This is a genomic window from Nitrospinota bacterium (genome assembly GCA_027619975.1).
Lineage (GTDB): Bacteria > Nitrospinota > Nitrospinia > Nitrospinales > VA-1 > JADFGI01.
In genome coordinates this window covers 1-48421 of sequence record JAQCGX010000027.1, presented here as the reverse complement: position 1 = coordinate 48421, position 48421 = coordinate 1, and the positions used below count along the sequence as shown (strand labels likewise).

The window sequence follows — 48421 nt, the reverse complement described above, 5'->3', positions numbered from 1 at the left end:
TTAATTTAAGAAAACCAGTAGCACAGGCGACCTATCCTTAAAGTCAATGCGGAAGTGCGGAATTTAATTCCGCCTTTCCAGGCTGTGCCACTTAAAAGCAAAAACCTGCAAAACTTAACTTGCTGACGGATTTTTCTCTTTTTCAGCAACCTGTTAGTCCCTAATTGTTCTCCCCGCTTAGCGGGTTTTTTTTATGATCCTACTTTCCAACGACGATGGGTTTAACGCGCCAGGCCTTCAGGCCCTGAGGGCGGAAATCGCTAAAATTTCCGATGTGGTGGTGGTTGCGCCCGAGACGGAGCAAAGCGCTGTCGGGCATGCCATTACTTTGTCCAGCCCTCTGAAAACCCGGAAAGTGACGGAAAACGGAAAACTCGTCGGCTATGCAGTCAATGGGACACCTGCAGACTGTATTAAAATAGCGGTCACCGTTCTACTCGATGAACCGCCGGAGCTGGTGATATCGGGAATCAATCTGGGAGGCAATCTGGGAACGTGCGCCATCTATTCCGGTACGGTCTCGGCGGCCACGGAAGCGGCGCTCATGGGTATTCCGGCAATAGCGGTTTCGCTCAACACATTTGTAGAACCCGATTTCATCCCTGCTGCAGAATTTGTCCGGAAACTTGTTCCTCTATTGCTGAAAAAGGGGTTGCCGACAGGCATTTCCTTGAATATCAACGTTCCCGCAGTGCCCAGAAATGAGATTGCAGGGGTGGCCATCACCCGCCAGGGAAAGTCGAGAGTCATAGAAACTTTCGACAAACGGGTGGACCCGCGCAACAACACCTACTACTGGTTGGCGGGAGAAATGCGGCTCAATGAAGTGGATGAAGGGACTGATTGCGTCATGGTCTCAAGAAACCATATTTCCATCACCCCGATACATTCTGACCTCACCCATTATCAGAGCCTTGAAGGACTCAAGGACTGGAAGATTTCTTTTTAAAAAAATCACAAAAAAATCCAACCGCCTTATAAAAAGGCGATTGGATTTTTGTTAAAATTTCGTGTCTGAAAGAGTGCGGTAAAGCCTGTGAGCTTTAAGCGACTCCAGATGCTTCCTCTTTGAGAGCTTCCTTACGGCTGAGCTTAACCTTTCCCTGAGAGTCGACGTCGATCACTTTGACCTTGATCTCATCGCCTTCCTGAATCTCATCCGTCACGCTCTTAATTCGCCGGTCGCAAATCTGAGATATGTGCACCAGGCCATCGGTGCCAGGGAGAATCTCCACAAAAGCCCCAAAATCAACGATCTTCTTGACCTTGCCGAGGTATATTTTTCCTACCTCAACTTCCTGGATCAGGCTATTGACGATATCAATGGCCGCCTGCGACGCCTTCTTGTCGGTGGAGGCGATGGATACGATGCCGTCATCGTTGATATCGATAGTGACGCCGGTTTTCTCGATGATTCCTCGAATCACCTTGCCCCCTGCGCCAATGATATCGCGGATTTTATCCTTGGGAACCTTGATGGTCACAATGCGCGGTGCATACACCGACATCTCTTCTCTGGAAGCCGAGAGGGCTTTATCCATTTCCCCTAATATGTGCAAGCGACCTTCCTTGGCCTGTGCCAAGGCCCGGCCCATGAGTTCCTTGTCCAGCCCGCCGATTTTAATATCCATTTGCAAAGCGGTGATTCCATCTTTTGTCCCGGCAACCTTGAAATCCATATCACCCAGGTGATCTTCTGATCCGAGGATATCGGAAAGAATCGCGGAGCGGTCGCCTTCCTTAATCAGACCCATAGCGATTCCCGCTACAGGTGCCTTGATGGGAACACCTGCATCCATCAGGGAGAGGGAACCTCCGCAGACCGATGCCATTGAGGAAGATCCGTTGGACTCCAGAATCTCGGAAACGATGCGAATGGTGTAAGGGAAATCCTCTTTGGAAGGCAAAATGGGGATCAGCGAACGTTCCGCTAACATGCCATGCCCGATTTCCCGTCTGCCGGGACCTGCCATGAATTTGACTTCGCCTGTACAGAAAGCGGGGAAGTTGTAATGTAGCAGAAATCGTTTCGTCCCCTTAAACTCGAGACTGTCCATTCGCTGTTCATCCACGGATGTACCGAGTGTGGTGCTGACGAGCGCCTGGGTTTCACCACGGGTGAATACGGACGACCCGTGAGCTCGTGGAATATAACCGGTTTGAATGGTGATGGGACGAATATCTGAAAGTCCACGGCCATCCACACGATAGCTTTTGTCGAGAATCAGAGTCCGTACGACCTCTTTTTCGATATCGTGAAAAAGATTGCCAAGAATGCCTTTTAAGTCCCCGCAGCCTTCAGGGTTGAGCTCGGTTTCCAGAGTCGCACGCAAGTCCTTGACCGCATCAGTGCGTTCTTTTTTTCCGGAAATATCCATTGCAGATACCAGTTTGTCGCGAACCAGGTCGATGGCTTTCTTTTGGAGTTCTTCACAGATCTCTGCTTTTTCAACTTTGGCTTTTTCTTTACTGATCAGGCCATGCAATTGTCTCTGAATATCGATGATTTTTTTAATCCGCTCGTGCCCGAATTCAAGAGCATCCATCATGATATCTTCGCTCAATTCGTTGGCGCCTGCTTCCACCATGACGATTCCATCCGACGTGCCCGCCATTACCAGGTTGAGATCGCTTTTCGCGGTTTCCTCGTAGGTTGGGTTGAACACGAAATTCCCATCGATACGACCAACACGCGCACCGGCTATGGGGTTATTAAAGGGAATGTCTGAAATGAGAAGCGCTGCGGATGCGCCGGTTAAGGCGACGACATCGGCGGGGTTTTCCTGGTCGTGAGAAATGACCATGCAGATGACTTGTGTTTCATTCATAAACCCATCATCGAACAAGGGCCGGATAGGGCGGTCAATCAATCGACAAGTGAGGGTTTCCAGTTCGCCCGGACGGGCTTCTCTCTTGAAAAAACTTCCAGGGATTTTTCCTGCGGCGTAAGTTTTTTCTCTGAAATCAACCGTCAGAGGAAAAAAGTCGATGCCTTCTCTCGGTTTGCTGGCCATGGTGGCCGCTACCAGAACCATTGTGTCTCCCAGCCGGGCAATCACTGTACCGCCGGCCTGCCTTGCCAGATCACCGGCCTCCAGGCTTATTTTTTTTCCATCAATTTCTATTTCTACTTTTTCCATTAATTTTTCTCCAATACTCTGGTTATCGTCTGATGCCTAATTGCGCAATGATAGTTTGATATCGTTTACTGTCTTCTTCATTGAGATGATCGAGCAATTTACGCCGTTGGCTGACGAGCTTTAATAAACCCCTTCGAGAATGATGATCTTTCCCGTGGGTTTTAAAATGTTCCGTGAGATCCGTGATACGCTTGGTCAGAAGAGCGATTTGCACTTCCGAAGATCCGGTATCGGTCTCATGTAGTTTGTAATCGGTAATAATTGTTGTTTTCTGTTCCTTGTTTAAAGGCATGTTGCTGTTCTCCTGAAAGGGGCTGTCATGCCGAAAGATGATTGATAAATGTTTTAGCAGGAAAGCTCTGGGCTTTGCTGTGACTCTTGATGTTTTTTTCCGAGCTTCCCTGCGAAAACATTTCAACCTTCTTCCAGCGTTTTATATTGTTAAATTAAAACTCGTTTCAATCTAAAAGCCACTTCCCCTGGGGAAAGTTGGGCATAAGCGTCCTGATCGACAATAGGCTCGGCAATAGCAAGCAAATGATTGCTAACGTGGGAAACCCTTAAGTTCATTCCCGGCTGGAACCGATTGGGAATGGTCTCCAGGGAGGACTTTAGGGGCGCTATACCATTGGCGATGGAACTGACAAAATTCTCTTTAATGCGGATCTCCGGAAGAAAACTGAGGGCTTGCTCCACGGGAATCAGTTTACTGGAAAGACTTCCATCTTTAACCGCTGTTTCCAGTTCCTCCAGGGTGCAGGAGGTTTTAATGTCAAAATTTCCGACCTGATTTCTGACCAGTCGTCCCATATGAGCCTCACATCCCAGCTTTTGGCCGAAATCGTAGCAAATGGTTCGAATGTAAGTTCCAGCGGAACATTTTACTTCAAAAGTAACTCGATTTCCCTCCCTTTTCAAAAATTCAATAGAATGAATAGTGATGGAAGCCGGCTTTCTGTCGATAGTAATACCATTTCTAGCCAATTTGTAAAGTGGAATTCCTTTTTTCTTTTTAGCCGAAAACATGGGCGGAATTTGATTTTGCGCTCCCCAAAAGGTCTCGAGCGTGGCCCGGATATCTGCATCGGAAATATTTTCGGGATCTCCGGTCGCAGTCACCTTGCCAGTGGCATCCTGGGTGTCTGTGGACGTGCCCAGGACCATTTCGGCGGTGTAAACTTTTGGCAGTGACGATAAAAATTGAATGATCCGAGTCGATTTATTGATGCAAATGGGCAGTATACCTTCGGCCATAGGGTCTAATGTCCCAATGTGGCCGGCTTTTTTCACTCCTAGAATTTTTTTTACCGATTGCACCATACTGAAAGAAGACGGTCCCTGGTGCTTATATAAATTAACTATCTCATTCAAGATGGAGATCCCTGAGTAACTTTGAAATTTTATCCACATTGGCCTGGGTTTCATCGCGTATGAAGTCCAGTTGCGGGATGTATCTCAAATAAAGGTTCTTGCCCAGAGTCCTGCGAATATACCCCTTGGCACTTGTGAATGCATCCAGAGTGTCTTGCTTTTCCTGATCCGTACCCATTACGCTGACATAAACATTCGCATGCTTGAGATTGTCAGTGACATCCACCTGGGTGATGGTGGCAAACCCGATTCTGGGGTCTTTTAACCCATGTTGAATCATCTTGGAAATCTCTTCCAGTAGGAGTTCCTGGATTCTTTGGGAGCGTTTGAACCGCATATTACTGCATTTTCCAATTTCATTTGGGGTCCAGAGGACCGAGTTGAACCGTCTTGATCTGACAATCGGTCATCTCCGCCAAATGCATGTTATCTATTGACTCCACTACCTTGTTCATCAAACCATCCAGGTATTTGAAATCCGACCCCACCGCCACAATTCCAAGATGCAGGTTCTGCCAGACATCCTGATCTCCAATTTCGGCGATGGAAATATTAAACTTGTTTTTGACCCGGTCCTTGATCGACTTCGTGATCCGCCGCTTCTCTTTTAAGGAATTGTTTCCATGTAGAAAAAATTTTAGCGAACAACAGCCGACTAACATGAGACCACTCGTTAAAAATCAACTAAACAGTTATCTCTTCCAAGGTGAAAGGTTCAACGATATCCCCTTGTTTCATATCCTGAAATTTATCGAAGCACAATCCACATTCGTATCCGGAGGGGACTTCCTTGACATCTTCCTTAAACCTTCTAAGGGAGGAGATTTTCCCCGTGTAAACAACCACGCTGTCGCGGATGAGCCGGGCATCCAGGTTACGCTCCATTTTCCCGGAAACCACCTGACAACCAGCGATCGAGCCAATTTTGGGAACGGTGAATACCTGGCGGACTTCCGCCCGGCCAGTGATAATTTCCTTGAACTTGGGCTCAAGAAGGCCGTCCATGGCTTTTTTCATATCATCGATCGCGTCATAAATAATGCTGTACAACCGGATATCGACATTGTTTTTGGCCGCAAGCTGCGCCGCTTTATCGGTGGGGCGCACATTGAACCCGATGATGATGGCATTGGAAGCGCTGGAGAGCAACACATCCGACTCGGTGATTCCTCCCACAGCATCATGAATGATTTTGATTCTGACTTCATCGCCTTCGAGTTTTGAGAAGGCCTCTTTAACCGCTGGGATAGACCCCTGCACATCGGCCTTGATGATCAGATTGAGCTCTTTAATTTTTCCTTCGATGATCTGTTGATGCAGGTCGTCCATGGTAATGCGGGAGGATTGGGCCAGTATCGATTCTCTTTGATGTTGCTGTTTTAAACTACTGAGTTGCCGGGCTTTCTTTTCATCCTGCACCACCATGAACTGGTCACCGGGTTGAGGAACCTCGGGAAGCCCGACCACCTCGACAGGTGTGGAGGGCGGAGCTTTACTAATTTTCTGACCTTTGTCATTTATTAAGGCTCGAACTTTACCAAAATAACATCCAACGATAAACGGGTCGCCGATTTTCAGTGTTCCCTTTTGCACGATCAGCGTCGCCACAGGGCCTCGCCCTTTATCCAGCTTTGACTCAATAACCACGGCCCGGGCTTTTATTTTCGGGTTGGCCTTCAGATCCATGATTTCGGCCTGCAAAAGAATCATTTCCAGAAGGTGGTCTATTCCGGTTTTTGCCAAGGCGGAGACTTCGGTAAAAATTGTTTGTCCACCCCAGTCCTCGGGCAAAAGTCCCAGGTCCGCGAGTTGTTTTTTCACTTCTTCCGGCTTGGCGTCGGGTTTGTCGATCTTGTTGATCGCCACCAAAATAGGAACTCCCGCCGCGTTGGCATGGTCGATGGCTTCTTTGGTTTGTGGTTTGATGCCGTCGTCTGCGGCTACCACCAGAACGACGATATCCGTCACCTGCGCCCCACGGGCGCGCATGGCCGTGAAGGCTTCATGGCCGGGAGTGTCGAGAAATGTGATGGGTGAGTTTTTGATTCTTGCCTGATAGGCGCCTATGTGCTGGGTGATGCCGCCTGCTTCCTGTTGAGTAAGATTTGTTTTCCGAATGGCATCCAAAAGAGACGTTTTGCCGTGATCCACATGACCCATGATGGTCACGATGGGTCCCCTGTGAATGCGATCTGCTGCCAGGTCTTCCTCTTCCTCTTCAAAACCGGCTTCCGACTTGGGAGCGATTGCCTCGACTTCATACCCCCTTTTATCCGCAACTTTACTGGCAACATCAAAATCGAGACTTTGATTGATGGTGGTCATGATTCCGAGGCCCATCAATTCCATGATGATATCATTTGGGGCGCATTTCAGTTTGTCAGCCAGGTCCCTGATGTGGATATTGGGTGTGATTTGGACGGTCTCAAAGGTTTCCGCTTCGCCTTCAATTTTTTTAGGCGGAAGGGGTGCGGTGACTTCGTCAGGAGTGGCTCTCCCTTTTTTTGGAGGGGCTTTTCGTTCTTTGGATTTTGTTTTTTCCTTAACGGGTTTGGGTGCCGGTTGTGCCTTTTTTTCAGGTTCCCTGGCTTTTTCTTCCATCTTAACGATTTTTAAGCCAGTTTTTTTCGGCGCTTTTGCTAACTCAACTTTTTTGGCATCAAGCCTGGCTTTGAGTATTTCCGGGGTGAGAATTTCAGTAAGCTTTACTTTGTCCTTCTTTTCTTTTACAGCAGGTTCTTTTTCCGCTAAAGTGTCTTGTGCCTCGACAGCCGCTTTGACAGCAGTCTTTTTAGCTATTACAGGTTCGGGTTTTTTAGCGACAGCCACTGCTTTCGTTATGGTTTTTATTTTAGCCTTCGGGGCGGCTGCTTTTTTCGCGGCGGTTTTTATAGTGATCTTAGTTTTTGCCTTGACCTTTGCAGTGTTGGCTGTGGCAGCTTGGGGGTTGTACAACTCGCGGACATAATTCGCCGTCTCCTCATCAATGGAGCTCATATAATTTTTGACCGGAATATCTTTTTTATGCAAGGCATCAATAATCTGGTCGTTTTGAATATTGAGTTCCAATGCTAATTTATTTATGCGAATTTTTGCCAAGTAAAATCTCCTTCAAATCAAATACATTATAGTACTCGTAGAAAGCCTATATATTATTTAAGAATTGTTTATCCGCTGCTGAGCCTGGGCAAGGATTGATTGGGCGACGCTTTCATCAATCCCTTCAATGTCCACAAGTTCCTCCAGAGGAGTGATCGATAGTTCCGCGAACGTTTGGAATTCATTTTGTTTCAGAATTTCTATGATATTGCTGTCGATGCCAACCAGTTCGTCGACGAGGATATCCTGCTCATCCTCATCTTCATCAGCCTCCGCATCAATTTCTACTTCCTCGGCGGCTTCTTCAACCATTTCCTCTTCAGGAGCAGTCGCAACTTCTTCCATTTCCTCTGTGTCTTCTGCAGAAGTGGTCTCTTGAACCTCTTCCTGAGGGTGCTCTGCATACTCTTCGTGTACCAGCTCCAGAATGGCCTCTGCCTTTTTGGGACCGATGCCGGGTAACAGGGTCAACCCTTTCACTCCCCGGCTCAAGGCTTCCTTAAAGGATACAACGTCTCCGGCAAACAGAGCGGACATGATTTTTTCGCCCAACCCCTTGGTCTCTTTGATAAGATCCAAAAAGTCCTGCCGGGTGGACACTTTTTTGGGAGAAAAAAGTCCTCCCGAATCATGAACTGTGGTGGCTTCCCCTTCTCCATGGATATCTATTTTCCATTTCACCAGCTTGGCGGCCAGACGCACGTTTTGCCCTTTTTTGCCGATGGCAAGAGACATCTGATCGTCGGCTACAATAATGGTCATGCTCCTCGCCGGCTCGTTCATGATGATCCTGGAAATTTTAGCGGGACTGAGGGCGTTTCTTATAAAAGCTTCCGGATCTTCCGAGTACTCGACGACATCAATTTTTTCCCCGCGCAGTTCCTGAACGATGGCTTGAACCCGCATTCCGCGCATTCCCACACAGGCGCCGACGGCATCAATATCACGATCATTGGTTCTGACGGCGATTTTAGTGCGCCCATTGGGCTCCCGAACGATGCCCATGATTTCGACCATGCCTTCGCTGATTTCAGGGACTTCCATTTCAAAAAGGCGTTTGATCAATCCCGTATGGGTTCGGGATAAAATGACCATGGCATTTTTGGCGGTCTTTCGTATATCCAGGACATAGGCGCGAATCCGCTCTCCGCGATTAAATGTTTCCCGAAACACCTGCTCCCTTCGCGGCAATATCCCTTCGGCCTTTCCAAGTTCGACAATGACATCACCGTGCTCGTAGTGTTGCATGATGCCGTTGATCAATTCACCCTTTTTATTGACAAATTCTTTGTATATCTGGTCAATTTCAGCTTCGCGTACTTTCTGAATAATAACCTGTTTTGCCAGTTGGGCCGCGATTCTTCCGTAGTTTTCCAGCACCTGCTGGACCAGTACCTGCTCCCCAAGTTCTACTTCAGGGACGATGGCTTGCGCTTCTTCAAGGCTGATTTGTTCGTCGGGAAGGGTGACCTCCTCGACCACGGTTTTGTCGGCGAAAATCTCCACCTCGCCTGTTTCTTCATTGAACTCACTGTGGAGTTCTTTGGAGTGCGGCATTCGCTTTCGGGCGGCAGCTTCCACGGCGCTTTTGAGAGCATTGATCAAAACGCTTACATCCAGGCCTTTTTCCCTGGCGATTTGTTCTATAAGACTGAGGGTTTCGGTGCTCATGATTTCAATTGTTAAAATTCAATGATTAGTTTTGCTTTAGCGATTGTATCCAGCGGGATTTTTATTGAGGCGCCGTCCTCATTCAAATAAAGAACTTTTTCCTTGCAGTCCTGGATGATTCCTTTAAAACTTTTGCGGTTTTCTATAAGAGAAAAGGTTTTGATTTCCGCCGGTTTATCCCGATACCTTAAAAAATCTTTTTCCTTTTTCAAAGGCCGATCCAGACCGGGGGAGGAAACTTCTAATACAAATGGATTTGCAATGAGTTCATCAATTTCTATCGTGTCTTCAATGTGACGGCTGATTTTTGTACAGTCGTCGACAGTGATCCCCTGGTCTTTATCTATAAAGACCCGCAACGTCCAGATTTTTCCTGTTTTTTTGTATTCAACATCCACCAGCTCCAGGGACTCTTCCCGAATGACAGGTTCAATGATCTCTATAATCGATTCGGTGATCGAGGCTTTGGGCATGTTCAAAAATTAAATCCCGCCAGTGGGTTTTATTCCCTGTAGCTTGTACGGCTTTTAAACGAAAATCCTTGTCGGATTTTCCGTCCACTTGCGGCTGGGTCGTTGATTGGATGAATGCTATTTTTATCTAAATCGGGTGGTGATCCGGTGATTTAACCAATTATCCGCCTGCCGATGGCAAAAAAAAATGCGGGGATATAAACCCGCATTCCGCGCACGAGCTCTAAATTTCAAGTAGATTCTACTAAAAGAGGTACCGGGTTGCAAGAGAAAGTTTCGAGCGGGGGAAGTTGTCAGGAAGAAAGGCTCTTAAGGATTTCAGGAATTTTTTCCAATACCTCTGGAAACTCATACAGCTCAGATTCACTGGTTTTTCTTATTTTAATCTCAACTTTTCCGGCTTCCAGGTTTTTAGGGCCGATAATCATTTGCAGGGGAATGCCCAGAAGATCGGCATCTTTCAGCTTGACCCCCAACCGGTCGGGTCGGTCATCCAGTAAAACCTCCAAATTTTGATCTAATAGGGCTTTGTAGGCGGAATCACAGGCATTTTTGATAGCGTCAACGGAATAATTGGTCGGGATGATATGGACGGCGAAGGGAGAGATGGCGACAGGCCAGATAATTCCGTTGTCATCATGATTTTGTTCGATGGCGGCGGCGGCCGTGCGCCCGACACCCACCCCGTAGCATCCCATAACTATTTGATTTTCTTTTCCATTATGGTCCAGAAAGACGGCGTTCATGGCTTTGCTGTATTTGGTCCCCAAAATGAATATGTGGCCCACTTCAATCCCGCGTTTTACCTTGTAGGTTCCGGAGGCGCATCGGGGACACGGTTCGCCCTCAATCACTTGACGGATATCAGCGATTTTTTCGGTTTTAAAGTCTCGACCCATCTGAACCCCGGTAAAATGGGTGTCCATTTTATTGGCGCCGGTCACAAAATTGTGGAGAACCTCCACTTCCCGATCGGCAACTATTTTCATCTTTAAGCCCACAGGCCCAACAAACCCGCACGGGACAGCAGCCTGCTCTGCGATGATCTTTTCGGCGGCGGGATGCATCCATTCAGCGCCGACGAGGTTTTTTAGCTTGATCGGGTTGATCTCGTGATCCCCACGGACCAGAGCGGCGATCAGGCCCTGATCGGATTCAAACAGGATGGTTTTGACAATTTGTCGGGGCTGGATTGATAAAAATTCGGAAACGTCCTTCACCGACTTTTTCCCTGGAGTTACAACTTCTATGAGTTCGTCCAATTGGGAGGGCGTGGCGGCGGGGGGAGAGGGGGCCTTGGCTTCGGCGAGTTCGAGGTTGGAAGCGTAGTCGCAGGAATCGCAAAAACCGATATGGTCTTCTCCTGAGTCGGCCAATACGGCAAATTCATGCGAGAAGTTGCCACCGATGTTCCCGGAATCGGCTTCGACCATTTTAAACTCCAACCCACAGCGCTGAAAAATGTTCGTGTAGGCACCGGCCACATTCTTATAGGTTTTCTGGGCATCGGCGTCGTCGGCATGAAAGCTGTAAGCGTCTTTCATCATGAACTCGCGCCCGCGCATGATGCCGTAACGGGGACGGACCTCGTCCCGGAATTTGGTTTGAATTTGGTACATTAGGAGGGGAAGCTGGCGGTAGGACTTGACCTCTTTTCTGACAATGTCGGTGATGATTTCTTCATGCGTCGGCCCATAGCAAAATTGCCGATTGTGCCGGTCCTGGATTCTCAGGAGTTCTTTGCCATAAAAATCCCAGCGTCCGCTTTCCTGCCAGAGTTCCGCCGGTTGGATGCTGGGAAGGTAGACTTCCTGGCCTGCAATGCGGTTCATTTCCTCGCGAATGATTTGTTCTACTTTTTTAAGGACTCTAAGACCCAGCGGAAGAATGGAATAGATTCCTGACGCCACCTGGCGGACCATTCCTGCCCGCACCATCAACTTGTGACTGATAACTTCCGCATCTGCGGGGGATTCCTTGAGTGTGGGAAGGAACATTTTGGAATAATGCATAAACCTTGTTTCTTTCTTTAAGACGTATAAATTTGAGTGAGAGTGTTGTCTTACAGGAATTTGTTGGCCAGGGCAATGTCTTCTTCCCGGTGAATCTCCAGCCAGCCTTTGTGAATTTCCAGAAAATGGATGACAAATCCGCGATCGATCATTTCCTGGATCAAATCCGTGAAGGTGAAATCCGCTATATCAGCGGCTTCCTGGAATTTCCCTTTATAGTTTTGTACGCAATCCTGATAGGTCTGGATAAACTGCTCGGCTCCGGTTTTTGAAAATTTTGCCAGCCCAATAAACTCATGGGTTGCGGTTTCCGGGTTGATCTTGTTGCCGATCTTGGCAATGCTGTTTTCGTAATCGACGCTGATGCGTCGGCGGCTGGGTTGATGCTTGTGTTTGCTGATGATGAAATCCAGCACTTTTCCATCTTCTGCCCGCTGATATTGAATGGTGTTGTCCGCCACCAGCACGATATCTTCCCGGCAATCCGTCAATTTGGTGACGATATGATTTTCCAGAAGGATGTCCGAGTACAGCATGAGGAAGCCGTTATTCATCTTTTCCCTGGCCGTAAAAATGCTGTGCAACATGGAGCCATTTTTATAAGCCGAATTTTTTAAAATCGTCGCACCTTCGGCCTTCATCTGGTCCGCGGCGTAGCCGGCAACGACGGTGATGTCGTTGAGGTTTCCCTTATTCAGTGTGTCGATTTGCCGGTCAAGGAGGGTCATTCCGGCGATTTCCATCATGGCTTTGGGCTTGCCGTTTAGCAGCGGTTTAAAATGCGGGTCTTCCCCGGCGGCGGGAATGATGACCGGCAGATTGGTCGAGAGTTCGTCCTGTTGATCTTTTTCCTTGATGTCCAGAAAGCCAACGGCTTTAAAAATTTCACGGACTGGCGAGCACAAAGGGTCCGCCTCAAATGACCTCTGGTTGAGGAGAAGGGTCTTGCTCACTTCCAGCATGGATTTATAGGCACTGCGCAGCAGATGATTGGCATAAATGATGACACGGAAACCGGCGGCGCTCAATTCATCTTCGGTGATGGTGTTGTAGGTTGTGGGAACGCAGATGAGCGGTTTGTCGAGTTTGAGTTCGTTCAAAAGATGGCGGTAGCTTTCCGCAAAACTCAGAATTTCATCCGGGCTTTTGGATTTGGAGTGGATCATGATCCCATCGACTCCGGCCAGCAGATAAATTCTTGCACGTTCCAGTGCGTCTTCCAGACCCATGCCTGCGATCAGGCTTTCCAGGCGGGCGATGATCATGAAATCATCGGTGGCCAGGACACTTTTTCCCCGGCGGATTTTTTGCGCGAATATTTCCGGTTCCTGCAGAGTCTGCTTTGTTCCCGCTTCCAGGCTGTTTCTTTTGGGAAACACCTTGTCTTCTATGATGACCGCAGAAACCCCCGCGCGTTCCAGCTTGGTAACCATGTATTCGAAGTTGTTGGCATCGCCGCCTGTATCTCCATCGACGATCATGGGCTTGTGAGTGACCGCAAGAATCTCATGAATGGTGTGCAACCGGGAATCAAAGCTGATCACTTCAATGTCGGGGTGACCCTTGGAAGCGGAATCGGTCAGACTGCTTTCCCAAATGGCGTCGAACTCACGGGTGACCGGTGTGTTATCACAGATGCCTTCCACTCTGGCATCGTTGGCGACAATCCCGCTCAATCCGTTATGAGCTTCCATGACACGGACGGTTTTGCCTGCATGCAAAAGGGATTTGAGTTTTCCGCGACGAATTTCAGGGAGCGTGTTATTAAGTAAAGTCATTGGTCTCTATCGGATGATTATGGTTTTTCCAGACGTTCACGAATCCATGATGGCACATAGATGGTCTCCAGATCAAAGTTTTCCAGGGCTTTCAGGATGACGACAACTTGCTCTTCAGGCTCCAATTTTTTGTCCAGAATAATGAGGTTATTTCCTTTTACTTTGCATAGTCCGCTTTGAATGGAAAGTTCCTCGTCAGCCAGATTACTGAACTCAATTTCGATGGAACATTTCGCGGCCACGGATTTAAGATCTTCAAGCTGGGCAGGGATGTCCATTCTAGCTCGCGGAGTGGGAATTATATCTATTGACTGTCCTGAAGGCTAGCTGATAACTCGCATGATATCGTTGTAAAAAGCAAACACCATCAGGCTGAGCAACATGAAAAGGCCGACCTGCTGTGCCCGCTCCCGGCTCTTCTCACTGAGAGGTTTGCCTTTGACCATCTCAATGAGAAAAAATAAGATGTGCCCGCCGTCCAGGATGGGGATCGGCAAAAGATTCAGCAGTCCCAGGTTGATGCTCAATAAAGCCGTCAGTCGGACCAATTCGTTGAACCCTTGTTCCGCCTGTTCGCCGTAAATTTGAAAGATTAAAATGGGGCCACCAATGGTGTCGGCGGGAATCGACCCCGCAATCATTTTCTTGATGCTGACCGCGATCAGATAAATCAATCGTCCTGTTTCCTGCAAGGAGCGACCGATGGCTCCCAGGGGACCGTAGCTTTCCTCGGCCATTTTCCCGCTCATGCCAATGCCGATGACGCCGATTTCGACTTTATTGCCTTTTTCATCATCCACGACTTTTGACTCAGGAGTCAGAGGAATCACGAGTTCCGCCCCCTCCCTGAGAACGCGAAAGTTCAGTTCTTTTCCGGGCTTATCCACCGCAGCAGGTTTGAGGTCGCTCCAGCCGAAAATAGGTGTGTCGTCGACTTTAAGAAGCTGGTCGCCGACTTTCAGTCCTGCCTGATCGGCGGCTGAGCCCTCCTTGACAAAGGTGATGTCCCGCACCAAAGGCGTGATGCCAATGAGCCCCACTTTCTCCTTGTCCCCAAACAGATCGGTGATTTCTTCGGTCACCGGGATGATGGGAAGGGTCAGAAGGCTGGTTTCCCTTTCTACTTCAAAAAGGAGAGATTTTCCCGGTGAAGCGTGAACAATATTTTGCAGTTGATCCCAGAACTCAACTTTTTGGCCGTCGATGGCAACGATCTTGTCTCCGGCTTGAATGCCTGCTATCTGGGCGGGGGATTCCGGTTTGACGGTGCCTGTGACCAGGCCCAGGGTTTGCACCCCGGCCAGATAAACGCCCCAATAGATGAAAATCGCAAACAGAATATTAAAGAGTGGGCCGGCAAAGGCGATGGCCAGCCGATGCAGTACCGGGGCGCCGGCAAACGAACCTTCCTGGTCCACGGAATCGGCTTCAAAATCTTCCCCCTTCATTTTCACGTATCCACCTAAGGGAATGGCGGAAAGCAGATACTCTGTGCCGCCCCGGGTCACGCTGAATATTTTGGGGCCAAAGCCCAGGGAAAACTTTTCGACCACCACCCCGACTTTTATGGCGACCAGAAAATGCCCTAATTCGTGAACAAAAATCAGGGCCGCGAGGCCGGTGAGAAAGATCAGCATCTTGATCCCAAAACCCATAAAAGCATCGAGGGTCATTGCAGACAATTCGAACATATTATTGATTTCCTGGTGATTTATTATTTGGCGGTGTAATCCAGCAACTCTACATCTTGAGGGATTTTGAACCGGAAGGTCTCCTCCGGGATTTTTACGTTTACCTTGATGTCGCTGAATTGAATCTCTGTCTTATTTCCTAATTTATCATACACGCTTGATCCGACGATTTGGTAGTTTTTATTATCCGCAAACAGCACCAGACGATCCAGGCTGTTGTCTTCCTCAATGGGAATGAGGTCAACGAGGATCAAGTTGTTTTCTTTTGAAACTTTAACAACATTGAAGGTGTCCGATAATTTGCCTTTTCCGGCAAGAAATAAAGCCGGGGTGTTGGAGGAGTAAATACTGTCCAACGGGGCTTTTGTCACTTGCTTCTCATCGGGAATATATAACCAAAGCACCTTGTTGTCGCTCACCAGAACTTGCGGGTCCGGGGCGTTATAAATCCATTTCATTTTTCCCGGTTTCTTGATCAGGACATCGCCTTTGGCTTCGAGAGCCTGGTTCATCGTTTTTACATACGATTTTTGCAGGAATTTTGCGGTGAACGTGTTCACGGATTCGTATTGCTTCTGAATGGCATCCAGGGCTGTTTGCTCTTCACCGGCCCAACTGTTGGCACAAAAAAAGAGGCTCAGTATTAAAATGGAGAGAAGGATTTTTTTCATATAGATAAGCGTGGGGTCAGGGGTTAATTTTCTTTTGCGTGATCCTTCTTCCAGACAGGGTGAGCCGATCTTCAATGATCAGCTGAATGGTCCTGGGGTAAAGGAGATGTTCCTGCTCTAGTATACGTCGGGATAATTCCGCTTTATCATCTGAGTCATATATGGGGACAACGCTTTGCAGAATGATCGGCCCGCTGTCGACGCCCTCGTCGACAAAATGCACGGTGCATCCAGAAAACTTGACTCCATGATCCAAAGCCTGTTGTTGCGGATGCAACCCTGGAAATGCAGGCAACAGCGAAGGATGGATATTAACTATTTTCCCCGCAAATGCCTGGATGAATTCTTTCCCGAGAATTCGCATGAACCCGGCGAGGCAAACGAGATCTACGGATTCGGCTTTCAGCAGGTCCAGCATTGCCTGATCATACTCCTCTTTGCCCGGAAATGATTTGGGGTCGATGAATACGGTTTTAATTCCTCTATTCCCGGCGCGTTCCAAAGCAAAAGCGTTTTTTACATTGCTGATGACCAGGGAAATTTTTGCGGTGAGAGCCCCATGTTCTATCTGATCTATGATGGCTTGCAGGTTGGATCCGTTTCCCGAAACCAGTACCCCAAGTTTAAATTCCCTGGATCCCATTCAAACTTTCTGAAAAAAGCCCTCAAAAGGCAGATTTTAAGTGCACGGATCGCAAGGGATTCCATGCTTTTTACATGAGCTTACCATTAAATATTCAGATAAATCAATGGATGGACAATTATTTGCCTCCCAATGCCCTTATGATTGATTTGGATCGTTTATCGGGGAAAAATAATTATTATTACAAATGGGAATAAACTCAAGGTTTGCCCGCTCTTTATTTGTGGAATTCGAAATTCATGTTTGAATTCCATCCCTTTTTGCGATCCGCCTGCCGATTTTAAACTCCCTGGCAGGCGGATTTCTTTTTCCCCGCATACTGTTTTTGTCCCGATTTTTGAAGTGTTTTCCCGCCACGCATATCTTTCTAATATTTTTAAACTCATTTAAATACAATAATTTAATTAAATTTTTTGGCTCTCACTGTTAGAATAGTTATATCCCTGAGACGAAGTTTTATAGATACCTCGGATACCTGTTCTGGAGAGGAACGGAGGGAAATGTTTCCTTGCCGATTCTTAGCTTTTGTGGGCTCTGGGGCCTGACAGATAATAACTGATGAACTTGAACGGTGAAATCATGTTGAAAATGAATAGACAGCGCTATTTAATTATTTTTTCCCTGTTCACGCTTTTTTTGCAGCCGCCTTTAGCTTTCAGCGATCAAAAAACTGATTTATTGTCTGCGGTTTATCAGGGTGACTATAAAGAGGTTGGAAATTTGCTTTCCGAGGGAGTGGATCTGGAGTCCCGGACGGCCAAGGGGAGTACCGCTCTTATTGTAGCGGTGGCGGGAAAACATCACCGGATTGCGGATCTTCTTTTGGCCAGGGGGGCCGAGGTCAACGCCAGAAACCGCTACGACGATACCGCTCTCATTCTGGCCTCCACAGTGGGAGATAACGGTTTAGTCAAAATGCTCCTCGATCAAGGGGCGGATATCAATGCCCGGAATATGTATGGTTGGAGTTCGTTGGCAAGGGCCGTCCGCTATGGCCATGAAGAAACCGTGAAACGGTTGATAGCCCGTGGAGCGGATCTGGAGTCAACCATTAAGGGAGGCTCCACGCCTTTGTTGATTGCCATAGGAGAAAACCATTTTGGCGTGGTGCATGAATTGGTGGAACGAAAAGCCAATGTCAATGTCCAAAACCAGCAGGGGATGACTCCCTTGCAACAGGCGGTATTCACCCGGCGGTCGGATATCATCAAGCTGTTGCTGGAACATGAGGCGAATCCTGAAAACATCAATTCCGCCGGTGATACGGTACTGGCCCTGGCAACTGCACGGGGGTTGACGGATTGCATGCAAGTTCTTATCGAAGGTGGGGCTGACATTCATGCAAAAAACAACAAGGGCTGGACAGCTCTGGCTCAGGCCGCAAAGCATGGCCAAACGGAAGCCGCAAAAATTTTGCTCGCTCATAAGGCTGATGTGAATACGAAGAGTAATGGTGGAAGCACGCCGCTCATGTTGGCGGCGCAGTTGGGGAATATTGAATTTGTCAGGACGTTGCTGGAACGGGGCGCCGACCTTAATGCCAAAAGTAAAAATGGCGCCAGCGCACTCATGAGCGCGGTTGCGGGGGGAAACTCACAGATGGTTCAGGAGTTGATAGCTTCGGGCGCGGATATCAATGTCAGGTTGGAAAATGGTTCCACCGTTTTGATGGTTGCCGCAGAACGGGGACAGATTGAAACGGTCCATGTGCTATTGCAGCATGGAGCGGATATTCATATCCGCAGCAAAAAAGGCTGGACACCTCTAATGGGGGCGGTTGCCGGCGGATATCCTGATTTGACCAGACTTCTTTTGCAGAAAGGGGTTGACCCTGACGCAAGAAGCAGAAATGGCTGGACGGCTTTAAAGATCGCTTCTCAATTTGAACACAAAGAAATGGTTGCTGTTTTGAAGGAAGCCGGTGTCCGCGAGTGACTGGTTTCTCATTCAGCCGGAAAATAATTATCCCTGTTCATGTGGACGGGCACAGATTTTCCTGGATTATTTTCAGCAGCCCGATGTTTTGCGTGTGCCCCGTTCTGTGGGCTTTGATATGGCCACGAATGGGTTTTCCTAAAAGGTAAAAGTCGCCCAGAATATCCAGAATCTTATGGCGCGCAAATTCGTCCTCAAACCGCAGTTCGGTGTTCAATACCTTTTTGTCTCCCAGCAGAATAAAGTTGTCCAGCTTGCCGCCCGTGGCAAATCCCATTTTTGTCAACTGCGCCACGTCCTCCATGAAGCCAAAGGTGCGTGCGGGAGCGATTTCATTTTTAAAACTGGCCTCTCCATTAAAAACGAAGGTGTAATCCTGAGTGCCGATGGGCTCGGGATATTTCATGTAATAACTGACGGTAAACTTGTCAGCGGGTTCGATGGAAATCATCGGACCATTTTCTTTATGAGGCCCAAATGTGTAGGTTTTATCGATGACGATTTCATCGTAAATTCCATCCTGCTCCTCGAATTCTCCATCCTCGATCAACGCACAAAAATCCTTTGCAGAACCGTCCATCACCGGGGCCTCGTCACCGACCTTAATGAGAAGGTTGATGATCCGGTACATGTGTAAAACCGCCATAATGTGTTCGATGGTGGCCACGGATACCAATCCCTTTTTCAGGCAGGTTGAGTAATCCGTAGACTGCACATTTTCCAACCGCGCCGGAATGGTTTTCCCTGTGGAAATATCTCCAAAAATAATGCCGCTCCCAGGGGGAAGAGGCTGAAGGATGAGCCCGGTCTTGATTCCTGAATGGAGCCCGCTTCCGCAAAGAACCACACTTCGCTTGAGAGTTCTCTGTATCAGGGGAGGAGGGGTGGGCTGTTTGCCGTTGGGTTGCGGGAGGCGAATGGAGTGCCGCTTCAGTTTTTCCTGAAATTGTTTTTTGTCTGTTTTAAGAGCCTTGCAGGTTTTTCCCAGGTCCCATCCGTTTTTTCTCAAGTTGTGGATGATGAAGCCTTTTTCCCAGGTCAGCTCCGCTTCCTGGAACGATTCAAAATGATCAAACTCCTTATGGGAGATTCCGTTCTGGGGTTTTTGAATTTCAGGAAGAATTTTCTGCAATGAAATTTTCCCCTGAGTTGAGCCGGTGATCAGAAGTTTATCCAGGATGTCTCGCAGTTCCTTCACATTTTCCGGCCAATCATAACGGCACAAAGCCGTCAGCGCTTCTTCTTCGACGACAGGAGTGGCGAACTTTTCCCTTTCGGCGCATTCCTCAAAATAATCTTTGACCATCATGGGAATATTGGCCGCATAATCGCGTAGGGGCGGGATCTTAATGGTGGTGTTCTCAAATAAGTCCAATAACTCATTATTAAATTGTCCGGCGGTGGCCAACACTTTTAAATTCTTTGATGAGGAGATTAAAAGTCGCGCGGGAAGAAATGCACAGGTGGACTCGCCTTTCAATTCATGTACGAGCCTCTTTTGGAGATCTTTATCCAGGGACTCAACGTTGCTGAGGTAAACCACGGAACCCTGCATATTGAAAGGTGACGTTTTGGACCCTTTTAGGGAAGATGATTTTTTCTTCTCGTCGGAGAACAAATGGGTCTGAATGTCCTGAGGTTGCCGGACAGCGCAGTTCAGTTTGATGAAAGGACGGTTGCTCTGTTTGCCTTTTCGATGTATGCAATACGCGATGAACTCTTTTCCCGTTCCTTTTTCGCCCAGCAATAAAATGGGGTCATTACTTTGCGAAGCCTGTTGGGTGGCTTTTTTCACTTCCACCATCATTTCAAAACAGAGAGGAAGGTCGTCTTGTGCCAACAGAGTGTTTTCCAGGTTTTCGTGGGTTTTGTGTTTTTCTTTAAAAACGTTTTCGACCGATTGAGTTAGTTTGTCCAGGGAGAAAGGTTTTTCAATGAAGTCAAACGCGCCGAGTTTGGTTGCCTGGACTGCAGTGTCAATGGTGCCGTGACCGGACATGATCAGAACTTCAATTTCAGGATGGTAGGTCTTGACGGTTTTCAACACCTCGATGCCGTCCATTCCGGGCAGCCAGATATCCAGCAGCATCAGATCGGGAGGATTGGATTGAATCATCTCCAAAGCGCCCAGGCCATCCCTGGCGACTGAAACTTCGTATCCTTCATCGGTAAGAATATCCTTCAGCGAACTGACTATATTTTTTTCATCGTCTACGATTAAAACCCGTTCAGTTGGCAACATTTTCTCCGGATATTAAGTTGTGGTTGGCTCAGAGCGTTCAGGGGCCTACAAAAATGCTAAAAGACCCTGTTAAGAATGTTTGATGAAATCCAGGTAATAGATTTTATCCCCGGCATTGATGAAATTATTCTCGTATTTGGATCGGGGCAACTCCCCCCGGCTGCCTCGAAAGACTCCGGATCCCAATTTATTTTTTAACTGGGAGTGGGCTTCAAAAAATTCCAGAATTTCCAGAGCGTAGGGTTCGCTATCGGTTGCAACATGAATTTCTCCGTCAGAAATTAACTTCCCGGTTATCATGTCAACAAAGGGTGGTTTGATCAATCTGCGTTTGTAATGGCGCTTTTTGGGCCAGGGATCAGGAAAATTGATGTAGATGCGGTTCAGATCGTCCTCTTTGAAATAAAGAGGGATTTTTTCCCGCGCATCTCCGTAAATGATGCGGATATTTTTAATTTGCAGTTTATTGATCCGAGTGATCACTTTGCGGATGCCCTTGTGGTAAAAATCCAGCCCGACAAAATTGGTTTCCGGTTCCTTGGCGGCCATTTCAATTAGAAATTTTCCATTGCCAAAACCAACCTCCAGGTGCAGGGGATTGTCATTTTCGAACACGGCGTTCCAGTCCGGGCGGTTTTCCGTGTCCAGAAAAAACGGACTTTCCTGAGCGACTTCTTCAAATGAAATTAAGGGCTTGGATGACATTCAAAATTTATCCTTCAACGCTACCATGAGATTCATGGATGGTGATTATTTTTAAGATTTCAAACTCTTTTTGCTGTCCTGGAAGAGGAATTGTGATCTCATCCCCCTCCTGTTTTCCGAGGAGAGCCCTGCCCACAGGGGAGGCCGCTGAAATTTTGCCTTCATCGGGATTGACCTCTTCCGGAAACACCAGGTGATACTGGACTTCCTTTTTCGTATTGAGGTCCTTCAGGAATAAGGTGCTTCCCAAGCCGGACCGGTCTTTGGGAATACGGTTTACATCCAACGACATGACTTCGCTGATTCTTTGTTGCAACTGGGATAAACGGCTCTCCAGAAACATTTGCCGCTCTTTTGCGGATTTGAATTCCGCATTTTCACTCAAATCCCCATGTTCCATGGCAGTTTTTAATGCTTTAGGAATGTCAACTTTCAATTCCGTTTTAGTTTTTTGGAGTTCCGCATCCAGTTTGTCGAGAATGGGCAGCCTCATTTGTTTACTCTCCGTAAAAAATTCGGACGCTGAGGTGAGGCCCGTGTCCGAACGCAGTTCTAAATTTATATCTCGGTCAAAATTGGACTCCCAAATAAAACCGGACTTTCCTGAAAATTTCCCTCCCCACTATAGGCTGGGTAGAAATGGTTTTCAAGTTTCCATTGTATTTATGTTAAATGCTTTTTTTACCCTTCGTTTGCAAAATATTTGAAATGTTACCCAGCAAACGTCCATCCAGATTTTCATTTGTAAAAACGGATTTTATTAAAGATTCAACTTAATGTAAATTATTGTGTTTTATTATTGAAACCACTTTATTTGCATAGGTTGATAATCCCGGTTGCGTCCTTTTTTTATTTTGCGTAAAGCCTGTTCTCTTACGACATGACTCAGGGATTGGAAAATCCACCCCGGTCTTAAAATCTTACCAGAAAAATCAATGCTTGGTTTTCGGGAATTCGGATTTTCGGAGCAAAATCAAAAAAATGCAAATTAATGAACGAGATACCGCTTTAAGTCCTGAAAAACCGGGTTTTATTTTAGTAAATGAAGAAGAGTGCTCAACGGTATTAGCCAATGTTGCTAAGTTTGTTCAGGATAAAAATATTTCAATGAGAACAAAATCGGGATGGAATGAGTTCTTTGAAAACGAAATATAACAAGGCGCTACACTCGGACAATTTTTACGCTGCGCTCCAAAATTGCCTGTGAGCTTGGTCGTTAGCATTCCGAGGCCTGGTGCGTGATCGTCATATTCGATACAAATGTCTGGATTTCAGATCTTGCGCTGACCTCAAAAGTCGGGGGTGCTGTGCGCTTCTATCTGCGAGGGCAGAAAGCTCACATCGGTCTTCCAGAGGTTGTGAAGCTAGAAACAGAAGTACACCTGCGAACCACCTTGAATGTTGATCTCGGCTGTGACTCTTCGGCCCAGCCAGTGTTTGTCCACACCGTCGCCGATGGATTTCACGACTCCCACAAATTCGTAACCGCACACCAGTGGCAGGGGGACGGGGTAGTCGCCGGAAAACAGGGCAAGATCCGTCCCGCAGATGCCGGCGGTTTCGACGCCGATCACCACTTCGTTATCAGCCGGTCTTAAAGGTTGTCGCTCTTTAATGGCGATGGTTCGGGGAGCGGTCAGTTGAGCGATTTTAGGCATAGGGCAACGATCCTGTTCAATAGTTTCTGTGACCCGGTGGTGATTGATGCTGAGGAACTGCGTGGGTTCTATCGTTTCTTTTTCTTTGATTTTTTATCCTGCCACAGGATCAGCCAGTGTTGAAACAGGCGCAGCGGCTGGGTACCGTTAAATTTTCGGCGTCTGAATTTAGGCGTTTGATCGTGTTGCAATTTGGCGACCACTGTGGACCCCACCGCTTCTTCCACCACCACGCCGCGTTGGGCGTGTTCCAGTTTTTTGGATTCGCAGACACCGCGAAAGGCCACCACCAACCGACAGTCCAGGGGGCGGTCTTCGTAGATGGTGCAGGCCTGATCCTCGCCAAGGAAAGGGCAGGGCTGGTTGATGACCAGGTTGTGCCAGTCGACCTGGTCCAGGTTCTTATTGGATTTTAATACCTCGCGGACCTTGCGGATGGTTTTTTGTGAACGTTCGATAACTGCTTCGAGGTCGATGCCTTTTTCCTGCACCAGATTGAGGATGCCGTCCCATTCCATCTGCGTGAGCGCGACCCCGGTATAACAGCAATGGGCGCAACCTTCTCCGCATTGCAGAGGAGGGGCTTTTTCCCGGTAGGCCTGATCCAGAAGTTTCCAGAACGCCTGCAAAGGAGTGATCTTTTCATCTTTGGCCAGGGATTTTGCGGTCTCGGACATGCGGGCATAGGTTTCCTCAATTTCCTGCTCTGAAAACCGGGCTTGAATGTATTTTATCAGTTCATCCGGCTGCGCCATTCCCTTGATGAACATGCCAATGTTGTCTGTTTGTACGGGCATAGAATTTATGTTCAGTAACACCGGGTAAGCCCCGGCTGGGGTTCGAATAATTTAATGGAAAGGGTAGCACCCCAAGGTTGGGGTTTACAAATTGTTTTTATTAATAGAGGGGTGGTTGTGGGGAAGGCTGAAAGGTCTTATTTTTTCGTTTTCGCAACGTATTTCATCTGCAACTCATAGATCAATTGTTCCAATAGTTTGGCCTCATCGGCGGTGAGATTGCCCTTGGTTTTTTCTTTCAGCATCATAAGCATGTCGATGGTCTGCTGGACCGCAGGCAGGTTTGTTTCGGTCTGTCCGGTGGTCGGGTCGGGCATATCCCCCAAATGATAAAAAGCGGAAGACGTGAGAGACAGTATAAAGGTGGAAAAATCGAGTTGAAATGGAGCATGTTCGTGAACGGTCTCTTTCTGGGAAGCGGGTTTTTTTGCCGCCTCCTGCTCCTGAGTGGCCGCGTCTTCCTCGGAAATTTGCGAGGAGCGTTTGTCCTTGATTACAAATCCTTCACCTTTTAATTCTTCTTCACTCATAGCAGGAATCTCAAAAAAAATTAGGGGGTATCCAGCGTGATGCTGGACCCAATATTGTCGTACGACGGGTTTATGGCCGACTGAACCCTGTTCCGTACGGAATTTTTCCTCCCGCGTAACGGGTTAGCGGATTTCTTCCTCACCCATGAACAAGCGGACCGAGAACCCGAGAACGATCATGATCAATCCCAGCATCAGCGACAGGTATCCGTCCCCTTCAATGAACTGCATATAGGTTTTCTCCAGTATGGGCCATTGCCGGATCAAGCCCGCAAGAACGAAGATGCCTCCCAAACCAAAAAGAACGATTTTCATCCAGCGGATATTATTTGCTCTGGATTCCAGATTTGCATTTTTTCCCGCTTCGGCTGGGTCCAATGAAGCCTTTCTCCCTGGCGATTCAGTTCTTAAAAAAACGCGGATATAGAAGGGTGATCTCATGAGTTTTCTAATCTTCGGAAAGGGTAGCAAATCCAAAAATTTATGTCAAAATAATCGTTTGGGCAGTTGTTGTGGGCGATGGGTTCTGATACATTATGGTGCCATGAGACATATATCCTGTTTTATTTTATTTTTGACCCTGATTTTTGGAGGCTGTTCTGGCGAGCAGATGGCGGTTCGAGCGGCCCTTCCTTTAGTCGAAGGCCAATATGCCTCTATTCAGGAAGAAGCGGACCCCGACCTGGCTGAGAAAGCCATTCCCGCCAATTTGAAAATGCTGGAAGGGTTTTTGAAGGGGGATGAGAAAAATTTGACCCTTTTGCATGCCTTGTCCGAAGGGTTTTGCGGTTATGCCTTTAGTTTTGTTGAAGAGACGCAACCGGACCGGGCGTCTGCCCTGTATCTCAGGGGCAGGGATTACGCTTTGCGCGCTCTGGAGGTGGAGACAGGAATCAAACGAATTGATAAATTGGGCCTGGAGCGATTCAAGAAATCGTTAAGGAAGATGACCGTGAAAAACGTTCCCTCTCTTTTTTGGACGGGCCAATGTTGGGGCGGGTGGCTGATGCTCAGTCTTGATATCCCAAATGCATTCGCGGATGTGTCCAAGGTGGAATTGCTGATGAATCTGGTGTTGGAGTTGGATGAAACCTATCATTATGCGGGGCCGCACCTGTTTCTGGGCGCCTTCTACGGCAGCCGGAGCAAATTATTGGGAGGTGATCCCGAAAAAGCGCGTAAACATTTTATTAAGAGTCTAACTCTGACCAGCAGCCGGTTCCTTATGTCCCGCGTTTTATATGCAAAAACCTATGCCGTTCAGGTCCAGGACAGAAATTTGTTTGAGGATCAATTAAAAGCGGTGATTAAAACCCCGTCGGATATTCTTCCCGAACAGCGATTGGCTAACGAAGTCGCAAAAATAAAAGCCAGACGGCTTTTGAAATTGTTGGGTGAGCTGTTTTGATTCGCTATCTCCACTCCTGAAATTGATTCCCCTGCTGATAAATCCCGGTAAAAAAAATGATGTTCACCTTTTCTAATTCTATGCGAAAGATATTTTCGTATGGCCTCGTCCTTGCGACCGCAGGGTTTCTGCTGTTGAGTCCTGGGGTGTCTTTCGCAGAGGGTAAAAAAACCCGTATCAAGTTTGCGACCCTGGCGCCTGAGGGATCTTCCTGGATGAAGGAAATTCGCCGACTGGCGGATGATGTGGAAAAAAATACGGATGGCCGCGTTACCTTCCAGTTTTATCCGGGGGGCGTCTCTGGAGATGAGAGAGATGTCATTCGCAAAATGCGGATTGGGCAGATTCATGCCGCCGGTTTTACGGGCGTAGGGTTGGGGGAGATCCTGCCGGAGGTGAGAGTCCTTGATTTGCCGTTTCTTTTTAATACGGATCAGGAGATTCAGCACGTCTACGAGAAAATGAACGGTTATTTTACCGATAAGTTTGAAGAAAATGGATATGTCCTTTTGGGCTGGGTGCCGGTGGGCTGGGTGCATTTTTTTTCCACTCAGGAAATTCATTCTGTTGAAGATATAAAAAAGACCAAACCCTGGATGTGGGAGGGGGACCCGCTTGTGGAAGAAACCTACAAGGCCCTCGGCGTAAAACCAGTGCCTCTGTCTGTGACCGATGTGTTGATGTCCCTGCAAACGGGACTGCTGGACACGATTTATGCTTCGTCTCAGGGAGCATTGGCCCTGCAATGGTTTACCAAAGTGAAGTACATGTCGCAGCTCAGGATGGGGTATGCAACCGGCGCGGTGTTGATTTCCAAAAAAAAATTTGACAGTCTTCCAGAGGATTGCAAACCGATTCTGAAAAAACTCAGTGAAAAATACCTCAAACAGTTGGTGCAAACCATCCAGAAGGACAATGGCAGTTCCATTAAAATCATGCAGGATAACGGAGTGCAGTTGACTGAGTTGCCGGAGAAAAAGGTCATTGAAGAATTTCATCAGGCCGGAGCCGTTACTAGAAAAAATCTTGCAGGTAAACTTTTTTCACCCAAACTCCTGGAGACCGTATTGAACCACCTACAAGAGGTAAAATAATATCTGGTGAAAATCGTGTCCACGATAATCCCGAACTTCTTCCCTCTGCCGAATCCACTGCAAGAATTTCCAGATCTATTGATTTTGAGTTCACCTCTCTCTGAAAAAGCTCACCCGCGATCTATTTCAATTTAAATGTTTGATTTTCCTATTACTAGTTGATTCCTTTCGGGAAAACGTATATAAGAAAATCACACAAAATATTATGTTTGTTCCTATGCAGGCATCCCCCTAGCGAAATGGGTGTCGGTTGTTAAATAAAAATTTTTCGGGGGACGGAATTGAGGAAAGGTCTACGATTGAAATCTGCGGTTGGGGTGTTTTTGGCTGTTCTTGGTTGGGTCACCCTAAGCTATGCAGCGCCCCTGAACCCACAAGAAACCTCAAACTATTTTAGTTCCGACCTTTTTACATCGAAATCATTTTCCAGCGAACAAGTGGCTTCATGTGAAGGGCGATGCCTTCAAGGAAAAACCTTGTTGGCGAAAAGGACAAGAAAGAGGGCATCGGTCCAAAAAGTTTCCACCTCCCCCAACGAACAATACAGCCCGAAGTTAAACACGGATTACTTTCTAGGCATCCTTTCCGACACGAAATATATTTTGCTTTCCCCCCTGCAGTGGAATACCTCCGACTGGCTCAAAGCCTCTCTGGTTCTGGGGGTCACGGGGGCTTTCTTTGCGCTTGATGACGAGATTCGGGATTTTGCCCAGGATAAACGCAGTGCGACTACCGATGATGTTGCGGCAGTGCTTGAACCTTTTGGCAACGGGGGGTATACCTTTCCCGGTTTGGTGGCCTTTTATGTGTATGGTCATTTTGCGAAAAATGATAAAGCCAAACGGGTTGCCCTGTTGAGTGTGGAAAGTTTCGCGGTGACCGGAATATTCACTTTTGCACTGAAATTTTCCTCAGGCAGAACCCGTCCCGGTTCAGCCGAGAACTCGCGTGAATGGAGCGGGTTTGATTTCGACAACGTTTCGTTTCCTTCCGGGCACACATCCTCTGCATTTTCCATCGCCACCGTCATCGCTTCCGAATACGATGACAAGCCGCTGGTTGCCCCAATCGCATACAGCGTGGCCGCTTTAACAGGGTTGTCGAGAATCAACGACAACAAGCACTGGGCTTCCGATATATTTTTAGGTGGTGCCCTGGGTTATTTTGTCTCGAAGACCATTCTGAAACTGCACAGCGACAAAAAAGGCAGGCATTATACCATTTATCCCAGAGTTTCGAAGAAGGAAGTCGGCCTGGATTTTGCGATGCGGTTTTAGGGGGACTGATAAGAAGAAGTCGGGCGGTTTAGCTTGAACAGAGTGAGTTGTGAGTCTCTGGTGACTAACTGGTGGGCGGTTGACAGGTAATCGAACAATTCCTTGTTCACAGTTTCCAAATCAATTTTTGCCATGGCGTAATAAGCCGCGCCGTTAGCTATGTATTGATCGATATCCTTTGGGCTTAAATTTTGACGATAGCCCAGGGTCCAGCCTTTTCGGTCGCTGTAATAAAACGTTTGCGGTCTGTTAGCGCCCACATCCTGAAGCAGGATGCGGTCATTTTCTCCGCTGTTTTCTTTTATTACTTCCCCGATGGTCATGTAGTCCCGATTAAAATTCAAGCGTTTATTTAATTTATAAATGGAATGAATGGGAATAAAGACGATCATCAGCAAAACCAGTCCCACCTTGATGTCCCGTTTCCAGGCTCCTGGATTCGGATGGGCCTTGAAAAACTTTGCAAGAAAAATTCCGACAAAAACCGAGCCAACAGGAATGATGGGAAGTTGATAGTATTCATGCACCTGGTTGCCCACAGCCACTATTAAAAAATAAGCGCAGACCGAGAAAAACCAGACATGAAACAGGTATTGTTCCTTGCGCTCTGTTTTGGATAGCATCCCGAGGACCAAAAACGGGAACGCCGTGAAGGCAAACATCTTTTCCACCAGCCGGGTCCAGAAAATCAGCTTATAAAATTTATAGTCAAAAAGAATTCCCTGATTTGCCAATTTGTCGTTGCCCAGCCAGATGCTCTCGCCCTGATGTGCCTGGGCGTGTAAATCCGCCATGTGGCTATACCACAACAAGGGCGGTGCGAGGATGAGCAGGACGAACAGATATAGTTTGTATTGAGCGAAAATGGTTTTTCCAAATTTCAACCAGGCCAGAAACAGCAGCGGGCCGCCCATGTATAGGGTGGGGAGTTTGATCAGAAAAGTGAGCGTTGTGAACAGAGACGCCAGGAAAAAGTCTCTCCATGTGCCGGTATCCAGCCATCGGGTAAAGGAATAAAGCATGGCGACGGAAAAAAACAGCATCGCCGATTCCGGCATGAAGGCGCGTGTGTAAAAAACCGACATGGGTAAAATTGAGAATATAGCCGCCGCTACCAGCCCCGTGGCCGGGTCGTAATACCTTTTTCCCAATAGATACAGCATGCCCACGGTTCCCAGAGAAAAAGCGATGGAAACCACGCGGCCCAGGATGTCGTGAAAACCAAATATTTTGTACAGCAAGGCCACGAGGTAGGGGTAAACTTGAAATTCAAATTCGTAGTATTCGTGGACCCAATTGGTTGCGGGTTGGAGGAGATTCATCTCCTCTAAATAAAAGTTCTGGGCGATGGTGGCTGTCAGCGTTTGGCGCCAGCTGTGAAAATCGAGCAGAGGATTGGTCACGCCCCAAAGCCTGAAGGCCAGCGCGACCAGGAAAATGTATAGCAGAACTTTTGCGTGTGAATCGGGTTTTAAAACATTGAAAATGGTTTTTTCTTTCATTCGGTTATTTTTTCCTCGGCCCAGGTTGCCAGTTGCTCACGGAAGATTTTCGCGTTGTGGCGGATATCCACGGGAAAATTGGGATGAATAAGGAAGAACTTAATTTCCTCCGTGTGCGGGTACTGTTTTCCCCGTTCGAGAAGTTCTTGCATGAGAGCTTTCGTCTCTTTGGAATCCGGGGTGAGCTTGGTGTCCTCAGGTTCTATCACCATGACAGGTTCTTGCAGGCCCTGTTCTCCCACCCCGACAAGGGCCGAACGCCTGACCCTGGGGTGCTGATTGAAAATGGCTTCGCAGGGGATGGTGTAAAGAGTTTTGCTCTTGGTTATCACGCGTTGGCTTTTCCTGCCGCAGAACCACACACGGCCTTGTTCGTCCAGCCAACCCAAGTCTCCCATTCTATGCCAGAAGTTGTCCCCATCGGCAATTTTTGCGAGTTCATTGGCGGGACTCAGGGGATTAAAATATTTCCGGGTGACCCAGGGGCTCTGAACTGCAACTTCACCCACTTCATAGGCAGGTTGTTCTAGATCAGGACTCCAAAACGGGATGGAATCATCGGTGATTTTTATAATTTTAAGTTGCATGCAAGGAACCGGATGCCCAACGCAAAGGCCCAGGCCCTGTTGGGTTTTCCCCCAGGTTTCGCCGAGAATGGTTTTTCTTTCTATTGAGGTGACCGGCAGGGCTTCCGTTGCTCCATAAGGGGTATGGATTTCCGCGCTGTCCTCTAGAATTTGATCAAACCGTTGGATCAAGGTTCCGGGTACGGGAGCCCCGGCCATCAAAATTCGTTTGATAGAAGGCAGAGTGATTTTCTGGTCGATGCAGTGCCGACTCACTGTGTCCCACAGTGCGGGAGAACCGAAACTATTGGTGATGGCGAATTTCTTTATGAGTTTTATCAATTTTTCCGGGTTCACGCTGGCGGGTTGGGTGAAGTCCATTTCTGGCAGCACACAGATCATCCCCAGTAAGGGGTCGAACAGACCGAAGAGCGGGAACGTCGGTAAATCGATTTCCCCCGGTTGAATCCCAAAGGATGATCGTAAAACCTCGACCTGATGAAGAAACATGCTGTGGGTGTACAAAACGCCTTTAGACGGCCCGGTGCTGCCGCTGGTAAAAAGTATGGCGGCGGGATCATTTTCGTTGATTTCCGCAGGCGGGATATCTTCTGCGCCCAGCTTTCTTATCTGGTCCAATGTGTTTCCGCCCCAAAACCAGCGGCGGCCCACGGTGACGGATATTTCGATGTCCTGAAACGGCTTGGGAAATAATTTTCTTGCGGCAAAGGCTTTCGGGATGGCGATCATTCCCTTGGCCTGAGCTTGCTTGATGCATTGCAGCATGTTTTTCCGTCCCAGACCGGGGTCGATCAATACGGCAACCGCTCCGGCTTTAAGCAGGGCGAATGTCAGGGTGATGAATTCGATACTGAAGGGAACGAGCAAAAGCACCCGGTCGCCTTTGGCAATTCCTATGCGGATCAGTCCCGAGGCCAGACGATTACTGTCCTCGTGAAGTTCCTGGAAACTGATTTTGCGTTTTTGCCAGGGAACGATGACTGCTGGCGTTTTCGGGTTTTCCCGAGCGACCTGATCCAACAGAGTGGCGATATTCAACTGCGAAGCCTTCATTTTCTTAGGGACGGTTTAGAGCCTCTTTGGCTAGAGGAATGGAAACTTTCCTTTTACGCAGGAAAGATTCCTGATTTATTTTTTCCACGGAGTTTTTGATGGACAAAAAATCTCTGGGGATGTGAGTCAGCAGGTAGTTTATGGTTTTTTCTGGAATGTTCAGTCCGATATCATTGCCAAGCTTGGTGAGTATTTTCGCCGTCGTCGTGTCGTCTATCGGTTTGATTTCCGCCGTCATGCCCCACAGAAATCTGGATTTCAGGTAGGGTTCGGTGGCGGCGAGCTTTTCCGGACTGTGCAGTCCGGCGAAAACTGCTTTTTTATTATTTTCCTGCAAGGTGTTGTAAATATGGTAAAGCTTTTCCTGGGCTATGGGTTGTTTTGCCAGGAAATCGGCATCGTCCAGCAGAAAATAGTCCGCTTCCAGTAATAGGCGGAGCGTTTGCGTGACTTCCTCGGAGTTTTTCTCTCCAATTTTGCGCACGAATTCCTGCCCATTAAGAAAAATCACTTTTTTGTCGGGCTGAGTTTCCGAAATATGATTGCCGATGGCCATCAGCAGATGCGTCTTTCCCAGGTTGCGGTCTCCGTACAGGTAAAGCGTGCTGTAGGAGAGCGGGGCGTCCGATGTGATTTGCCGGGCCACTTCGTAGGCGAACCGGGATCCTTCCGATATCACAAAGTTGGAAAACTTGAATTCAGGACGCGAAGGGAAATCCAGAATGAGTTGCCTTGAGAAAGGACTCGTTTCAGACATTTTTATAATTAAAGCGAAGAAGGAAAAATTTTTATCAGAACCGCTTTGATCCCCGGAAGATTTCAGGGATCAAGGACAGAAGGATTGTACCACTACCTGATGAATTATTTGGGATTAATTTGTATTTCCAGGTGTGTTTTGAGCATGGCTTCCGTGACGATCAGGGTGCACACCCAGCCTTTTTTCTCGTAATTCAAGATCATCCCGCCATGTTGCATTGCGTTGATCATCTTCCATCCTTTGTTGATCATGGCATTTTGGTAATAATTCACCACTTCCTGAGCGCCGTTCCAACCTGAATAATACAACCGCCCCACCTTGATCGATCCACTGCCGGATTCATAAATAAAGGATTTATCCCGGTCGGACTTGAATCCGGCAGGGATGGGCACATCGGTGAACGGGTAGGCAACATCTGAAAACCCCGCTGATGCATCCTCGGAATTTATAGTCTTCTTTTTCCCGGCGCACCCGCCTAAAGAAAAAAGCAGTAATGATGCCATCAAAATGAAAGTCAGAATAGTGATTCGTTTATGCATTATCAGTAATGAACCTCCCAAAATAAGCGACTGCTAATCCTAGCAGCATGAGAAATAAGCCCACGATCCGTAAGGTGGTATCGGGAATCTCCGGGATTTTGCGCGCGAAGGCCTTTACCTGAGCTGGAAAACAGAAATAAGGAATGCCTTCAAACACCATCATCAATCCCAGGGCAGCTAAGAAAATACTCATCGGTTGAACAGGGAGAAACCCTGGGTAAATGAATAAAAGCAAGGTGGAGTGCCTCCAAAAGATCTTTGCCAGGATATTTTAGGCGGACGAAGAAAATTTTTAAGGGAACCAGCCATTTTGGGTAGAAAAAGTCAGTTTGGGCAATTTGCGCAACTCGTTGGAGAAAATTCCCGGATTCTCTCGCCCGGTTCCCTTAACGGGACTCGAACTGTTTGAATAATTATCTGTTATATAAAACTATGAGTCAATAAGTAATTCTGGAAGGGTCGAAGCATCTTAGGAAATGGAGGTTGTAAAAAGAACTCTGGCTAATTATAATAAGTACACTGAAAAGTTATTATTTTTTAAAAGGTTGGCTGGAGCCAAACAGTTTTAGAGGGAATCTCTGAAAAGTTGGGTCTTGTCAGGTTTTGCTTCACAAAAAGGATTTATTCTTTATTACTATTTGGAATAAGCTCGTTTCATTTACTTTTCATTTACTTTTCATTTGCAGACTCTGAAAAGCCGCGCATGATTTTTCTTCTTATTTCGACCATTGGCGGTCATGCTCCCGGGCGTAGAGGTTAAGAAAAATTAATCCTGCTTTAATATTTGATTAATATCAGATTTAGTAGCCTGAAAAGAATTGCACTGGAACAGCGTGCTTCTTTAAAGCAGTAATTCATTTCGGCAGAAGATCCCGTATGGGGATTGAACACTTTCATTAATTTGGATCGTATAGCGAGGTCACACATGAATTTAAAGATTGTTAAACTCCCCTTTGTTTTGATGCTTGCGGGCGCATTGCTCTTGCCGGTTTCGTTTGGGAGCAATGGTAAAGGGTATTTAGAGCAGGCGTTTGCATTGAGTAGCGATACGGTCCCCCTGGCAAGTAACATATTTGTTGATATCGCCAAAAAGCAGAACCCGGCGGTGGTCAACGTGAGCGTCAAAGCCAAAAGACAAGCCCAACCGAGTGCCAGGCAATTTCAGGCTCCCCCTCCACCTTCTTCTCCTCCGGGAGGCGGTCCTGATCCTTTCAAGGATTTTTATGATCGTTTTTTCGGACAACAACGTCCGGAGCAACGGCCTAAAGGGGGTATGGGTTCCGGGTTCATCATTGATCCCGAGGGTTTTGTCCTCACCAATTTCCATGTGGTTGACGGAGCGGATGAAATCACCGTTACTCTGGATGATGATAAGGAGCACACCGCGACGTTGATTGGAGCCGATTCCAAAACCGATATTGCGTTGATCAAGATTGTAAGAAAAGAAGGCAACACCAAACCTTTCCCCCATTTGAATCTTGGAGATTCAGAGAACCTGGAAGTCGGGGAATGGGTCATGGCGATAGGCAATCCATTTGGCTTGAGCCATACGGTCACGGTAGGCGTGGTCAGCGCTCTCAGCCGGAACATCGGGGCCGGGCCTTATGACGAATTTATCCAGACCGATGCATCGATCAATCCTGGCAACAGCGGTGGGCCTTTGATCAATATCAAAGGCGATGTCATTGGCATCAATACCGCGATTATATCTGGCAATTCCGGCGGCAATGTCGGCATCGGTTTCGCCATTCCCATTAATATTGCCAAGACCATTCTCAAGGATCTGAAGGAAAAGGGCAGTGTGACGCGCGGGTGGCTGGGAGTCATGATCCAGAAAATCACTCCCGAATTGGCCAAGTCCTTTGGTCTGAAGGTTGCCAAAGGAGCTCTGGTGGGTGATGTGATTCCCGAGGGTCCTGCAGATAAAGCTGGAATCAAAAGAGGGGACGTCATCGTTAAATTCAATAAGGAAGATATCGATGAAATAGAAACCTTGCCAAAAATTGTGGCCAGGACCTCCCCCGACTCGCAGGTTCCCGTGGAAGTGATCCGCGATGGCAAAAGAAAAGTTTTCAATATCACCATCGAGGTTCTGAAAGAAGGAGAAACACAGGTCGCCGCCAAGGAAGATCCTGTGGGTCTGCAAGTTCAGGACATCACTCCAGAACTCATGGCGAGCCTTCAGTTGGATTCTCCAGATGGGGTTCTTGTTTCCGATGTAGCGGCTGATGGTGCTGCAGGAGAAGCGGGAATCCGTAGAGGCGATGTGATAACAGAAATCAACCGAACTCCTGTTAATTCTGTTCAGGATTACGATAACGTCACTTCTGCGGTAAAAAAAGAAAGCACGGTGTTGTTTCTTGTCCGCAGAGGAGGAACCACGATCTATGTGGCTGTTAAAATGAACTAGGGGTTTAGGGTTAAACTCTAACAGGTTGCTGAAAAAGAGAAAAATCCGTCAGCGAGTTAAGTTTTACAGGTTTTTGCTTTTAAGTGGCACAGCCTTTCCAGGCTGTGCGCACAGGCTAGAAAGCCTGTGCTACTGGTTTTCTTAAATTAACAGTAAACTTGAAATTAACATTTTAAGGTCCCAAAAATAGTTTTTCAGCAACCTGCTAATCATTCAACCTTCCATTTTGTATTGACTTGATGAAGATGGTGGGCCAATTCCGGTCCACCATCTCAATCCTTACCCCACTTAAATTTCTTATTATGCTATTTCCCCGGATAGTAAGACCCGCTATTCTCTCTGCCCTCCTGTTTTGGTTCCTTTTACTAAACTCTTTCCCTGGTTTTTCTCATTCAGAATCCAGCCGAAGAACCCCTTTGGTCTTAGCGGTTGAAAAAGTCGGCCCGATGGTGGTCAATATCTATACCGAGGAGGCGCCTCCTCAGCGCGGGAATCCATTTCGGAGTTTTGGTGGAGGTAATTTTGGAGGTGATGTCTTCGATCGGTTTTTAAAGGATTTTATTCCTAATTTCGATCAACAACGACGGAGCCTTGGTTCGGGAGTCCTCATCAATCCCGAGGGATACATCCTGACCAATGAACATGTGATCGGCAAGGCGGTTAGAATCAAGGTGACTCTGATTGACAAGCGCGAATTCGACGCCCGTTTGATCGGAGCGGATCGGAAATCGGACCTGGCCGTGATTAAGATCGATTCCGACCAGCCGCTGCCTTTTGTCGAAATGGGACGTTCGGACGATTTGATGATTGGCGAGACGGTGCTCGCCATAGGCAATCCTTTTGGTCTTCAGCACACAGTGACCACTGGAATCATCAGCGCTCTCAACCGTTCCATCAAATCGGGAGAAGATATGGTTTACCACGACTTTATCCAGGTCGATGCCTCCATCAATCCGGGGAATAGTGGTGGACCGTTGCTGAATATCAATGGATCTTTAATCGGTATCAACACGGCGATTTATCAGAAGGCTGAGGGTATCGGGTTTGCCATTCCCATAGAAAATGCAAAACGCATCATCAACGATCTGATCAGTTACGGTAAAGTTCGTCGCGGATGGCTTGGGGTTTTGGTTCAGGATATGACCCCGGAGTTGCTCCGCTATTTCAAATTGGACCGGGCGCAGGGGGTGTTGGTGACTCAGGTGTTTCCTGAAAGTCCTGCCCGCAAGGCGGGAATAAAACAGGGTGATGTGATCCTCAAATTGAACAACCATGAAATCAGCAGAAAACTGGAGTACCAGCAGAGGGTCGGGTCTTATTCGGTGGGAAATACCATTACGTTTTCCGTTCTCCGCGAGGGCCGGCAACAGGACATCCGGCTCAAAGTAAAAGCCATCCCCAGTGATAAGGTTGTAGATTTCACCCTGAACTGGCTGGGACTGGGTGTTCAGAATATTGATGACGTGGCGGTAAGAAAATACCAGTTATCGACTCGCAAAGGAGTCATGGTCAATAAAGTGACTCCCAATAGCGCCGGAGGACGAATCGGTCTCAGCCCTGGGGATATTATCCGGCAAGTCAATCAGAGCCAGATTGACAACGAGCAGGACTTCAATAAAGCCATTCTGGAAGCCGGTGGCCGGGACAGCGCCCTCCTTTTGGTTCAGCGGGGCAGGTATGGCTATTACGTGACTTTGGAACCCTAGCAGGTTACTTCGATATTCCCCACAGTATAAAAATTCCTCAAAATTTCCCTAATTTCATTCACTGTCTAATATAATCGCTCCTGGGTTTTTGCCGTTTGCGAAACCTTTCATCCCTTTGTGATTTTTGGAGCCGATTTTCAAGATGCCACAATCCGATAAAGAAGAAATCGAAACACTCCGGCGTGAAATCAGGCGGCATGACATTCGTTATTATGTCGATGACCAGCCCGAGATCACCGATCGCGAGTACGACCGTCTGATGCAGAGGTTGATAGACCTGGAAAAAAAGCATCCCGATTGGGTCACTTCCGACTCCCCGACGCAACGAGTGGGCGGTAAGGTATCGGACCGTTTCGAGAGCGTGGTGCATAAAATGCCGATGCTCAGCCTGGATAATACTTACAACCTGGACGAATTCCGCGATTTTCATAGTCGTGTGGTCAAAGGGCTTAAAAACGAAATTGCCGAAGATGCCATTGAATATGTAGTGGAGTTGAAGATTGATGGGCTCGGCGTCACGCTTTCCTATGAAAACGGATTGTTTGTCCAGGGAGCCACACGCGGAGATGGCAGAGCAGGGGAAGACATCACCGCCAATTTGCGCACCATTCGTTCCGTTCCCCTTCAAATCCCTGTAGAGAAAGAAGCGTTTAAATTTCTCGAAGTGCGGGGCGAGGTTTACCTCGACCGCAAAGCATTTTCCAGGATCAATGAAGAACGCAAAGCGAATGAACAGGCGGAATTTGTCAATCCCAGAAACGCGGCGGCAGGCTCCCTTCGTCTGCTCGATCCGACGATCACCGCCCGTCGGCCTCTGGATATTTTTATTTACAGTGTTGGCTACATGGACCCCATGCCGTTTAAAACGCATTACGAAGCCATGCAGAAACTCAAAGCGCTGGGGTTTCGCATCAACCCGGCTACGGTTTTGTGCAAGAATTTTCAAGAAACCTTTGCTTTGATCGATCGTTGGCGCGAGAAAAAAGATAACCTCGATTACGAAGTAGATGGGCTGGTGGTCAAAGTGAACGGACTGTCCTATCAGGAGAAACTCGGATGCACCGCCAAACATCCGCGCTGGGCGGTGGCGTATAAATATGAGGCCGAGCAGGTGACAACCGAAGTTGAGGATATCGTCTGTCAGGTGGGGCGGACCGGCTCCATCACGCCCGTCGCCGTGTTGCGTCCGGTATTCTTGTCGGGGTCCACCGTCAGCCGTGCGACGCTTCACAATGAAGACGTGATCAAAGACAAAGACGTGCGAGTGGGTGATACCGTGGTGATCGAGAAAGCTGGAGAGGTGATCCCCAAGGTGGTGCGGGTGGTGAGCGAACCGGGAAAATCCCGTGGCCAACCGTTTAAAATGCCTGCTGAATGTCCCGAATGTAAAACGGCGATTGTCCGCGAGAAGGAAGAAGCCGCCTGGCGGTGTGTCAATTCTGCCTGCCCGGCCCAGCTCAAGGAACGTTTGTTCCACTTTGCGTCGCGCAAGGCGATGGACATCGATCACCTGGGACCGGCTGTGATCGACCAATTGGTAGACAGTGGCCGGGTGCAGCATTTCTCGGACCTTTACGCGTTGACTCCAGAAGATCTGGTGCCGCTCGAGCGCTTGGCTGAAAAGTCGGCGCAGAATCTTTTAAATGCGATTCAAAAAAGCAAGACTGCGGGACTTTCCCGGTTGTTGCACGGTTTAGGAGTGCGTCATGTGGGGCAACGGGCGGCTGATGTTCTCGCGCAAACCTTTCATTCGATGGATGCATTACAAAACGCCTCCTTCGAAGATTTGGAATCCGTCATGGAGATGGGACCCATCATGGCCGCAAGCCTGCGAGTTTTTTTTGATCAGGAGGCTAATAAAGAAGAAATCCTCCGTCTTCAAAAACAGGGTGTGGTCATGGTTGAAGAAAGGCAGGAAACGGGGGACCGACTGCTTGGCAAACAGTTCGTGCTGACCGGCACGTTGCAGGACTATACCCGCGACCAGGCCAAGGAAAAAATTCTGGCTCAGGGTGGGAGGGTGACATCCAGCGTTTCCAAAAAGACTGATTATGTCGTTGCGGGGGATGACCCCGGATCAAAACGCGACAAAGCCGAAAAGTTGGGGGTGCAGATTTTAAGTGAAGATGATTTTAAAACTCTTTTAAGCGAATGAAAACTTTAAAACCGGTGGTGCAGGAAGAAAGAACGGGATGTGGAATCGCCTGTGTAACGATGCTTTCCAATCAATCCTACCAACACACGAGAAAGATTGCCAAACAACTGGGCATTTTCGCTGAGGACCCTGAATTGTGGTCTGAGACGGTGTATGTACGAAATCTGTTGGCGCATTTGAAGATTAAAATATCAGACAGGGAGAAGCCTTTTCAAGATTGGAATCGTCTTCCCGATCGCGCGCTTCTGGCTATCAAATGGCATGTGGAAAATGGAATCCCGTTTTGGCACTGGACGGTTTTTGTCCGCGAGGGACAGCAGGGTTACGTGCTCGATCCAAAGAAAGCTCTCAAAAATAACCTGAGGACAGATTTCGGACGCATGAAACCCAAATGGTTCATCGAGGTATTTTTGTAGGGAAAGCCTCTGCTCAAAGGCAGAGAACAGCTGACCTGCTTTTCCTCAAGGATTGGCCCGGTTGCCTCAGGGCCGTGCGCGAGACCTGCCTCGGGGCGGTTTGCCTCTGACCGGTCGACTGGTTGATGAAGACTTGCGTTCGGGAGGGCGTTTGGTTTTAGGACGCCGGGGCGGCATTCCTGGCTTACCTTTAAGAAATAATTCTTCTTCCGCCCAGACAACGGGAATTTTGGTTTTTAAATATTCTTCCACCCGTTCCAGGTGGGCCGCATAATTTTCGCAACACAGGGTGATAGCCGTGCCTTTCTTTCCGGCGCGGGCTGTCCTGCCGATGCGATGAACGTAATCCTCAGGGTCCTGTGGCAAGTCGAAATTGATCACGTGGGTGATGTCATCGACATGAATGCCGCGTGAGGCGACATCGGTGGCGATCAGTATATCCAGATCACCAGCGCTGAATTCTTCGAGAACGCGGATACGGGCTTTCTGATGCAGGTCGCCCGAGATCTGTCCGGCGTTGAAGCCATTATGTTTGAGTTTGGCTTCCAGCCTTTCATTCATGGCTTTGGTGTTGCAAAAAATCAACACTTTTTCTCCCTCTTCCTGTTTCAGCAGTCCCAACAAAAGATTGAATTTTTCGTGATGGCCGACATGATAAAGGGATTGGGCAATTTCATCGACCACGGCCTTTTCTGGTTCGATCGTCACTTTTTCCGGGTTGTTCATGTGTTCGTAGCACAGTTCCATCACCCTGAAGTTCAACGTTGCCGAAAACAGCATCGACAGGCGCTTGTTGTAGGGCGAGGTATTGCGGAGCAGGTAACGCAGGTCCTGAATGAAACCCATGTCAAACATGCGATCGGCTTCGTCGATGACCAGCGCTTCCACCAGCTTCAGGCTGAAGAATTTCTGTTTGTAATAATCAATCAGACGTCCAGGGGTGGCGATGAGAATGTCCACCCCGTCTTTAATCATGGTGCGTTGTTTGTCATAATCCACGCCGCCATATACGCAGACGATTTTGAAATTGCAATGTTTGCCTAAGAGCAGGGCATCTTTTTCTATTTGCCGGGCTAACTCGCGGGTTGGAGCGATGATGAGTGCACGTGGACCGGCTCTTTCCCCTTTCATTTCGGGTTTTGGGGTTGCGAGAAGTCGTGTGAAAATGGTGATCAAAAAGGCAGCGGTCTTGCCGGTTCCCGTTTGCGCCTGGCCGGCTACGTCCTTTCCTGCCAGGGCGATGGGCAATGCCGCAGCTTGAATGGGGGTACAGTACTTAAAATCCGCGTCCTGTATGCCTTTTAGTACGGTCTCAGGAAGGTGAAGAGACTCAAATGTAATTTGTTCCAAGGGGGGCTCCAACTGCGGGAAGGACTCAACTAAGTGTCGCCGCTTTAATAGGGTGGATGTTTGAGAATTGTTTGTTAATTTTGAAGTATTCAATAATACCTTAGGTTCATTATATTTCCTTCTCTCACTTTTTCAACAGCAAACTCATTTTTCTTGACAGAAAACGATGGGAATGGTTCAATACGCCCTTCAATTTTAGCCAGTTATCGGGTATCCGCAGGCTTCATCGGCTTTTTTCTTACGTTTGACAGACGCCTTGTTTTTTAGTCAAATGTTTCGCGGGTATGGACATGCTGGTTGAAGGGGTTCTAAAGGCGCCAGCCACTGCATTCTTTCTTGAGAATGTTTAATATCTCTTTTTTATCAAATGGTTAATAAGGATCTGTTGTGATTAAACATGATGTCGTCATCATAGGCGCGGGTTTGGCCGGCATGCGGGCCGCTCTGGAGGTCTCCAAGGAGCTGGATGTGGCCGTTCTAACGAAGGTATATCCTTCAAGGTCGCATTCCGGTGCGGCTCAGGGTGGAATCGCCGCGGCTCTCGGAAACTCCGAGCCAGACAGTTGGGAAGAGCATATGTACGATACGATCAAAGGGGGAGATTTTCTCAATGATCAGGATGCCGTGGAGGAATATGTTAAAGCCGCGCCGAGCATCATTTACGAATTGGAACACATGGGCTGTGTTTTCAGCCGGACACCGGATGGAAAAATAGCGCAACGGAGTTTTGGTGGTCATTCCAAGCCGCGCGCCTGTTTTTCTGCGGATCGTACGGGTCATGCCATTCTGCATGCTCTGCACGAGCAGTTGATGAAGAACAGCAAATCCGTAAAAATTTATAATGAATGGAATATGCATTCCCTCATTACCGAAGGCAACCGTTGCAACGGGGTCGTGGTCAGTAACGTTCAAACCGGGGCTGTTGAGGTCATTCAAGCCCGAGCTGTAATATTTTGTACCGGAGGCTACGGCCGGATATTTAAAATCACTACCAATGCTTTTGCCGGCACCGCAGATGGCGCTATGGTGGCTTTCAGAGCCGGGATTCCTATTGAAGATGCGGAATTTATTCAGTTTCATCCCTCGGGATTGTACAAACAGGGGATTCTTTTTTCAGAAGCGGCGCGAGGCGAGGGCGGTTACCTGCTCAATGGCAAGGGCGAGCGGTTCATGGAAAAATACGCCCCTTCGCGTATGGAGCTGGCTCCCAGAGACATTGTTTCGCGTGCGGAGCAAAGTGAAATTGACGCGGGTCGGGGTGTCGATGGGAAAGATTATATCTATCTCGACTTGCGGCATCTTGGCGAAGCCCGGATCATGGAGCGTCTACCGCAGATTCGTCAATTGGGGATAGACTTCACCTCCGTTGATTGCGTGACGGACCCCTTACCCATTCAGCCCACAGCTCATTATTCGATGGGCGGCATTCCCACCGACAAGTTCAGTCAGGTGATCATGGACGCTGAAGGAACGAAGATGGAAGGTTTTTTTGCGGCTGGCGAGTGCGCCTGCGTTTCTGTTCACGGCGGCAATCGTTTGGGAACGAATTCGCTATTGGAAGCTACGGTTTTTGGCAGACGTGCGGGCATGTCTGCTTTGGAGTATGCAAAAAATGTGGATTTCGCCAAAGTCAACGAGGGCCCTGAAAAAACTAAAGTTCTGAAAATGTTTGAAGATATATTTCAGAGGGACGGGACCGAGAGCTATAACGAAATCCGCGATGAAATGAAAGAAGTGATGATGGAAAAATGCGGGGTGTTCCGCGATGAAGAAAGGCTGAAAGCCTGCATCAAAACTATAAAAAGCCTCCAAGTCCGCTTTAAAAAGGGTAAAATAACGGATAAGGGTAAGCTGTTTAATACCGAATTATACGAGATTCTTGAGCTGGAAAATATGCTGGGTATGGCAGAAATTATTGCGACCTCGGCTTTGGCCAGACAGGAAAGCCGCGGCGGCCATTCCCGGACGGATTATAAAAAACGCGATGATGTAAATTTCCTAAAGCATACGATGGTTCATGGCTCATCGGGTGCGTTGGAAGTGAAATACAAGCCGGTGATCATCACAAAGCATCAACCTACTGAAAGAACCTATTGATGGCTACCTTCAGGATCAAACGATATAATCCGGAAAAAAAACCGGAACCTTATTACGAAGATTTTCAACTGGATATTCCCAAAGGGGCGACGCTTTTAGACTGCATCAACCAGATCAAATGGACTCAGGACGGTAGTTTGAGTTACCGGATGTCCTGTCGCAGTGCCATTTGCGGGTCCTGCGGCATGAAGGCCAATGGTCGCGCCCTACTGGCTTGCCAGAAGCAGGCGACCAGTCTGTTGGACAAAAATGACACGATAACGATTGAGCCTTTGGGGAATTTGAAGCCGATCAAGGATCTGGTGGTTGATTTTCAACCGTTCTGGGACAAGATCAACAAGGTCACCCCCTATTTGCAGACCAGCAAACAACCACCTGAAAAAGAGAGATTGCAGTCTCCCGAGCAATTCCGCCTGATCGACGATTCCAGCACCTGCATCATGTGCGGCAATTGTTATTCTGACTGCAATGTGCTGGAGGTGGACGATAATTTTCTGGGACCGGCGGCATTGGCCAAGGCCCAGCGTTTTGTGGGCGACTCGCGTGATGAAGCAACTCTGGAGCGAGTGACGGCATTGAGCGAGCCGGGTGGCATCTGGGACTGCACACACTGCGGGGAATGTGTGGAGCGTTGCCCCAAACCGGCACAACCTTTTTACCGCATCAAGGAAGTCATGGCGGTGGCGCTGGAGAAGGGCGTCCATAATAATAATGGTGCGCGTCATGCGCTGTCATTTGTAAAATCCGTCAAGAGCAGTGGTCGGCTCAACGAAAACATGATTCCAGTGGAATCTATGGGATATTTTAATTTCAAGGGATTGCTGGAGTTGGTTCCCATTGGAATACGAATGTTGCTGAAACGCAAGATTCCTCCAATCATCCATAAGTCAATTGAAGATGTTAAGGACGTGAAGCGTATTTTCAAGGAACTGGGTCAATGAAATTTGCTCTATTTACAGGTTGTGTTTCTCAAGGCGCCACGCGCGAATTGATGGTTTCCACCAAAAAAGCCGCAGAGGGACTGGGCATAGAATTTGTCGAAATGAAAAGTGCCGCTTGCTGTGGCGCGGGAGTGGTGGGCGAGAAAAGCCAGATGCTGGCCGATACACTCAATGCCCGCACCTTTGCCATTGCTGAAAAGCAGGGGCTGGATCTGGTCACCATCTGCTCGACCTGTCAGGGGGTCTTGAAAAAAACCGAATGCAATCTCAAGTCCGATCCGGAATATATGAAGAAGATCAACCATATCCTGAGCGAGGGCGGTCATCAGTACGATGGCGAAAAAAGCCGCATCAAGCATTTTGCCAATATTCTCGCCAGTGATGAGGGCATGAAACGGCTCAAGGAAAGGATCAAACGACCGCTGACCGGGTTGAAGGTGGCGGCGTTTTACGGTTGTTATGTTCTGCGCCCCTCAAAACTTTCCGATTTTGACAATCCGGACAACCCGACCGGAATGGAAGACATTTTCACGGCGCTTGGAGCCACTCCCGTCGATTACCCCAGCCGTACCAAGTGCTGTGGGTTTCCCATTGTCATGATGAACAAAAAAGCCTCTCTGGATATGGCGGGCAACGCTTTGATAGACGCCATCGAAAGCGGAGCCGATTGCGTGGTGACCGGGTGTCCCCTGTGTCACTTGAATCTGGATTCTTACCAGCCCGAAATTGATAAACTTCTAAAAAAGAAATATTCCATTCCCATTCTTCACCTTCCGCAACTCGTCGCTTTGGCCCTGGGGTACTCTCCCAAGGAGCTGGACATGGACAAGCACATCGTTTCGACCCTGACAGTCAAAAGAAAACTTCATCCGGTCAGCTAGCCCCGCAACGCGGGGAGGAAAAGTGAGGCTAACGTTTGTGATATCCTTTCCATTGCCTTCATGCCCCTGTGGTATCCTCTTCATTTACATCATGCCCCGAAGGAGTAGGAAGGGTGCTATTAGCTCACGAGCCTCTGAGAATCTAAAATCCATCGCATGTAAATATTGGGTCCAGCGTCACGCGGGCCGGATGCACAAACTCTTGAAGTCACGCCCCGGTTGGTGCATATTACCTTGAGCGCCCGCTACGCGGGAGGAAAAATTCCTCACGAATGAGGGCTAGGTCGGCCCAAAATCCATAGCGCGATAATATTTGCTCCAGCCCTCAGGCTGGCGCAAGAGGTGTTTCTTTGACGGACCCCAAATTCAAAAAACAGGTCGCCGTTCTCCTTGGCGGGCTGGTCGTTTCCCTGCTCATATTGTTGATGCCTCAGCCGGAAGGTATGACGGTTGCCGGTCAGCGCCTGTTGGCCGTGGTGGTGTTGATGGCCATCTGGTGGATGGGGGAGGGCACGTCGATTACAGTGACGGCTCTTCTGCCCCTGGTTTTGTTTCCCCTGCTTGGCATCCTGTCCAGCAAGGACGTTGCCCCAAATTATACCAACCATCTGGTTTTTCTTTTCCTCGGCGGGTTCATGATTGCACTCGCGATGGAAAAGTGGAATTTTCACAAACGCATCGCATTGGTCATCATTTCCCTGATCGGCACAGACCTGCAGCGGATTGTTTTAGGGTTCATGGTGGCGGCGGCGTTTCTTTCCATGTGGATCTCCAACACGGCGACCACCATGATGATGTTGCCGGTGGGCATGGCGGTGGTGCGGCAGATCGCGTCCGAAGCTTCTTTGAACGGAGTACGCAATGCCGAGAGCGAACAGGCGATCCAGCAAAGCCTGGGCCTGGTGCTGATGCTGGGGCTGGCGTATGCGGCCAGTATTGGCGGAGTGGGAACCTTGATCGGCACGCCGCCCAATATCGTGTTTGCCGGGTTCTATAAAAAACTGTATCCCGAATTGGTTGAGATCAGTTTTTTTCAATGGATGGTGCTGGCGGTACCTCTCGTCTGCGTTTTTCTTCCGATAGTGTGGGTCTACCTGTGCCGTTTCGTAGCGCCCATTCCTCTAAAGCAGATTGAGTTTGGCCAGAACGAACCGGAAATTATCAAGAATGAACTCAAAGCTTTGGGAAAAATGAACAGGGCGGAAAAAATCATCGCCGTGGTTTTTGTGTCCACGGCCCTCCTGTGGATATTCAGAAAATCCATCACCATTGGTTCGTTGGCGATACCGGGGTGGTCCGGTTTTTTTGCAAGGCCGGAACTTTTGCACGATGCCACGGTGGCGATGGCAATGGGACTATTATTACTGCTTCTGCCTCTGAACTTCGGCAAAGGCATGGAACTACAGGGAAAGCGGGAATACTTCGTGCTCGATTGGGACACCGTGCAGAAGAAAGTCCCGTGGGGAATTCTCCTGCTGTTTGGCGGCGGGTTCGCGTTGGCGGCGGGGTTTGGGAAAACCGGGCTGGATCAATGGATAGGCCAACAGCTGACCGGAGTGGCCGCGCTCCCGCTTGTCGGTGTCATACTCGTCGTTTGTCTGGCGATCACGTTTCTCACCGAACTGACCTCCAACACGGCGACCACGACGATGATACTGCCTATCATTGGGGCGACTGCGGTGGCGGCAAGTTATCACCCTCTCATGCTGATGATTCCCGCGACCCTCTCCGCATCGTTTGCCTTCATGCTGCCTGTCGCTACGCCTCCGAATGCGATCGTCTACAGCTCTGGCTGGGTGACGATTCCCAAGATGTCGCGTGCTGGAGTGGTGCTGAATTTTTTAGGCGCGATTCTGGTCACGACGATGGTCTTGCTGTTCGTGCAGAAAATTTTTCTTTAAGGCATCTCTAAAAATTAGTTTATTACAGGAAATCGAACATTGTACAAGGATTTCTTGTATCAGTGGCATGGGCTTTCTAGCCCGTGCGGACAGGCTGGAAAGGCGGAATTAAATTCCGCACTTCCGTATAACCTTTAAGGGCAGGTCGCCTGTCCCACTAAAACAAAGCCATCTCCTTAAATTGACGATTAGGAACATTTAGTCAATTTTTAGAGATACCCTTTAATAAAAATGAAAAACTTTAACTAAACCTAATCGACCTATGAAGCCAAAAATAGTTTTCAGCTTGCTCGTGACAGCGCTTTTTTTTCTAATGACCGAATGGGTGTCTGCGCATGGAATGTCCGAGGCTGACAAGCAGGCCATGCTTGGCGGTGGCTACCTGCAATACATGTGGCTCGGAGCCACTCACATGCTGACCGGCTACGACCACCTGCTGTTCGTATTTGGCATCGTGTTTTTCCTGACCACCTTCATGGATGTGGTGAAATACATCACGGCATTTACCGTGGGACACAGCATCACCCTGATCTCCGCCACTCTCATGGGAATCACCGCCAATTACTGGCTCGTCGATGCGGTGATCGCGCTCAGCGTCTGCTATATCGGTTACGAAAATCTAGGCGGGTTCAAGAAATTTTTCGAGAAAGCTCCCAACCTTCTGCTGATGATATTTTTACTGGGCTTCATTCACGGTTTCGGGCTGTCCACCCGGCTGCAACAGCTTCCTTTGGGGGACGACGGCATTGTCCTCAGGATTCTTTCGTTCAATCTGGGCATCGAACTGGGGCAGATAAGCGCTCTGTGCGTCATGGTGGCGTTGCTGTTTAAATGGCGGCGGACGAAATCCTTTTTGCAGATCAGCTCGGTGTCGAATAAGGGCCTGATCGTCGCGGGGAGCCTGTTATTCCTGATGCAGATGCACGGCTATTTGCACAGCGTCAACCCCGATGAATTTGGTTTCCCGGAAGACAATCATTCCCATGCCCATGAAGCGATGGATGCGCTAACCCCCGTTCCCGATAATGAGTTTGATATTTCACCTTTAGGGGGGGTGAGAAGGAACTCGCTTGAGTAGGGGAGAAGGTTCTTCTTTAATTTTCTCTCCTCTGAGAGGAGAGGATTAAGGTGAGGAGGGATAAAAGATTATTCTTCCTCCTCTAACGCTTTTAGTATCATTTCCAACACTGACTCTGTTTCCTTGAAAATCTGATCGTTCCAAAACCTAAGAACGCGATAACCCTGAATTTCCAAAAACTGAGTGCGCTCGTCATCCTCCTTTTTTCTTTCCAGGTGTTGCCCGCCGTCTACCTCAATGATTAATTGTTTTTCTATGCAGGCAAAATCTACGATGAAATTTTTAATGGGGTGTTGTCGTCGAAACTTATATCCCACCAGTTGACGGTTTCGGAGTAATGACCACATTTTTCTTTCCGCATCGGTGGAGTTTTTTCGAAGGTTTTTGGCGTTGGATTTTGGAGTGGTTTTCATTGTTCCCCTCACCCCAGCCCTCTCCCCAGAGGGGCGAGGGAGATAATTAAACTACCTTCATTAATTTCTTCCATTTTTTCTTTGCGTTCGCTACGACATCACCCTATGTGTGTTGCGGTGAAATCCCCCTCATCCTACCAACCTTCTCCCCAGAGGGGAGAAGGAACTAAAAAAATTCCCATGGAGAAGGGATGATTTTAAAAGATTCCTCTCCCCTGTGGGGGAGAGGATTAAGGTGAGGGGGTATTTTTACCCTCAATTTTTTCTTTGCGCCCTTTGCGTCTTTGCGGTGGAAATTCCTCAAGGGCACCTCTAAAAATTAGTTTTTAAAAGAGAATCGAACATTGTAAAGAGTTTCTTAAATCAGTGGCACGGGCTTTCCAGCCCGTGCGAACAGGCTGGAAAGCCTGTTCCACTATAACAAAGACACCTCTTTGAAT

43 protein-coding genes are annotated in these 48421 nt (G+C 48.2%); 15 read left to right on the top strand and 28 right to left on the bottom strand.

All coding sequences use genetic code 11. From position 1 onward, the window contains the following. The first annotated feature begins 193 nt into the window (after positions 1-193). The gene (gene surE / locus O3C58_10295) at positions 194-949 is read left to right on the top strand and encodes a 5'/3'-nucleotidase SurE (protein MDA0692249.1); all 756 of its coding nucleotides are present in this window, start codon (positions 194-196) and stop codon (positions 947-949) included. Between the two features lie 94 nt (positions 950-1043). Here the strand turns inward: surE and pnp are convergent, their stop codons facing one another. The 14 genes from pnp to purN all read right to left on the bottom strand — a co-directional run bounded on the left by pnp (position 1044) and on the right by purN (position 16549). Next, positions 1044-3140: a polyribonucleotide nucleotidyltransferase gene (pnp, locus tag O3C58_10290; GenBank protein ID MDA0692248.1), complete on the bottom strand. Its 2097-nt coding sequence runs from the start codon at positions 3138-3140 to the stop codon at positions 1044-1046. Between the two features lie 22 nt (positions 3141-3162). After that, a complete protein-coding gene (gene rpsO, locus O3C58_10285) occupies positions 3163-3432 on the bottom strand; it encodes a 30S ribosomal protein S15 (GenBank protein MDA0692247.1) in 270 nt (89 codons plus the stop codon). 149 nt (positions 3433-3581) lie between these two features. Then, positions 3582-4460 (bottom strand): tRNA pseudouridine(55) synthase TruB, encoded by an 879-nt coding sequence (truB, locus tag O3C58_10280; GenBank protein ID MDA0692246.1) that lies wholly within the window; start codon positions 4458-4460, stop codon positions 3582-3584. 43 nt (positions 4461-4503) lie between these two features. Next, positions 4504-4848 carry a 30S ribosome-binding factor RbfA gene (rbfA, locus tag O3C58_10275; GenBank protein ID MDA0692245.1) on the bottom strand — a complete coding sequence of 115 codons (345 nt, stop codon included), beginning with the start codon at positions 4846-4848 and terminating at the stop codon, positions 4504-4506. A gap of 19 nt (positions 4849-4867) precedes the next feature. Next, positions 4868-5173 (bottom strand): DUF503 domain-containing protein, encoded by a 306-nt coding sequence (locus tag O3C58_10270; GenBank protein MDA0692244.1) that lies wholly within the window; start codon positions 5171-5173, stop codon positions 4868-4870. Positions 5174-5195: 22 nt separating this feature from the next. Then, entirely contained in the window at positions 5196-7610 is a 2415-nt protein-coding gene (gene infB / locus O3C58_10265; protein MDA0692243.1) for a translation initiation factor IF-2, read from the bottom strand. A 57-nt stretch (positions 7611-7667) separates the two neighbouring features. Then, positions 7668-9281, bottom strand: a complete 1614-nt coding sequence (nusA, locus tag O3C58_10260; protein MDA0692242.1) for a transcription termination factor NusA — start codon at positions 9279-9281, stop codon at positions 7668-7670. Positions 9282-9292: 11 nt separating this feature from the next. Then, the gene (locus O3C58_10255) at positions 9293-9754 is read right to left on the bottom strand and encodes a ribosome maturation factor RimP (protein MDA0692241.1); all 462 of its coding nucleotides are present in this window, start codon (positions 9752-9754) and stop codon (positions 9293-9295) included. A 293-nt stretch (positions 9755-10047) separates the two neighbouring features. Continuing rightward, on the bottom strand, positions 10048-11766 hold the full coding sequence (locus tag O3C58_10250; protein MDA0692240.1) for a proline--tRNA ligase: 1719 nt from the start codon (positions 11764-11766) through the stop codon (positions 10048-10050). Between the two features lie 50 nt (positions 11767-11816). Continuing rightward, positions 11817-13544, bottom strand: coding sequence for a phosphoenolpyruvate mutase (aepX, locus tag O3C58_10245; GenBank protein MDA0692239.1), 1728 nt, complete (start codon positions 13542-13544; stop codon positions 11817-11819). A 17-nt stretch (positions 13545-13561) separates the two neighbouring features. Continuing rightward, a complete protein-coding gene (locus O3C58_10240; GenBank protein MDA0692238.1) occupies positions 13562-13822 on the bottom strand; it encodes a hypothetical protein in 261 nt (86 codons plus the stop codon). Between the two features lie 45 nt (positions 13823-13867). Next, positions 13868-15235, bottom strand: coding sequence for an RIP metalloprotease RseP (gene rseP / locus O3C58_10235; protein ID MDA0692237.1), 1368 nt, complete (start codon positions 15233-15235; stop codon positions 13868-13870). A gap of 23 nt (positions 15236-15258) precedes the next feature. Next, positions 15259-15906 carry an outer membrane lipoprotein chaperone LolA gene (gene lolA, locus O3C58_10230; protein MDA0692236.1) on the bottom strand — a complete coding sequence of 216 codons (648 nt, stop codon included), beginning with the start codon at positions 15904-15906 and terminating at the stop codon, positions 15259-15261. Positions 15907-15922: 16 nt separating this feature from the next. Beyond that, a complete protein-coding gene (gene purN / locus O3C58_10225; protein ID MDA0692235.1) occupies positions 15923-16549 on the bottom strand; it encodes a phosphoribosylglycinamide formyltransferase in 627 nt (208 codons plus the stop codon). A gap of 558 nt (positions 16550-17107) precedes the next feature. On the opposite strand from purN, the gene O3C58_10220 reads away from it, so the two are divergent. After that, positions 17108-18484 (top strand): ankyrin repeat domain-containing protein, encoded by a 1377-nt coding sequence (locus O3C58_10220; GenBank protein ID MDA0692234.1) that lies wholly within the window; start codon positions 17108-17110, stop codon positions 18482-18484. 37 nt (positions 18485-18521) lie between these two features. Here the strand turns inward: O3C58_10220 and lpxC are convergent, their stop codons facing one another. The 3 genes from lpxC to O3C58_10205 form a co-directional block, all read right to left on the bottom strand. After that, positions 18522-20726, bottom strand: coding sequence for a UDP-3-O-acyl-N-acetylglucosamine deacetylase (gene lpxC / locus O3C58_10215; GenBank protein ID MDA0692233.1), 2205 nt, complete (start codon positions 20724-20726; stop codon positions 18522-18524). Between the two features lie 69 nt (positions 20727-20795). Next, positions 20796-21431, bottom strand: coding sequence for a tRNA (guanosine(46)-N7)-methyltransferase TrmB (trmB, locus tag O3C58_10210; GenBank protein MDA0692232.1), 636 nt, complete (start codon positions 21429-21431; stop codon positions 20796-20798). Between the two features lie 7 nt (positions 21432-21438). Beyond that, positions 21439-21924 (bottom strand): transcription elongation factor GreA, encoded by a 486-nt coding sequence (locus O3C58_10205; protein MDA0692231.1) that lies wholly within the window; start codon positions 21922-21924, stop codon positions 21439-21441. Between the two features lie 488 nt (positions 21925-22412). Between O3C58_10205 and O3C58_10200 the strand changes: the two genes are divergently transcribed. Beyond that, on the top strand, positions 22413-22586 hold the full coding sequence (locus O3C58_10200; protein ID MDA0692230.1) for a hypothetical protein: 174 nt from the start codon (positions 22413-22415) through the stop codon (positions 22584-22586). Positions 22587-22795: 209 nt separating this feature from the next. Here the strand turns inward: O3C58_10200 and O3C58_10195 are convergent, their stop codons facing one another. The 4 genes from O3C58_10195 to O3C58_10180 form a co-directional block, all read right to left on the bottom strand. After that, positions 22796-23089: an alcohol dehydrogenase catalytic domain-containing protein gene (locus O3C58_10195; protein ID MDA0692229.1), complete on the bottom strand. Its 294-nt coding sequence runs from the start codon at positions 23087-23089 to the stop codon at positions 22796-22798. Positions 23090-23157: 68 nt separating this feature from the next. After that, complete coding sequence (locus O3C58_10190; protein MDA0692228.1) at positions 23158-23886, bottom strand: YkgJ family cysteine cluster protein; 729 nt, start codon at positions 23884-23886, stop codon at positions 23158-23160. Positions 23887-24023: 137 nt separating this feature from the next. Continuing rightward, positions 24024-24416 carry a DUF1844 domain-containing protein gene (locus O3C58_10185; GenBank protein ID MDA0692227.1) on the bottom strand — a complete coding sequence of 131 codons (393 nt, stop codon included), beginning with the start codon at positions 24414-24416 and terminating at the stop codon, positions 24024-24026. A 123-nt stretch (positions 24417-24539) separates the two neighbouring features. Continuing rightward, positions 24540-24794, bottom strand: coding sequence for a hypothetical protein (locus O3C58_10180; GenBank protein ID MDA0692226.1), 255 nt, complete (start codon positions 24792-24794; stop codon positions 24540-24542). A gap of 166 nt (positions 24795-24960) precedes the next feature. On the opposite strand from O3C58_10180, the gene O3C58_10175 reads away from it, so the two are divergent. The 3 genes from O3C58_10175 to O3C58_10165 all read left to right on the top strand — a co-directional run bounded on the left by O3C58_10175 (position 24961) and on the right by O3C58_10165 (position 28195). Continuing rightward, entirely contained in the window at positions 24961-25824 is an 864-nt protein-coding gene (locus O3C58_10175) for a TRAP transporter TatT component family protein (protein MDA0692225.1), read from the top strand. Positions 25825-25904: 80 nt separating this feature from the next. Further along, entirely contained in the window at positions 25905-26918 is a 1014-nt protein-coding gene (dctP, locus tag O3C58_10170) for a TRAP transporter substrate-binding protein DctP (GenBank protein ID MDA0692224.1), read from the top strand. Positions 26919-27397: 479 nt separating this feature from the next. Further along, positions 27398-28195, top strand: a complete 798-nt coding sequence (locus tag O3C58_10165) for a phosphatase PAP2 family protein (GenBank protein ID MDA0692223.1) — start codon at positions 27398-27400, stop codon at positions 28193-28195. Here O3C58_10165 and O3C58_10160 read toward each other — a convergent pair. From O3C58_10160 to O3C58_10140, 5 genes are all read right to left on the bottom strand, one after another. Further along, complete coding sequence (locus O3C58_10160; GenBank protein ID MDA0692222.1) at positions 28192-29697, bottom strand: glycosyltransferase family 39 protein; 1506 nt, start codon at positions 29695-29697, stop codon at positions 28192-28194. The genes O3C58_10165 and O3C58_10160 overlap by 4 nt on opposite strands. Continuing rightward, a complete protein-coding gene (locus O3C58_10155; protein ID MDA0692221.1) occupies positions 29694-31337 on the bottom strand; it encodes a fatty acid CoA ligase family protein in 1644 nt (547 codons plus the stop codon). Before O3C58_10155 ends, O3C58_10160 begins: the two co-directional genes overlap by 4 nt. Before the next feature lie 4 nt (positions 31338-31341). Further along, on the bottom strand, positions 31342-32094 hold the full coding sequence (locus tag O3C58_10150; protein MDA0692220.1) for a DnaA/Hda family protein: 753 nt from the start codon (positions 32092-32094) through the stop codon (positions 31342-31344). A 104-nt stretch (positions 32095-32198) separates the two neighbouring features. Next, positions 32199-32633 carry a hypothetical protein gene (locus tag O3C58_10145; protein ID MDA0692219.1) on the bottom strand — a complete coding sequence of 145 codons (435 nt, stop codon included), beginning with the start codon at positions 32631-32633 and terminating at the stop codon, positions 32199-32201. After that, entirely contained in the window at positions 32626-32868 is a 243-nt protein-coding gene (locus O3C58_10140; protein ID MDA0692218.1) for a DUF2065 domain-containing protein, read from the bottom strand. The genes O3C58_10145 and O3C58_10140 overlap by 8 nt, the downstream gene beginning before the upstream one ends. Positions 32869-33558: 690 nt before the next feature. Between O3C58_10140 and O3C58_10135 the strand changes: the two genes are divergently transcribed. The 4 genes from O3C58_10135 to O3C58_10120 all read left to right on the top strand — a co-directional run bounded on the left by O3C58_10135 (position 33559) and on the right by O3C58_10120 (position 39320). After that, entirely contained in the window at positions 33559-35043 is a 1485-nt protein-coding gene (locus tag O3C58_10135; protein ID MDA0692217.1) for a Do family serine endopeptidase, read from the top strand. A 416-nt stretch (positions 35044-35459) separates the two neighbouring features. After that, entirely contained in the window at positions 35460-36749 is a 1290-nt protein-coding gene (locus O3C58_10130) for a Do family serine endopeptidase (GenBank protein MDA0692216.1), read from the top strand. A gap of 142 nt (positions 36750-36891) precedes the next feature. Beyond that, positions 36892-38904: an NAD-dependent DNA ligase LigA gene (gene ligA, locus O3C58_10125; protein MDA0692215.1), complete on the top strand. Its 2013-nt coding sequence runs from the start codon at positions 36892-36894 to the stop codon at positions 38902-38904. Continuing rightward, complete coding sequence (locus tag O3C58_10120) at positions 38901-39320, top strand: hypothetical protein (protein MDA0692214.1); 420 nt, start codon at positions 38901-38903, stop codon at positions 39318-39320. Before ligA ends, O3C58_10120 begins: the two co-directional genes overlap by 4 nt. A 66-nt stretch (positions 39321-39386) precedes the next feature. On the opposite strand, the gene O3C58_10115 is transcribed toward O3C58_10120, so the two are convergent. Then, positions 39387-40661 carry a DEAD/DEAH box helicase gene (locus tag O3C58_10115; GenBank protein MDA0692213.1) on the bottom strand — a complete coding sequence of 425 codons (1275 nt, stop codon included), beginning with the start codon at positions 40659-40661 and terminating at the stop codon, positions 39387-39389. Positions 40662-41057: 396 nt separating this feature from the next. Between O3C58_10115 and O3C58_10110 the strand changes: the two genes are divergently transcribed. The 5 genes from O3C58_10110 (at position 41058) to O3C58_10090 (ending at position 47568) form a co-directional block, all read left to right on the top strand. Beyond that, complete coding sequence (locus O3C58_10110) at positions 41058-42767, top strand: FAD-binding protein (GenBank protein ID MDA0692212.1); 1710 nt, start codon at positions 41058-41060, stop codon at positions 42765-42767. Then, a complete protein-coding gene (gene sdhB, locus O3C58_10105) occupies positions 42767-43708 on the top strand; it encodes a succinate dehydrogenase iron-sulfur subunit (protein ID MDA0692211.1) in 942 nt (313 codons plus the stop codon). The genes O3C58_10110 and sdhB overlap by 1 nt, the downstream gene beginning before the upstream one ends. After that, positions 43705-44589: a CoB--CoM heterodisulfide reductase iron-sulfur subunit B family protein gene (locus O3C58_10100; protein ID MDA0692210.1), complete on the top strand. Its 885-nt coding sequence runs from the start codon at positions 43705-43707 to the stop codon at positions 44587-44589. Before sdhB ends, O3C58_10100 begins: the two co-directional genes overlap by 4 nt. A gap of 350 nt (positions 44590-44939) precedes the next feature. Beyond that, positions 44940-46490 carry an SLC13 family permease gene (locus tag O3C58_10095; GenBank protein MDA0692209.1) on the top strand — a complete coding sequence of 517 codons (1551 nt, stop codon included), beginning with the start codon at positions 44940-44942 and terminating at the stop codon, positions 46488-46490. A gap of 313 nt (positions 46491-46803) precedes the next feature. Continuing rightward, positions 46804-47568, top strand: a complete 765-nt coding sequence (locus tag O3C58_10090) for a HupE/UreJ family protein (protein MDA0692208.1) — start codon at positions 46804-46806, stop codon at positions 47566-47568. Between the two features lie 68 nt (positions 47569-47636). Here O3C58_10090 and O3C58_10085 read toward each other — a convergent pair whose 3' ends face one another. Further along, the gene (locus O3C58_10085) at positions 47637-47981 is read right to left on the bottom strand and encodes an endonuclease domain-containing protein (GenBank protein ID MDA0692207.1); all 345 of its coding nucleotides are present in this window, start codon (positions 47979-47981) and stop codon (positions 47637-47639) included. Positions 47982-48421: the final 440 nt, after the last annotated feature.

Coding starts and splice junctions, on each gene's coding strand:
- O3C58_10090 (MDA0692208.1), top strand. CDS start 46,804: ATGACCGAATGGGTGTCTGCGCATGGAATGTCCGAGGCTGACAAGCAG.
- truB (MDA0692246.1), bottom strand. CDS start 4,460: ATGGTGCAATCGGTAAAAAAAATTCTAGGAGTGAAAAAAGCCGGCCAC.
- dctP (MDA0692224.1), top strand. CDS start 25,905: ATGCGAAAGATATTTTCGTATGGCCTCGTCCTTGCGACCGCAGGGTTT.
- O3C58_10190 (MDA0692228.1), bottom strand. CDS start 23,886: ATGCCCGTACAAACAGACAACATTGGCATGTTCATCAAGGGAATGGCG.
- O3C58_10100 (MDA0692210.1), top strand. CDS start 43,705: ATGAAATTTGCTCTATTTACAGGTTGTGTTTCTCAAGGCGCCACGCGC.
- O3C58_10160 (MDA0692222.1), bottom strand. CDS start 29,697: ATGAAAGAAAAAACCATTTTCAATGTTTTAAAACCCGATTCACACGCA.
- O3C58_10175 (MDA0692225.1), top strand. CDS start 24,961: ATGAGACATATATCCTGTTTTATTTTATTTTTGACCCTGATTTTTGGA.
- O3C58_10150 (MDA0692220.1), bottom strand. CDS start 32,094: ATGTCTGAAACGAGTCCTTTCTCAAGGCAACTCATTCTGGATTTCCCT.
- O3C58_10220 (MDA0692234.1), top strand. CDS start 17,108: ATGAACTTGAACGGTGAAATCATGTTGAAAATGAATAGACAGCGCTAT.
- surE (MDA0692249.1), top strand. CDS start 194: ATGATCCTACTTTCCAACGACGATGGGTTTAACGCGCCAGGCCTTCAG.
- O3C58_10085 (MDA0692207.1), bottom strand. CDS start 47,981: ATGAAAACCACTCCAAAATCCAACGCCAAAAACCTTCGAAAAAACTCC.
- pnp (MDA0692248.1), bottom strand. CDS start 3,140: ATGGAAAAAGTAGAAATAGAAATTGATGGAAAAAAAATAAGCCTGGAG.
- O3C58_10155 (MDA0692221.1), bottom strand. CDS start 31,337: ATGAAGGCTTCGCAGTTGAATATCGCCACTCTGTTGGATCAGGTCGCT.
- O3C58_10195 (MDA0692229.1), bottom strand. CDS start 23,089: ATGCCTAAAATCGCTCAACTGACCGCTCCCCGAACCATCGCCATTAAA.
- lolA (MDA0692236.1), bottom strand. CDS start 15,906: ATGAAAAAAATCCTTCTCTCCATTTTAATACTGAGCCTCTTTTTTTGT.
- trmB (MDA0692232.1), bottom strand. CDS start 21,431: ATGTCATCCAAGCCCTTAATTTCATTTGAAGAAGTCGCTCAGGAAAGT.
- O3C58_10120 (MDA0692214.1), top strand. CDS start 38,901: ATGAAAACTTTAAAACCGGTGGTGCAGGAAGAAAGAACGGGATGTGGA.
- O3C58_10200 (MDA0692230.1), top strand. CDS start 22,413: ATGCAAATTAATGAACGAGATACCGCTTTAAGTCCTGAAAAACCGGGT.
- rbfA (MDA0692245.1), bottom strand. CDS start 4,848: ATGCGGTTCAAACGCTCCCAAAGAATCCAGGAACTCCTACTGGAAGAG.
- sdhB (MDA0692211.1), top strand. CDS start 42,767: ATGGCTACCTTCAGGATCAAACGATATAATCCGGAAAAAAAACCGGAA.
- lpxC (MDA0692233.1), bottom strand. CDS start 20,726: ATGTTGCCAACTGAACGGGTTTTAATCGTAGACGATGAAAAAAATATA.
- rpsO (MDA0692247.1), bottom strand. CDS start 3,432: ATGCCTTTAAACAAGGAACAGAAAACAACAATTATTACCGATTACAAA.
- nusA (MDA0692242.1), bottom strand. CDS start 9,281: ATGAGCACCGAAACCCTCAGTCTTATAGAACAAATCGCCAGGGAAAAA.
- O3C58_10240 (MDA0692238.1), bottom strand. CDS start 13,822: ATGGACATCCCTGCCCAGCTTGAAGATCTTAAATCCGTGGCCGCGAAA.
- O3C58_10250 (MDA0692240.1), bottom strand. CDS start 11,766: ATGCATTATTCCAAAATGTTCCTTCCCACACTCAAGGAATCCCCCGCA.
- O3C58_10255 (MDA0692241.1), bottom strand. CDS start 9,754: ATGCCCAAAGCCTCGATCACCGAATCGATTATAGAGATCATTGAACCT.
- aepX (MDA0692239.1), bottom strand. CDS start 13,544: ATGACTTTACTTAATAACACGCTCCCTGAAATTCGTCGCGGAAAACTC.
- ligA (MDA0692215.1), top strand. CDS start 36,892: ATGCCACAATCCGATAAAGAAGAAATCGAAACACTCCGGCGTGAAATC.
- O3C58_10185 (MDA0692227.1), bottom strand. CDS start 24,416: ATGAGTGAAGAAGAATTAAAAGGTGAAGGATTTGTAATCAAGGACAAA.
- O3C58_10270 (MDA0692244.1), bottom strand. CDS start 5,173: ATGTTAGTCGGCTGTTGTTCGCTAAAATTTTTTCTACATGGAAACAAT.
- O3C58_10135 (MDA0692217.1), top strand. CDS start 33,559: ATGAATTTAAAGATTGTTAAACTCCCCTTTGTTTTGATGCTTGCGGGC.
- O3C58_10145 (MDA0692219.1), bottom strand. CDS start 32,633: ATGCATAAACGAATCACTATTCTGACTTTCATTTTGATGGCATCATTA.
- O3C58_10205 (MDA0692231.1), bottom strand. CDS start 21,924: ATGAGGCTGCCCATTCTCGACAAACTGGATGCGGAACTCCAAAAAACT.
- purN (MDA0692235.1), bottom strand. CDS start 16,549: ATGGGATCCAGGGAATTTAAACTTGGGGTACTGGTTTCGGGAAACGGA.
- rseP (MDA0692237.1), bottom strand. CDS start 15,235: ATGTTCGAATTGTCTGCAATGACCCTCGATGCTTTTATGGGTTTTGGG.